This is a genomic window from Paenibacillus sp. J31P316 (assembly GCF_056269105.1).
The window spans coordinates 1-55,859 of record NZ_JBWDNI010000025.1 but is presented as its reverse complement, the minus strand read 5'-3'; the positions used below and the strand labels follow the sequence as shown (position 1 = coordinate 55,859).

Below are 55,859 nucleotides of genomic sequence, written 5' to 3'. Positions count from 1 at the left end.
TCCATCGCTTTCAATAAATAAACGGTATTCACCGTATTGGCAAGCCGTTCCGTATTGCCAAGGTTGCGCCGGATCTCGTCTTGAATGAGCGAAGCGAGAATCGCGTTCTCCGGCAGGTTCGGATAGAAGAACGTTTGCGCGCCCGACCATTTCGGCGAAGGAATGCTGTTCATATGGATGCTGAGCAGCAAGGAGGCATGCTTTTCTTTGACGAACTGCGCCCGCTTGATTAAATCCTGCGTCTTGCGCTTGCTGATCTTGGACGTTCCTTCATCCGCGAGGTCGTAATCCCCTTCCCGCGTCATGACCACGATCGCGCCGGCTTGCTGCAAAAAATCGCGAAGCTGCAGCGCAATCGCTAAATTAAGGTCCTTCTCCACCAATCCTTGCTTGCTGACGGCGCCACCGTCTACGCCGCCATGTCCGGCATCGATGGCGATGACCTTGCCGGACAATGGCAGTGTCCAATACGTCCATGTCCGCGACGCTGGAACCTCCTGCGTTAACAGCAGCACTGTGAGCAGTACCGCGGCAACGCCCAACACGATCCGCACCGCACCCCGGTACGTAATCCACACGACAAACCGCTTCCGAACTCCGCGCATGCAAAAAGCCACCCCTATCTCCATACGATGATTCGTGCAGGAGTCTGTCCTGCGTTCATTATCATCCTATGGGACGAGGCGGCCACTTATGCGGACATCCTGTTATGAATTAGACCGGTTGGCTGGACATGCCTTCAATCAGAATCTTCGCTACTTCCGGACGCGAGAATTCGGGAGGCGGGCAAACGCCGTCGCGGAGCAAAGCACGAACCTTTGTACCGGAAAGCGTCAAATGATCAGCTTTGTCATGCGGGCAAGTCTTGCTGGAAGCCATGTTGCCGCATTTGGTGCAGAAGAAGCTGTGCTCAAAGTACAGTGGCGTAATGCCCAGCTCTTCGATAGCGAACGAACGAAGCAGGTCTTGCGCTTCATACGTACCGTAGTAGTCGCCTACGCCAGCATGGTCGCGACCGACGATGAAGTGCGTGCAGCCGTAGTTTTTACGTACCATCGCGTGGAAAATCGCTTCGCGCGGGCCTGCATAACGCATGGCCGCCGGGAATACGCCTAGGAACGTACGATCTGCGGGGTAGTAATTCTCCAGCAGCGCGATATAGCTCTTCATACGAACATTCGCAGGTACGTCGTCGGATTTGGTTTCGCCGACTAGCGGATTCAGGAAGAGTGCATCAACGATTTCCATAGCGCATTTCTGAATGTATTCATGTGCGCGGTGCACGGGATTACGGGTTTGGAAGCCAACGACCGTCTTCCAGCCCTTTTCTGCAAAGATCCGTCTCGTTTCGGAAGGATCAAAGTAGAACTCATTAAACTTCTCAGGTTCGGGACGATTCAGTACCGTAATAGATCCGCCTACGTATGTGGATGGACGGCTGAAAAGCTTAGCTACGCCAGGATGTTCCATGTCGTCGGTTTTAAATACATGGACCGCTTCATGTTTCTGATCAACGCTGTAAATACTTTCGACGTCGATTACAGCGTAGATAACGCCGTCTTCGCCGATAAGAGCAGCGCGTTGACCCGCAGCCAATTCAGACGCTTTCGCCTCTTCTACGGCAAGCGTAATCGGAATGCTCCATACCGTACCGTCAGCAAGACGCATGCGCTCGACAACGGAGCGGTAGTCCGCCTCGTTCAAAAAGCCGGTTAGTGGAGAAAATGCACCTACGCCGATCAAGTCCAAATCCGAAATCGTCCAGTTGTTAACGAGGATGGAAGACAGTTTTGCCGCTTCGGCAAGTAGTGCGTCACGTTCTGCTCCGGTCGCGACACGATTAATCAATACGCCGCCATGCGGCTTGATGCTGCTCATTGTATGCAAGTGCCTCCTAAAGTTTTTACGAATGCTTCTAGGGTAAGTCTTCTAAGAAAAACGCATTGCGTGCCTACGCTTATTTGTGCAATCCGCATTCCGTTTTCTCTTGACCGGACCAACGTCCCGCGCGAGGATCCTCACCAGGCATTACTTGCCGTGTGCAGTATTCGCAGCCGATGCTCGGATAATGGTTATCATGAAGCGGATTGTAGTACACATTGTTCTCGCGGATGTAATTCCATACATCTTCGGTAGTCCAATCCGCAATCGGGTTGAACTTAACCAATCCGAACTTTGTGTCATACTCGATCTTCTTCGCGTTGGCACGTGTAGGTGCTTGATCGCGGCGAATACCTGTAATCCACGCTTCGTATTTGGATAAGATTTGTGTTAGCGGTTGCACTTTACGGATATTGCAGCATTCGTTGGCATTGGTTTTCCAAAGTTGGTCGCCATGTTGAGCGGCTTGTTCCTCTGGCGTGATAGCCGGCTTAACTTCAACGAATTCCAAACCGTAAATTTCCACCATTTTATCGCGCGTTTCATAAGTTTCTTTAAAGTGAAAGTCCGTATCCAAGTAGAAGATATCGGTCTTCGGGCTAATTTTTTGAAGCATATCGACGATCACGACATCTTCCGCGCCAAAGCTACATGCGAATGTAATGTTAGGGAATGTTTCAACTGCAAATTTCAAGATCTCCTGCGGCGTTGCAGTTTCCAGTTCGACAGCCTTTTGCGTGATAAGCGCTTCTTTTTCAAAAAGGTTCATGGTTGAGTCCCTCCGTTTACGAAATCCAAGTAAATTAATCTACATTAAATTATACGTCCAATAGTCATAATGTTCAATGACTGAAATAAGTCAAAAACATAAAAAAATGCCCTCTCTGCTGAACAGAGAAGGCATTTGCTGTGTAAATTAACGTTTCGAGAATTGTGGCGCGCGACGAGCGGCTTTCAAGCCGTACTTCTTACGCTCTTTCATACGTGGGTCACGCGTCAGGAAGCCAGCGCGTTTCAAAGATGGACGGAATTCTGGGTCTGCTTTCAGCAGCGCACGGGAGATACCGTGACGGATTGCGCCAGCTTGGCCGGAAATACCGCCGCCGTGTGCAATTACCAGAACATCGTACTTGCTTGTCGTTTCAGTCAAAGCAAGCGGTTGTTTCACGATCAGCTTCAGTGTTTCAAGACCGAAGTATTCATTCAGATCACGTTTGTTAATAATGATTCGTCCTTCACCCGGCACGAGACGTACACGTGCTACAGAGTGTTTACGACGACCGGTTCCATAGTATTGAACTTGTGCCATGAAACTGTCCTCCCTCTATTTACCCGCGAAGTTCGTAAACTTCTGGATTTTGTGCTTGATGTGGATGTTCTGCGCCGGCATACACTTTCAATTTCATCTTCATTTTGTCGCCCAGACGGTTCTTCGGCAGCATGCCGTAGATCGCTTGCTCCAAAACTTGTTCTGGTTTGTTCTTGATCATGTCTTGTGCAGGAGTCACTTTCAGACCACCTGAGTACATGGAGTGACGGTAGTACATTTTGTTTTGAAGCTTTTTGCCCGTCAGATGAATTTTCTCTGCATTGATGACAACGACGAAATCGCCAGTATCAACGTGCGGAGTAAATTGCGGTTTATGTTTTCCGCGGATGATGCTTGCAGCTTCGCTCGCAAGACGGCCAAGCGTTTTGCCTTCTGCGTCAATGACGTACCATTTGCGTTCAACTTCATTTGGCTTAGCCATGTAGGTAATGCGCATGGATGATCCTCCTTCTTCATTAAAACAATCGATCTCATTTATAACATTTCGTACCGTAGTAACGGTTAGTTGCGTTCGTTAGCACTGCTGTAGGTGGCCATTCTTAGTCGGGGCTGTGGGAGAGCCACTAAGAAAGCACAAGTTATATTCTACTACATAGGCCTAGCATGTGCAAGCTATTTCTTATGTCGCCAAGAATTAAAAAGCTGGTAATATCCTTCTATTCCTCATACTCCACTTCCCATAGCATCAACCCATGAGCCATTGCCGTAGGACCTGCTGCCGACCGCTCCCTAGCCTCGAGGATCCGCTTGAAATCCGCTGCCGTCAGTTTGCCTTCGCCAACCCAAAGCAGCGTGCCTACTATGATCCTGACCATATTATACAGAAACCCATTGCCGGTAATAAAAAAATCCAGCTTGCCTTCGCTCTCCTCAATACGCGCATCCAAAATCGTACGCACATGCGTCGTCTTCGTAGATCGTGTCGAAGCAAAGGAAGTGAAGTCATGCGTTCCCAAGACATGGGTGATCGCTTCCTTCATCTCCTCAATTAGCAAAGGCATGGGATAGTGCAATCGATATTTGCGATCAAACACGTCGCCGAATTTGCTCGTATCGATTCCGTACCGGTAAGTTTTGCGTTTGGCACTGTAAGACGAATGAAATTGCGTTGGCATTTCATCGGCTTGCAGAACGACAATGTCATCCGGCAGCCTGGAATTCAGCGCCAGCGCCCATCGATCTACAGGGATGGGAGAGGAGGTGTAGAAATTAAAGTACTGCCGCCTGGCGTGGACGCCGGCATCCGTACGGCCTGATGCCGTGATGTCTGCCTTCTCGCCGGTCAGAACGCATATTGCGTTTTCCAGCACATCCTGAACGGTATTGCCGATCGGCTGTGTCTGAAAGCCGTGATACGTCGTTCCATCATAGCTGATCGCCATCCGAATATTCCGCACAGTCTGCCCCCTCCCCATAAGGATGACTCGGGCAACAAAAAAAGGTGGCCGCAAGGTCCACCCTTCGTTTGCTACGCGCGATCTACCAGTTCCAAGTAAACCATAGGCGCCGCGTCACCGCGACGAGGACCCAGCTTCAAAATACGCGTATAGCCGCCCGGACGCTCCGAATAACGGGTAGCGAGCTCGGAGAACAGTTTTTGAATTGCATCCTGCTCACCTGCTGCAATGGACTCGCGGCGAACAAAAGCTGCCACTTGACGACGTGCATGCAGATCGCCACGCTTCGCAAGCGTGATCAGCTTCTCAGCGATAGGACGAAGCTCTTTCGCTTTCGCCTCTGTCGTTTGAATGCGCTCATACAGGAACAAGTCTGTGACGAGATCGCGGAACAATGCTTTCCGGGAGCTAGCGTCACGGCTCAATTTAGAATATGCCATCGAAATTCCCCTCCTTAAAACAGTCTAACGACCTTAGTCTGTGCTGCGCTCTATTCTTCCATGCGAAGGCCAAGACCAAGTTCCTCGAGCTTCTCTTGAACTTCTTCCAAAGACTTGCGTCCGAGGTTACGGACTTTCATCATGTCTTCTTCCGTTTTCGTGATCAGCTCTTGAACGGTATTGATTCCTGCACGTTTCAGACAGTTATAAGAGCGTACCGAGAGGTCGAGCTCTTCGATCGTCATCTCGAGTACTTTCTCTTTCTTGTCTTCTTCTTTTTCAACCATGATCTCAGCATCTTTCGCTTCATCGGTCAGACCGACGAACAGATCCAGATGCTCAGTCAAAATTTTGGCGCCGAGGCTAACAGCCTCTTCCGGACGAATGCTTCCGTCGGTCCAAACTTCAAGTGTGAGTTTGTCGTAGTTCGTCACTTGACCAACACGAGTGTTCTCAACCGTGTAGTTAACACGGGTAATCGGTGTGTAGATCGAGTCGACGGGGATCACGCCGATTGGCTGATCTTCCCGTTTGTTGCGATCTGCTTGCACATAACCGCGTCCGCGGTTAGCAAATACCCGCATGTGGAGCCGTGCACCGGAGGCCAGCGTCGCGATATGAAGATCTGGGCTTAAAATCTCGACATCGCTGTCTGCGCGAATATCGCCAGCCGTAACGTTGCCATCACCTTCCGCATCAATCTCCAATACCTTCTCTTCGTCGGAATGGATTTTCAGCGAAAGGCCCTTGAGGTTCAGGATGATTTCAGTTACGTCTTCCATCACACCTGGAACCGTAGAGAACTCGTGAAGAACACCGTCGATTTGAACGGAAGTTACAGCTGCGCCAGGAAGCGAAGACAGCAGGATTCTCCGAAGAGAATTCCCCAATGTCGCACCATACCCGCGTTCAAGCGGTTCGACGACGAAACGTCCGTACGTGCCATCCTCGTTCAATTCTACGGATTCGATTTTCGGCTTTTCGATCTCAATCACTAATAGTACCCTCCCTCAAAACGTCGCTCCGTTACCATTATCGCGTTTGCAGTCAAACCCTGTAGTATGGCAAACCTTCACAACCATTATTCACAAGTTGCGTTCATTTGATACCACAAATATTGACTATACGCGACGACGTTTTGGCGGGCGGCATCCGTTGTGCGGAACCGGTGTTACGTCCTTAATGAGGTTAACTTCAAGGCCTGCTGCTTGCAGGGAGCGGATTGCCGCTTCACGGCCTGCGCCTGGACCTTTAACCATCACTTCAACAGTTTTCATGCCGTGTTCCATAGCCGCTTTCGCTGCGGATTCAGCAGCCATTTGAGCTGCGTAAGGCGTGCTTTTACGGGAACCTTTAAATCCGAGGTTACCGGAGCTTGCCCAAGAAATCGCATTGCCGTGCGGATCAGTAATCGTAACGATCGTATTGTTGAATGTCGAGCGGATGTGCGCTACGCCAGTATCAATATTTTTACGGTCACGACGTTTCGTACGAACCACTTTTTTTGGTTTAGCCATTTCGGTTATCCCCCTTTCTTATTTCTTCTTGTTCGCTACAGTCCGACGAGGACCTTTACGCGTACGAGCATTTGTTTTCGTCCGTTGACCACGAACCGGAAGACCACGACGGTGACGAACACCACGATAGCAGCCGATCTCGATCAGACGTTTGATGTTAAGGGAAATTTCGCGGCGAAGATCGCCTTCCACTTTAACCGTTTTGTCGATTGTTTCGCGCAGTTGGCTGACTTCGTCTTCCGTCAGATCACGAACACGGGTACTTTCGTTAATACCAGTTGTGCTCAAGATTTTATTAGCAGTCGTTCTGCCAATACCGAAGATGTACGTCAGAGCGATGACAACGCGCTTATCACGCGGTAAGTCTACACCAGAAATACGTGCCATGTATTGATATCCCTCCTTTATCCTTGTTTTTGTTTATGTTTTGGATTTTCGCAAATAACCATAACATTGCCTTTGCGGCGAATGACTTTACATTTTTCGCAAATCGGCTTGACCGAAGGTCTAACCTTCATTGTGATTACCTCCCGATTTCTTTCGTCGGCAGGCCGCCAGCGGCCTACTTCCGATAGGTAATGCGTCCTCTAGACAAATCATAAGGCGATAACTGAATGACCACTTTATCTCCCGTCAGAATACGGATGAAATGCATTCTGAGTTTTCCCGATACGTGGGCGAGAATCTGATGTCCGTTCTCCAGTTCCACCTTGAACATGGCGTTAGGTAGTGGTTCGATGACCGTACCTTCGACTTCAATGACGTCTTCTTTGGCCATAGTCATTCTCCTTTCCCTTGCACAGCCTTCTGAATGGCATAACGCAATTTGGCGTTTGTTACACGGCCGGTTTCCTGTACGCTGTCAATCACTTCGTGACTGACGACCGGCTGCATCAGCAGATGCAGTACGTTCTTCTTCTTCGATTGATCGAAGCGACGTTTGTCACCGTCGGCTACAAGTACGAAACGTTCGTCCAGAACCTGAACGATTACGGCATATGAGCCTTCGTCTTTTCCCCGCAGCACTTTTACGACACGGCCAATCTCCGGCTTATACTCCAAGCGTTCTCAACCTGCCTGCTCCCTGGATTGGGTTAAAATTTCACAACCGTCTGCCGTAACGGCAACCGTATGCTCGAAATGGGCGCACCACGATTGGTCTTCGGTAACGACTGTCCAATTGTCCGCCAGTGTACGCACGTACCTCTCTCCGATATTGACCATCGGTTCGATGGCCAGCACCATTCCCGGTTTCAGGCGAGGTCCGCGGTCAGGCAATCCGTAGTTCGGAATTTGCGGTTCTTCATGGAGATCCGTTCCGATCCCATGGCCGCAGTAATCGCGAACGACAGAAAAGCCGGCAGTTTCGATCACTTGTTGGATCGCGTACGAGATCGTAAACAAACGAACGTCCGGTTTCACGAGTGCGAGTCCTGCATAAAGCGATTGTTCTGTAATGTCGAGCAGCCGCTGTGCCTCTACACTAATATCGCCAACGCCGTAAGTCCACGCCGAATCGCCGTGATACCCTTTATACTGCGCGCCGATATCAATGCTGATGATGTCTCCATCGTTCAGCTTGCGTGAGCCCGGAATACCGTGTACCAGCTCATTGTTTACAGAAGCGCAAATGCTGGCAGGAAACTGATTGTACCCTTTAAAAGAAGGCAATGCATCCTGGCTGCGAATGTACGTTTCAGCGATTTCGTCCAATTCCTTGGTCGTCACGCCCGGGCGAATCACCGTTTTAAGCAAACGATGCGTATCCGCTACAATTCGTCCAGCTTCTCTCATATATTGCAATTCCGCTTCGGACTTGCATACGATCATTCCGCAGTTCCCCGCAAGCAGTTTACGATGTCCGCCGTAACTTCGTCGATCTCTTTCTCGCCGTCTACTTCCCGCAATACAGCTTTGCTTGTGTAGTAATCAAGCAATGGAGCCGTTTTGGAGATGTACTCGTCAAGACGCGTTCCTACTTTTGCTTCCGTATCGTCTGACCGCTGATACAGCTCGCCGCCGCATTTATCACAAACGCCTTCTTGCTTCGGCGGGTTGAACATGACATGGTATGTGGAGCCGCACGATTTGCAAATGCGGCGACCGGTCAGACGCGCAAGCAGCAGACCACGGTCAACTTTCAAGTTCACGACATGATCGATACTGCGTCCCATTTCAGCCAACATTCCGTCCAGTGCCTCTGCCTGCTGCAGTGTACGCGGAAACCCATCAAGCAAGAAGCCGCCGTTGCAATCCTCAAGCTGCAGGCGCTCGCGAACGATTCCGTTCGTGATTTCATCCGGAACCAAGAGACCTTGGTCCACAAATTCTTTCGCCTTTTGTCCAAGTGGAGTGCCTTGCTTCATTGCCAAACGGAAAGCGTCGCCTGTCGAGATGTGGGGTACTTTGAAAGTATCCACGATCCGTTCAGCCTGCGTGCCTTTGCCGGCTCCTGGGGGGCCCATGAATAAGATGTTCATTAGCGTGTTCCTCGCTTTAAACATAATAGGCTCGGCCGGGTTCCGTCACCTGGCTAGATGCGCGGAATCCCGCTTGCGAACCTATTGTTATTTATTAATAAACCCTTTGTAGTGGCGTTTGATCAGTTGCGTCTCGATTTGCTTCATCGTATCCAGCGCAACGCCGATTACGATTAGCAGCGATGTACCGCCCAACTTCACGTCCCGAGGCAGATCAGCAAGCGTTCCGAAGAACACTGGCAAGATCGAGATGACCGAGAGGAAAATCGCTCCGCTCAGCGTAATCCGTGACATGACGCGAGTAATGTAAGAAGAAGTCGGTTTACCTGGGCGCACGCCCGGGATGTATCCGCCATTTTTCTTCATTTGATCAGCCATCTGCACTGGATTGATTTGCACGAACGTGTAGAAGAACGTAAACGCGATAATCAAGATGACGTACAACACCATGCCTAGAGGCTTGTCGTAGTACAAATGGTTTTGAACCCATTTTGCCCATTCGTGGTCTGCCCAGAAATTCGCGATCGTAATTGGGAACATCAGAAGCGATACCGCGAAGATGACCGGGATAACGCCTGCGCCGTTTACTTTCAGCGGAATGTGAGTCGACTGACCACCGTACATTTTCCGGCCAACCACGCGTTTGGCGTATTGAACCGGAATTTTGCGAATCCCTTGTTGGACGAAGATAACGCCCACAATGATCGCAGCTACAGCAACTACGATTGCCACCACTTTGACGATCGCAAGGAAAAGCGCATCACCCGCATCCACGAACTCTTGCGAGTAAATGGAACGAACATGTGCCGGAAGCCTTGCCACGATGCCGGCGAAGATCAAGACCGAGATTCCGTTACCGATGCCTCGCTCCGTAATTTGCTCACCGAGCCACATGAGGAAGGCAGTTCCCGCAGTCAAGATTATCGCAATCATAATATAATCCGTAACTGTTGCATCAGGAATCATATTGTACGAATAGTTGCGGTTAAACCCAATCGCGGTACCAAAGCCTTGGACAAGTCCAAGAATTATCGTACCGTAACGAGTAATCTGCGCAAGTTTACGTTTCCCATTCTCGCCTTCCTTCGCCCATTCGGCGAATTTAGGGATAACGTCCATCGACAGAAGCTGCACGATGATGGATGCGGTAATGTAAGGCATGATCCCGATCGCGAAGATCGAGAACTGGAACAATGCCCCACCCGAAAACGTATTTAGCAAACCGAACAATTCAGATCCGGCTTGGTCCGTCTGCGTAAAGACATCCTTATTTACTCCCGGAACCGGGATAAAGGATCCGATACGGTAAACCAACAAGATGAACAACGTGAACAGGATCCGCTTGCGAAGATCTTCCACTTTCCAAATGTTAGACACGGCCTTGAACAATTAGATCACCTCGGTTTTACCGCCGGCAGCCTGGATTTTCTCTACCGCAGATTGAGAGAACTTGCTTGCTTTTACCGTAAGTTGAACTGTGATTTCGCCATTACCCAGCACTTTAATGCCGCTTTGCGGGTTTTTGACGATACCTTGCTCATGCAGCAATTCAGGCGTTACTTCTGTGCCTGCTGCAAAGCTGTTCAACTCATCGATGTTCACAATCGCATACTCTTTACGGAACGGATTATTGAAGCCGCGTTTAGGCAATCGACGGTACAATGGGTTTTGACCGCCCTCGAATCCTGGGCGAACACCGCCGCCGGAACGAGCATTTTGACCTTTATGACCGCGACCCGAAGTTTTGCCGTTGCCGCTACCGATACCACGGCCAACGCGGAATCCCTCTTTACGAGAGCCCGGAGCTGGTTTGAGATCATGCAATTTCATCGTCGTTGCACCTCCTTAAAGTTTTGCATTGCTTTCTGTGAGAGCTTGCTTTGGTAAGCAAAACTCTTCAGGAAGCATTGATAAAGCTAGTCTTGATTGGTAATCTATGCTTGTACTTCTTCAACTTTTACCAAGTGGCTGACACTATTGACCATGCCGCGGATACCCGGGCTGTCATTGTGGACAACCGATTGACGAATTTTGCGAAGACCAAGCGTTACAACAGTCGCACGCTGTTTCTCGTTGCGACCGATTAGGCTGCGAACGAGGGTAATTTGCAATTTTGCCATCGTATTCTCCTCCTTAGCCCAAAAGCTCTTTCACGGTTTTTCCACGAAGTTTAGCAACGTCCTCGGCACGTTTCAGACGGGAAAGTCCTTCAAGTGTCGCGTTAACCATGTTCATGGAATTGGAAGAACCAAGCGATTTGGTCAGAATGTCGCCTACACCAGCAAGTTCGAGAACGGCACGAACCGGGCCGCCCGCGATAACACCAGTACCTTCGGAAGCTGGTTTCAACAGAACGCGGCCAGCGCCGAAATGACCAAGTACTTGATGTGGAATTGTCGTTTTTACGAGTGGAATGTGGATCAGGTTCTTCTTAGCGTCTTCAATACCTTTGCGGATCGCATCAGGTACTTCGCCAGCTTTACCGATCCCTGCGCCAACGTATCCTTTGCCGTCGCCTACAACTACCAGCGCGCTAAAGCTAAAACGGCGTCCGCCTTTTACTACTTTCGCTACGCGGTTGATTTGAACTACCTTCTCGGTAAGTTCCAACGCATTTGGATCAATACGCAAGTCGATTTACCTCCTTCATAAGTATTATCGATTAGAATTCAAGACCTGCTTCGCGTGCTGCATCAGCCAGCGCTTGAATTCGTCCATGGTACAAGTAACCTCCGCGGTCGAAAACAATCGACTCGACGCCTTTTGCTTTCGCGCGGGACGCGATCAATTCACCGATCTTGCGAGCTGCCTCGATGTTACCGCCATTGCTCACTTGTTCTGCGATTTCTTTGTCAAGCGTAGATGCTTGAACTACAGTAACGCCTTGAACATCATCAATCAGTTGAGCATAGATGTGTTTGGAGGAACGGAATACAGACAGACGCGGACGCAGCGTAGTTCCGTTTACTTTCTTACGAACACGCAGGTGACGTTTGAGACGTGCTTTGTTTTTATCGCCTTTTGTAATCATTCGTTGTACACTCCTTTCTGCTATCTTAACATGCTATTCGGTCAAGCTGCCTTATCGGCTGCTTATTTCTTCTTACCAGCTTTACCTTCTTTACGAAGGATACGCTCGCCTTCATACTTAATACCTTTGCCTTTATACGGCTCAGGCTCACGTACGGAGCGGATCTTCGCAGCAGTTTCACCAACGAGTTCTTTGTCGATGCCTTTTACGATGATTTTCGTATTCGAAGGAACTTCGAATTCGATGCCGCCCGCAGGCGTGATTTCAACTGGATGCGAGTAACCTACGTTAAGTACGATTTTCTCGCCAGTTTTATTTGCACGGTAACCAACGCCTACAAGCTCAAGGTTTTTCACAAAACCTTCAGTTACACCGCTAACCATGTTAGCGATGACGCTGCGAGTTGTACCGTGAAGAGAACGATGCAGTTTATTGTCAGAAGGACGCTCGATTGTGATGACGCTGTCCGCTACTACCACTTTCATATCCTTGTGGAGCTCGCGACTCAGAGTACCTTTAGGTCCTTTAACTGTGATGAAGCTGTTGTCCAAGTCGATGTTTACGCCACCAGGCACTTGGATCGGTTTACGGCCAATACGAGACATTGTTACACCTCCAATCGTTGTGACGGTTAATTACCAAACGTAGCAGACTACTTCGCCGCCGGATTTCTGTTGGCGAGCTTCTTTGTCAGTCATAATGCCTTGCGATGTGGAAATGATTGCCATTCCCAAGCCACCAAGTACGCGAGGCACTTCAGTGCTTTTCGTGTATACGCGCAGACCCGGTTTGCTGATGCGTTTCAGCCCCGTGATAACACGCTCTTGGTTCGGGCCGTATTTCAAGAAAATACGGATAATCCCTTGTTTGTTGTCTTCGATATACTCAGCATCACGGATGAAGCCCTCGCGTTTCAAAATTTCAGCGATTTGCTTCTTCACTTTCGAAGCAGGCATTTCTACCGTCTCGTGACGCACAACGTTTGCGTTGCGAATGCGTGTAAGCATATCTGCGATCGGATCAGACATAACCATTGTGTAAACCTCCTTCCCGAACTAGGCTGATTACCAGCTTGCTTTTTTAACGCCAGGAATCTGGCCTTTGTATGCTAATTCACGGAAACAAATCCGGCAAATTTTAAACTTTTGCAAAACGGAATGCGGACGGCCGCAACGTTCGCAGCGTGTGTAAGCCTGCACTTTGAATTTAGGAGCACGTTGCTGCTTAACCTTCATCGAAGTTTTTGCCACTTGGTATTACACCTCCTGTGGATTACTTCGTAAACGGCATGCCCAATTGGGTCAGCAGTTCACGAGCTTCTTCGTCCGATTTTGCCGTCGTGACGATGACGACGTCCATACCGCGCACTTTATCTACTTTATCATACTCGATCTCCGGGAAGATCAGCTGCTCTTTCAAGCCAAGAGTATAGTTACCACGGCCGTCGAACGCTTTGTTCGATACGCCGCGGAAGTCGCGTACGCGCGGGAGAGTGACATTGAACAGTTTATCAAGGAAGTAGTACATACGCTCGCCGCGCAGTGTTACTTTAACCCCGATAGGCATATTCTCGCGAAGTTTGAAACCAGCGATCGACTTTTTGGAGCGAGTTACAACCGGTTTTTGACCCGAGATCAGACGCATGTCTTCAACAGCCGTATCCAGCACTTTGGAGTTGGAAACTGCTTCGCCGACACCCATGTTGATGACGACTTTCTCGATCTTAGGCACTTGCATAACCGTTGTATAGTTAAACTTCTGCATCAAAGCAGGTGTGATTTCATTCAGAAAACGATCTTTCATTCTTGCTGCCATGTAACGTGGACCTCCTTTCCGTATCGGTCAATTAATCGATTACCTCGCCGGATTTTTTAGCGATCCGGACTTTTTTGCCGTTATCAAGCACTTTGTAGCCGATACGCGTTACTTTACCGCTCTTCGGATCAATGTGCATAACGTTGGATACGTGAATTGCCGCTTCTTGCTCGATGATGCCGCCTTGCGGATTAGCTTGCGAAGGACGGGTATGTTTCTTCACCATGTTTACACCTTCGATAAGAACGCGGTTTTGACGCGGATACGCAGCGATGACGCGGCCTTTTTTGCCTTTGTCTTTGCCGGTGATGACCATTACCGTGTCGTCTTTCTTCACGTGCAGTTTATTATTGTGGGATTCCAACACTTTTTTCAACCGTGGCATGAGTTACACCTCCTGCGTGCTTGCGCGGAATGCGCAAAGTTCTAATTAGATAACTTCCGGAGCAAGCGATACGATTTTCATGAAGTCGCGATCGCGAAGTTCGCGAGCAACTGGTCCGAAGATACGTGTGCCGCGCGGGCTTTTGTCTTCTTTAACGATAACAGCCGCATTCTCGTCAAACGCGATGTAAGAACCGTCTTTACGGCGAACCGCACGTTTCGTACGAACGATAACCGCTTTGACTACATCACCCTTTTTGACAACGCCACCGGGTGTTGCTTGTTTGACGGAGCAGACGATCAGATCGCCGATGTGGCCTACGCGACGTCCAGTACCGCCCAGTACGCGGATACACATCAGTTCTTTAGCGCCGGAGTTGTCAGCGACATGCAAACGTGTAAATGGTTGAATCATTTCAACGTCCTCCTTTCGGGAAAATGCTTAACGGGAAGCATTCTTACAAAATAACAGCAGCTTCAACGATTTCGACCAGGCGGAACCGTTTGTCTTTCGATAACGGGCGAGTTTCCATGACTTTGACGACATCGCCGATCTTAGCTTGGTTGTTCTCGTCATGAGCCTTGAATTTTTTCGTGTACTTGATCCGTTTGTGGTATAGATCGTGTTTTTTGTACGTTTCAATCGCTACAACGATTGTTTTGTCCATTTTATCACTCACGACTTTACCGATTTGAACTTTGCGGGCATTACGTTCGCTCATGTTCATCCTCCTTCCACACATTCGTTATTCGACACGGACGATTGCAGACTAGCTGCTGATTCCGAGTTCTCTTTCACGAAGAACGGTTTTGGCACGAGCTATGTCCTTGCGCACATCGCGGATACGAGTTGGGTTTTCCAGTTGGCCGGTAGCCAATTGAAAACGAAGGTTGAATAGCTCTTCTTTGAAGCCAGCGACTTTTTGTTCGAGTTCAACAGAGGTAAGGTTGCGGAATTCATTAGCTTTCATTTGCTTCACCACCCACTTCTTCGCGTTTCACGAACTTCGTTTTAACTGGCAGCTTATGTGCCGCAAGACGCATTGCTTCACGTGCGATCTCTTCAGATACGCCAGCAAGCTCGAACATTATTTTGCCCGGTTTTACGACTGCAACCCACTTCTCAACGTTACCTTTACCGCTACCCATCCGAACTTCGAGTGGTTTTTGCGTAATTGGTTTTGCTGGGAAGATCTTGATCCATACTTTACCGCCACGTTTGATGTAACGAGTCATCGCGATACGCGCTGCTTCGATCTGACGGTTAGTGACCCACGATGGCTCGAGCGCTTGAAGACCGAATTCGCCGAAGGCTACATCCGTGCCGCCTTTAGCGCGACCTTTCATATGACCACGTTGTTGTTTACGGTGTTTGACACGTTTTGGGACCAACATGATTAGTTGCCTCCTTCCTGTGGAGCTTTCTTCTTAGTCGGAAGGATTTCGCCGCGATAGATCCATACTTTTACGCCGATACGGCCGTACGTCGTATGAGCTTCCGCAGTTCCATAATCAATATCTGCACGCAGCGTATGAAGAGGAACCGTACCTTCACTGTAGCCTTCCTGACGAGCAATCTCAGCGCCGCCCAAACGACCGCTAACGGCAGTTTTGATACCTTTTGCGCCCGCACGGATTGTACGTTGGATGGATTGTTTCATTGCGCGACGGAACGAGATCCGACGCTCAAGTTGTTGTGCAATGCTTTCAGCTACGAGAATGGCATCCAATTCTGGATTTTTGATCTCGGAGATGTTGATGTGCACTTTTTTGCCTTTGGCGATCTTGGAAAGTTCGGAACGAAGGTTCTCAACCTCGGAACCGCCTTTACCAATAACCATACCAGGTTTAGCTGTATGAATCGTAACGTTGACGCGGTTTGCTGCACGTTCGATTTCGAACTTGGAAACAGCCGCATCCTTCAATTTGTTTTTGAGGTGCTCACGGATTTTTACGTCTTCCATAAGCAAGTCGCCGAAGTCTTTACCAGCGTACCATTTGGATTCCCAATCACGGATAACGCCGATACGCAGACCGACCGGGTTTACTTTTTGTCCCACACGTTGTCCCTCCTTATTTTTCGGATACCACCAATGTGATGTGGCTGGTTCTTTTATTAATCCGGCTAGCACGACCCATTGCGCGCGGACGGAAACGTTTCATTGTCGGACCTTGGTTAACGAATACTTGCGAAATCACAAGTTTGTTAACGTCCATTTGGAAGTTGTGCTCTGCATTTGCGATAGCAGAGTTCAGCAGCTTCTCAACGATTGGAGAAGCCGATTTTGGCGTGTGACGCAGAATCGCGATCGCTTCGCCAACTTGCTTTCCACGAATCAAATCCGCAACCAATTGCGCTTTGCGGGGAGCAATGCGTACGTGGTTAGCGAGTGCTTTTGCTTCTGGCATGGATGAACCTCCTCTCGAAATTTATCGTTAGCTATTCCAACGATTAACGACGACCCGTTTTCTTGTCATCATTACCGTGACCTTTATACGAACGCGTTGGCGCGAACTCACCGAGTTTGTGTCCAACCATATCTTCCGTTACGTAAACCGGAACATGCTTACGACCGTCATAAACAGCGAAAGTGTGTCCGATGAATTGCGGGAAAATTGTCGAACGGCGCGACCAAGTCTTAACAACCGTTTTCTTCTCGGCCTCGTTAAGTACTTCAACTTTTTTCAGAAGGTAGCCGTCGATAAACGGACCTTTTTTCAAACTGCGACCCATGGATGATCCTCCCTTCACGCTAGCGTTACGCGACGCTGCGCGTCACGCAGTTGACGCCAAGGCGCCTATTATTTCGTGCGACGACGCACGATGTACTGGCTCGATGCTTTTTTCTTTTTGCGTGTTTTGAAGCCCAAAGTCGGTTTGCCCCATGGAGACATTGGGGATTTACGTCCGATTGGAGCACGGCCTTCACCACCACCGTGTGGGTGATCGTTCGGGTTCATGACGACACCGCGGACTTCAGGACGTTTGCCCATCCAACGGGAACGGCCGGCTTTACCGATTTTCACGAGTTCGTGATCCTCGTTACCGACGGAACCGATTGTTGCACGGCAAGTTTTCAGGATACGACGAACTTCGCCAGACGTCAAGCGAATCGTAACGTATTGCTCTTCTTTACCAAGAAGTTGAGCATCCGTACCAGCTGCGCGAACCAATTGGCCGCCTTTACCTGGTTTCAGCTCGATGTTGTGGATAACTGTACCAACCGGAATGTTCTCAAGAGGCAACGCGTTGCCGATCTTGATGTCAGATGCCGGGCCGGATACGATCTTGTCCCCAACTTTAAGACCTTTAGGAGCGATAATGTAGGCTTTCTCGCCATCCACGTAGTGGATAAGTGCGATGTTGGACGTACGGTTCGGATCGTATTCGATCGTCGCTACGTTGCCCACGATACCGTCTTTGTTACGTTTAAAGTCGATAATCCGGTATTTACGTTTATGGCCGCCACCATGATGACGAACCGTAATTTTACCTTGATTGTTACGACCGGCTTTTTTGAAAAGCGGCGCAAGAAGCGATTTCTCCGGCGTGCTTGCCGTGATCTCTTCAAAAGTCGAGACCGACATCGCACGACGTGCAGGAGAAGTCGGTTTATACTTCTTAATTGGCACTTCGATTCCCTCCTTACCGATATCTTGTTAATCATGTCAGCCAAAGGACTGTATGTTAACTAAACTGTTTCGAAAAATTCAAGTTCGTTGCTGTCAGCGCTCAGTTGAACGATCGCTTTCTTCCACTCGGATGTATATCCGCTGTGTTTTCCGTAACGCTTCGGTTTCGCCGGCATGCGCAGCGTGTTCACGCTCGTTACTTTAACTTTGAAGATGTTTTGGATCGCGAGTTTGATCTCGGTTTTGTTCGCGCGAAGATCAACTTCGAATACATAACGTTTGTTCGTCATGAATTCGCTCGTTTGTTCCGTAATAATCGGGCGCTTGATAATATCGCGAGGATTTTTCATTACGCAAGCACCTCCTGTACTTTTTCAACCGCTTCTTTAGTGATAATCAGCTGGTCGTATTTCATTACGTCGAGAACATTGATGCCATCGGCTGCAACGAACTTTACGTTAGGAAGGTTACGAGCAGAGAGTGCCACGTTATCTTCATAGTTCGCCGTAACGATCAGTGCTTTACGAGCCACTTTCAGGTTATTCAAGATTGCAGCGAATTCTTTCGTCTTCGGTTGCGCGAACGCCAGTTGATCAAGAACGATAATATCGTTGTCAATCACCTTGGAAGACAGTGCAGATTTGATTGCCAAGCGACGAACTTTCTTAGGAAGTTTGAAGCTGTAGCTGCGTGGTGTTGGTCCGAAAACCGTACCGCCGCCAACCCATTGCGGGGCGCGAATGGAGCCTTGACGCGCGCGTCCTGTACCTTTTTGTTTCCAAGGTTTACGACCGCCGCCGCGTACTTCGGAGCGTCCTTTAGTCTTATGCGTACCTCTGCGTTCAGAAGCTTGCTGAAGCAAAACTGCGCTATGCAGGACGTGAACGTTTGGTTCAATTCCGAATACCGCTTCGGACAATTCAACCTCACCAACCTGCGAGCCGTTCACGCTAAAAAGTGCTACTTTCGGCATTTCATGTTCCTCCTTTCTTCAATGATTATTTCTTCACCGTGGATTTAACTTTTACAAAGCTGTTCTTAGGACCCGGAATGGAGCCTTTAACCAGCAATACGTTACGTTCTACGTCAACGCGTACGATTTCAAGGTTTTGAATCGTAACCGTCTCGCTACCCATGTGACCTGGAAGGTGTTTACCTTTAGGTACGCGGTTGGCTTGGATGGAACCCATCGAACCTGGTCCGCGGTGGTAACGCGAGCCGTGCGCCATTGGGCCGCGGCTTTGGTTCCAACGTTGAATCGTACCCGTGAAACCTTTACCTTTGGAAGTAGCTGTTACGTCAACGAATTCGCCAGCAGTGAACAGATCAGCCTTAATCTCTTGGCCAACTTCATATTCCCCGTTATTTACGCCGCGGAATTCACGAATGTAGCGCTTAGGAGCCGTTTCGGCTTTTTTCGCGTGGCCGATTTCCGGCTTGTTTGCTCTGCTTTCTTTCTTATCAGAGAAACCTACTTGAATGGATACATAACCGTCGTTCTCTTGGTCTTTCTTCTGCAAGACAACACATGGACCTGCTTCGATAACCGTTACTGGAACTACGTTACCTTCGGCAGTGAACACTTGCGTCATACCTAGTTTTTTACCTAAGATACCTTTCATGTTGACACCTCATTCCCTTTCCAAGTTGAAATTATTACAGTTTGATTTCGATATCTACACCGGATGGCAGGTCAAGACGCATCAATGCATCAACCGTTTGCGGCGTTGGGTTAACAATGTCGATCAAACGCTTGTGTGTGCGCATTTCGAATTGTTCCCTAGAATCCTTGTACTTGTGTACCGCACGCAGAATGGTGATGATTTGCTTCTCAGTCGGAAGCGGAATCGGCCCAGACACGCCTGCACCGGAACGTTTCGCAGTTTCAACAATTTTCTCTGCGGATTGATCCAGAATTCTATGATCGTATGCTTTCAAGCGAATACGAATCTTTTGCTTAGCCATATAAGTCCCTCCTTCTATCGCCCAATTTAGTATCGGACATACTCCGCAAGAAAACCCGACACGCCCCTCATGGCAAAGGAGCCGTGTGTGTCGGCAACCTCTTACATCATCGCAACGTCACAGACCAACTTCACTATTATATCTAAATGGATAGGCGAATGCAACAAAAACCTTGTACTTTCAACGATTTTCTTGTTTGGCATGTTCTTCTAACGCAGACAGCATACTCATCATGATTACATTCCATATCTTTATTTCCAATATGGCCGTCCCCAAATCACTTTTCTTATTATTAATGAAGAAACGCTTTCACTGCAAACCTCAAATATTAGAAAAAAGCCCACACCGGGGTGTGGGCTCTTCGTACCGCAGCCTAGGCCGCAGCTTTATTATTTTTGGATGGATGCTACTGCACCGGCACCAACTGTACGGCCGCCTTCGCGGATAGCGAAGCGAGTACCGTCTTCAAGTGCGATTGGAGCGATCAGCTCAACCGTAACCGTAATGTTATCGCCAGGCATTACCATTTCCGTGCCTTCTGGCAGGGAGATGATACCCGTAACGTCAGTTGTACGGAAGTAGAACTGTGGACGGTAACCCGTGAAAAAAGGTTTGTGACGTCCGCCCTCTTCTTTAGTCAGAACGTAGATTTGAGCCGTGAAGTTCGTGTGTGGTTTAACGGAACCTGGCTTTGCCAGAACTTGACCACGCTCGATGTCTTTACGGTCAACACCACGAAGCAATGCACCGATGTTGTCACCAGCTTGTGCGGAATCAAGCAATTTGCGGAACATCTCAACGCCTGTTACCACGCATTTGCGAGTTTCTTCAGCAATACCGATGATTTCGATTTCGTCAGATACTTTAACTACGCCACGCTCAACGCGTCCTGTAGCAACCGTACCACGACCTGTGATTGTGAACACGTCCTCGACTGGCATAAGGAACGGCTTGTCAGTATCACGTTGTGGTGTTGGGATGTAAGTATCAACTTGTTCGAACAATTCGATGATTTTGTCAGCCCATGCACCATCTGGGTTTTGCAGCGCTTCACGAGCTGCACCACGGATGATTGGAGTGTCGTCACCTGGGAATTCATATTCGCTAAGAAGGTCGCGTACTTCCATCTCAACGAGTTCAAGCAACTCTTCGTCCTCAACCATGTCGCATTTGTTCAGGAATACGACGATGTAAGGTACGCCTACTTGACGGGAAAGCAGGATGTGTTCGCGAGTTTGCGGCATTGGGCCGTCAGCTGCGGATACAACCAAGATTGCGCCGTCCATTTGTGCTGCGCCAGTGATCATGTTTTTAACATAGTCAGCATGGCCTGGGCAGTCAACGTGAGCATAGTGACGGTTAGGCGTCTCGTACTCAACGTGTGCTGTGGAGATTGTGATACCGCGCTCGCGCTCTTCTGGTGCTTTGTCAATTTGGTCGAATGCTACAGCAGCGCCACCGTATCTTTTGGAAAGAACAGTCGTGATTGCAGCAGTCAGCGTTGTTTTACCATGGTCGACGTGACCGATAGTACCGATATTAACGTGCGGTTTATTACGTTCAAATTTAGCCTTAGCCATTGAACTCTTCCTCCTTAATATTGAGAAGATTATGTGATCGGCCGAATGGGAGCCGTTAGGTCTTCCATCATCCGGCCAAAATGCAACTTATATAAAACAAGTTGTTTAAAGGACTGTTATTGTGCAGCGCCTTTTGATTTGGAGATGATCTCTTCCGAGATCGAACGAGGTACTTCTTCATAGTGCGAGAGCTCCATGGAGAACACGCCGCGTCCTTGCGTACCGGAACGAAGTGTCGTGGAGTAACCGAACATCTCAGCCAGAGGCACCTTAGCACGAACGATCAAAGCACCATGCTTCGTGTCCGAACCTTCGATACGACCACGGCGGGAGCTCAGCATGCCCATTACGTCGCCCATGTACTCTTCAGGAACGCTTACTTCAACTTTCATGATTGGCTCAAGCAGAATCGGATTACATTTCTCTTTAGCTGCTTTAAGCGCCATCGATCCGGCGATTTTGAACGCCATCTCCGAGGAATCGACATCATGGTAGGAACCGTCGACTACGACTGCTTTGATATCCACGACCGGGAAGCCGGCAATGACACCATTTTTCATCGATTCTTCGATACCTGCTTGAATTGGAGCAATAAACTCACGCGGGATGGAGCCACCCACGGTTTTGTTTTCAAACACAAAGCCCGCACCTGGCTCTTGCGGGGAGAATTCAACCCAGCAATGACCGAACTGACCACGACCGCCGGATTGGCGAACGAATTTACCTTCGACCTTCGCAGCCGTTTTAAACGTCTCGCGATAAGCAACTTGCGGCTTACCAACATTCGTTTCGACTTTGAATTCACGAAGCATACGGTCAACTAGGATTTCAAGGTGAAGCTCGCCCATACCAGCGATAATCGTTTGGCCGGTCTCTTCGTCCGTGTGGGCACGGAACGTAGGATCTTCCTCGGACAGCTTTTGAAGAGCGATACCCATTTTGTCTTGGTCAGCTTTTGTCTTAGGTTCAACCGCGAGCTGGATAACCGGCTCAGGGAAGTTCATCGACTCAAGGATAACCGGGTTTTTCTCATCGCAAAGCGTATCGCCAGTAGTTGTATCTTTCAGACCTACGGCAGCCGCGATATCACCGGAGTAAACTTCGCTGATTTCTTGACGGCTGTTCGCATGCATTTGAAGGATACGACCGATCCGTTCGCGTTTGCCTTTCGTTGCATTCACAACGTATGAACCGGAGCTAAGTACGCCGGAGTATACGCGGAAGAACGTCAGCTTACCTACGTAAGGGTCAGTCATGATTTTGAACGCCAGTGCTGCGAAAGGCTGATCGTCGGCGGATTTGCGGACCGTCTCTGTTCCATCTTCAAGGTGACCCTTGATATCAGGTACGTCGATTGGCGAAGGCAGGTAGTCGACAACAGCGTCAAGCATCATCTGAACGCCTTTATTACGGTACGAAGAACCAACGATTACCGGGAAGATCTTAACTTCGCAAACACCTTTGCGAAGTGCCGATTTCAACTCAGCAACAGAGATTTCTTCGCCTTCGAGATATTTCATCGTGAGCTCTTCATCGAGCTCAGCAACTTTCTCGACCAGCTCCAAGCGAACTTCTTCGACTTGGTCCTTGTATTCTGCAGGGATTTCAATTTTTTCCGGATCTTTACCAAGATCGTCTTTGTATTTGTAAGCAACTCGCTCAATCAAGTCAATTACGCCTACGAAGTCGTTCTCTGCACCGATCGGCAATTGAATTGCCACTGCATTTGCGTTCAGACGCAAGCGCATGTCTCTAACAACGTTAAGGAAGTCTGCGCCGATAATGTCCATTTTGTTGACGTATGCGATCCGCGGTACGCCGTAACGGTCAGCTTGACGCCATACCGTCTCGGATTGCGGCTCAACGCCTTCTTTTGCACTGAAAACACCAACGGCCCCGTCCAATACGCGCAGGGAACGTTCAACTTCTACAGTGAAGTCAACGTGCCCCGGGGTGTCGATAATATTGATGCGGTGTCCATCCCATTGAGCAGTCGTAGCAGCGGACGTAATCGTGATTCCGCGCTCTTGTTCCTGCTCCATCCAGTCCATCGTCGCCGCACCTTCGTGCACCTCGCCGATTTTGTGGGTACGGCCTGTGTAGAACAGGATCCGCTCCGTTGTGGTTGTTTTACCTGCGTCAATATGCGCCATGATCCCGATATTACGCGTATTTTTCAAGGAGAACTCTCTTGCCATAATTCAGTCTCCTTTCGATTATGCGAATACTACCAACGATAGTGAGCGAACGCTTTATTCGCTTCAGCCATTTTGTGCGTATCTTCGCGTTTCTTCACGGATGAACCAGTGTTGTTGGATGCATCAATGATTTCTGCAGCCAAACGCTCTTCCATCGTCTTCTCACCGCGGTTACGTGAATAGTTCACGAGCCAACGGAGACCAAGCGCTGTACGGCGTTCCGGTTTAACTTCGATTGGCACTTGATAGTTCGAACCGCCTACACGGCGTGCTTTAACTTCAAGTACTGGCATGATGTTCTTAATTGCTACTTCAAAAACTTCCATCGGGTCTTTGCCCGTACGTTCGTTGATGAGTTTGAATGCATCATACAAAATCGTAGCGGCTACACCGCGCTTGCCGTCAACCATAATACGGTTGATCAAGCGAGTAACGAGCTTGCTGCTGTACATCGGATCTGGCAAAACATCACGTTTTGTTACTGGACCTTTGCGTGGCATGTGGAAGTCCCCCTTTCTTCTAGTTTTTCATTTTAGGATGAGGATAACCGTTGCCGGCTATGCCTGCATTATTTTTTAACTTTAGGACGTTTCGTTCCGTATTTGGAACGAGATTGTTTACGGTTGTTTACGCCTGCAGTATCAAGCGCACCGCGCACGATGTGGTAACGAACACCCGGAAGATCTTTTACCCGGCCGCCGCGAACCAATACTACGCTATGCTCTTGAAGGTTATGACCGATACCGCCGATGTAAGCAGTAACCTCAACGCGGTTCGTCAAACGTACACGCGCATATTTCCGCAATGCGGAGTTCGGTTTTTTTGGTGTCATTGTACCTACACGTGTGCAAACCCCGCGTTTTTGTGGCGAGCTAATGTTTGTTTCCTCACGTTTCAGTGCGTTGAAACCTCTTTGCAATGCTGGCGATTTCGATTTAACGACTTTCGCCTCACGGCCTTTACGGACCAGTTGGTTAATTGTTGGCATGTTGCATCCCCCTTCCTCACTTAGTAAAGCTTTCAAGACATATTGGCTTATTAAGCCCACAGATCCAGGCGGTTCATAAAGAAACAAACGAAAGTTTTTACCTTCCCTTCCGGTTCAGTAAAAACGACATGTTCTTATTCGATTTCCGGTACAACCGCCGCCATCGCTGCTCCAACTTCGATTCCACAGGTTTCTCCGAGGCTCTTCATTGTTTCAGTCCAGGTAATCGGTATTCCTGACATTTCGCAAAGCCGAACAATATTGTCCTTCAGCCGCGGATCTGCATCTTGCGCAACATAGACGAGAGTAGCTTTGCGTTGCTCCACCATCTTCGTCGTTTGTTTACTACCTATAACGAATCGCATAATAACCTACCTTCCAAGTCAAGCAAAACTGACAAGTGCAGAGGTTGTGCGATTAGGCACACTACGACATATTAGCACTTCAACTCGCATAATGTCAAGCTTCCGCGCTTGTTTAAAGTTTGAAAATAAAGTAAACCCCTATAAGGGCATTACAGAGCGGAGAGCGAACAGAATATCTCCTTAAAAAGGACCTGTTCGCTCTTCTCCCTCATGCAATGGTGCTATTGATTAAGATTCAATCGTAACCGTCTCGGCTTCGATCGACTGCGCTTCAGTCAATTCATCGTCCATACCGGCGACATGGACGCTTCTATAGCGTTGCATGCCCGTTCCCGCCGGGATCAGTTTACCGATGATAACATTCTCTTTCAGACCGAGCAACTGATCGACCTTGCCTTTGATAGCAGCATCTGTCAAGACACGAGTCGTCTCTTGGAACGATGCCGCGGACAGGAAGGAATCCGTCTCAAGCGACGCTTTCGTAATACCGAGCAAGACCGGTTTGGCAACCGCAGGCTCTTTGCCGGACAGAATCGCTTCGCGGTTAGACGCTTCATATTCATGAATGTCGACAAATGCACCTGGAAGAAGCGCAGTATCGCCGGCTTCGATGATACGAATCTTGCGAAGCATCTGCTTCACCATAACCTCGATGTGCTTATCGTTGATTTCTACCCCTTGGTTCCGGTAAACGCGCTGAACTTCCTGCAAAATATAGTTCTGCACGCCGCGGATACCCTTGATGCGGAGCATATCCTTCGGATCGATGGAACCGTCCGTCAATTCATCGCCGGCTTCGATTTGCTTGCCTTTGACAACACGGATACGCGAACCGAATGTGACGGCATACGTTTTGGATTCCGCTTCACCTTGTACTTCGATTTCACGGCGGTCCTTTGTCTCGCGAATGTCCTTAATAACGCCATCGATCTCGGAGATGATCGCTTGACCCTTCGGATTACGCGCTTCGAAAAGTTCTTGGATACGCGGCAAACCTTGCGTGATATCGTCTCCGGCTACACCGCCGGTATGGAATGTACGCATCGTAAGCTGAGTTCCCGGTTCACCGATCGATTGTGCAGCGATAATGCCGACTGCTTCGCCGATCTCAACGAATTTGCCCGTTGCCAAGTTACGTCCATAACAGATTTTGCAGACGCCATGACGGGCGCGGCAGCTCAGTACGGAACGAATTTGGAGACGCTCAACGCCAGCCGCGATGATCTCTTCCGCTTTGTTGGAATCGATCAGCTGGTTGCGCTGAAGAATAACTTCGCCGGTTTGCGGATGGCGAACCGTTTCGAACGAGTAGCGTCCTTCAATACGGTCGTACAGGTCTTCGATAACCTCTTTACCGTCTTGAATTTTGCTGACCGAGAAGCCTTTATCCGTGCCGCAATCGTCTTCGCGGACGATAACATCCTGCGCAACGTCGACAAGACGACGAGTAAGGTATCCGGAGTCAGCTGTACGAAGGGCGGTATCGGCAAGACCTTTACGCGCACCGTGTGTCGAGATAAAGTACTCGAGGACGGTCAGACCTTCGCGGAAGTTCGACTTGATCGGCAACTCGATGATTCGGCCGGATGGGTTGGCCATCAGACCTCGCATGCCGCCGAGCTGCGTGATTTGAGATTTATTACCCCGTGCTTTGGAATCAACCATGAGCATGATGGAATTGTAGCGGTCCATCGATTTCATGAGAATCTCCGTAATTTGATCCTTCGTTTTGCTCCAGATCTCGATTACACGGTCGTAGCGTTCTTCGTTCGTAATCAGACCACGGCGGTATTGATTCGTAACGACCTTAACTTTATCTTCGGATTCTTTCAGGATCTCCTGTTTCTCTGGTGGCACGATTACATCGGCAACAGCAACAGTGATACCTGCACGCGTGGAATACGTGAATCCGAGTTGTTTAATGTGGTCAAGCATGATAGAAGTACGCGTCGTGTGGTATTGACGGAAGCATTCGGCAATAATCAAGCCGAGGTACTCTTTACCTACGCCGCCGATTTGAGGCAGGCCGTTCAAGAATTGAACGAGATCTGCGCCCTTCTCGTGTACGAAATATTTATCCGGCGTGCCTTGCAGCAAGTTCACCTTGGTAGGCTCGTTGATGTAAGGGAAATCGGCCGGGTAAATTTCGTTGAAGATCACTTTACCCACGGTTGTGCAAATCAACGCTTTCTGTTGCGCATCCGTAAAGGAAGTTTTCTTCAGAACCTTAACGGGGATAAATATCCGCGCATGCAGCGATACGATGCCGCGTTGGTACGCAGAGATCGCTTCGTTAACTGTTGCGAACACGGAACCGTAGCCTTTGCCCTCCGCGTTGTCCATCGTCAAGTAGAAGCTGCCGAGGACCATATCCTGAGAAGGCGTAACGACAGGCTTGCCGTCTTTCGGGTTCAAAATGTTGCCCGATGCCAGCATCAACAACCGAGCTTCAGCTTGCGCTTCAGCGGACAGCGGTACGTGAACAGCCATTTGGTCACCGTCGAAGTCGGCATTGTATGCCGTACATACGAGCGGATGAAGTTTGATGGCGCGGCCTTCAACCAAAATCGGTTCGAACGCCTGGATACCGAGTCTGTGAAGCGTAGGTGCACGGTTCAACAGAACCGGATGCTCCTTGATGACTTCTTCAAGCACATCCCAAACTTCCGGGCTGACGCGTTCGACTTTACGTTTCGCGCTTTTAATGTTATGTGCCAGGTTTTTGTTAACCAGCTCTTTCATAACGAACGGTTTAAAGAGTTCAAGCGCCATTTCTTTCGGCAAACCGCATTGGAACATTTTCAGGCTAGGACCAACAACGATAACGGAACGACCGGAATAGTCAACCCGCTTACCGAGCAAGTTCTGACGGAAACGCCCTTGTTTACCTTTCAGCATATGGCTGAGCGATTTAAGCGGACGGTTGCCCGGGCCCGTGACTGGACGGCCGCGGCGGCCGTTATCGATCAAAGCGTCGACTGCTTCTTGAAGCATCCGTTTCTCGTTTTGCACAATGATATCCGGAGCGCCTAGGTCAAGCAGACGTTTCAAACGGTTATTCCGGTTGATTACGCGACGATACAAGTCGTTCAAGTCAGACGTTGCGAAACGTCCGCCATCCAACTGGACCATCGGACGAAGTTCCGGAGGAATGACCGGCAGCACGTCAAGAATCATCCATTCCGGCATATTGCCGGAGTTGCGGAATGCTTCGATGACTTCAAGGCGTTTGATCGCACGGTTACGGCGTTGACCTTGCGCTGTACGAAGGTCTTCCTTCAACTGCTCGAGCTCACGCTCAACGTCGATGTCTTGAAGCAGCTTCTTGACTGCCTCGGCACCCATGCCTGCATGGAAGCCGTATCCGTACTTCTCACGGTAGCTGCGATATTCCTTCTCGGACAACAGCTGTTTCTTCTCCAGCGGCGTGTCACCTGGATCCGTTACAACATAAGATGCGAAGTAAATGATCTCTTCCAGGGAGCGCGGCGACATATCCAGCGCGAGACCCATACGGCTTGGAATACCTTTGAAATACCAAATATGCGATACAGGAGCTGCAAGCTCAATGTGACCCATACGTTCACGGCGCACTTTTGCACGCGTAACTTCTACGCCGCAACGGTCACAAACGACGCCTTTATAACGAACGCGCTTGTATTTGCCGCAATGGCATTCCCAGTCTTTCGTCGGTCCGAAGATCTTCTCGCAGAAGAGACCCTCTTTCTCCGGCTTAAGTGTCCTATAGTTAATCGTTTCCGGTTTCTTTACTTCTCCGCGGGACCACGATCGGATTTTATCCGGAGATGCCAATCCAATCTTCATATACTCGAAGTTGTTCACGTCCAACAAGGAGCAACCCTCCTTCGTCATGGTTCACTTGTCTTTTGTTGCCTTAATGCCATTCAGCCGGATTGCGCCCGCGAAGGCGCTCCCCGGCTTGATTCGCCCGTGAAGACGAACCGGCATCGTGCTATTCTAAGCCGCGGAAACTATTACTCCACGCCGACTTCAGTACCTTCAAGATTGAGGTTCAATTTGTCCGAGGCACCGTCGTCCTCGTCGTCCATTTCTTTCATTTCGATCTCTTCTTCGTTCTCGGACAGGATCTTAACGTCCATACCCAAACTTTGAAGCTCTTTGATCAAAACCTTGAACGACTCAGGCACGCCTGGCTCCGGTACATTCTCACCTTTAACGATAGACTCATATGTTTTGACACGGCCGACGACATCATCGGACTTCACGGTCAAAATCTCTTGCAGCGTATATGCCGCACCGTAGGCCTCAAGCGCCCAAACCTCCATCTCCCCGAAACGCTGACCGCCGAACTGAGCTTTACCGCCCAATGGCTGCTGCGTTACAAGCGAGTATGGACCCGTGGAACGGGCATGGATTTTATCGTCAACCATGTGCGCCAGTTTGATCATATACATGACGCCGACGGTAACTTCCCGCTCGAATGGCTCGCCGGAGCGTCCATCGTAAAGGATCGTTTTACCGTTACGCTGCATGCTTGCCTCTTCCATGGAATCGAATACGTCGTACTCGCGCGCTCCATCGAATACAGGTGTTGCGGCATGAATCCCTAGACGCTTGCAAGCCATGCCCAAGTGGACCTCGAGCACTTGACCGATGTTCATCCGCGAAGGTACGCCCAGCGGGTTAAGAACAACCTCTACAGGCGTGCCATCCGGCAGGAAAGGCATATCTTCCTCAGGAAGGATACGGGCGATAACCCCTTTGTTACCGTGGCGTCCTGCCATCTTATCCCCTTCGGAAATTTTCCGTTTCTGAGCGATGTATGCACGGACCAATTGATTCACGCCAGGAGGCAGCTCATCGCCGTTCTCGCGCGTGAAGACTTTCACGTCCACGACGATACCGTCCGTACCATGCGGAACGCGGAGGCTCGTATCACGAACTTCGCGTGCTTTCTCGCCAAAGATAGCGTGCAGCAAGCGTTCCTCAGCAGTCAGCTCGGTAACACCCTTTGGCGTTACTTTACCAACGAGAATGTCACCTGCGCTGATCTCGGCACCGACACGGATAATACCGCGTTCATCCAAGTTGCGGAGCGCTTCTTCGCCCACGTTAGGAATGTCGCGCGTGATTTCTTCCGGTCCGAGCTTCGTGTCACGGGCTTCCGATTCGTATTCCTCAATATGAATCGACGTGTACACATCTTCTTTAACAAGCTTCTCGCTCAAAAGGATAGCATCCTCGTAGTTGTAACCTTCCCACGTCATAAACGCTACAACGACGTTGCGACCGAGCGCCAATTCGCCCATTTCCGTGGAAGGACCATCGGCAAGGATGTCACCTTTCTTCACGATATCGCCTTTATGACAAATCGGACGTTGGTTAATGCACGTACCTTGGTTGGAACGCATAAACTTATGCAGCTTATGTTTAATCAAGTCGCCCGTAACAGGTTTGCCGTCAACCATCTCAACGCGACGGACCCAAATTTCATTGGCCGAAACGCGTTCGACGATGCCGTCGTGTTTGGAAACGATACATACGCCGGAGTCTTTGGCCGATTTATGTTCCATGCCCGTACCGACAAGCGGCGACTTCGGAATAAGAAGCGGAACGGCTTGCCGCTGCATGTTGGATCCCATGAGCGCACGGTTGGAGTCATCGTTCTCGAGGAACGGAATGAGCGCCGTAGCGACCGATACGACTTGTTTCGGCGAAACGTCCATATAGTCTACGCGCTCTGTCGGCATCGTAAGAATATTGTCCGCTTGTTTGTTGTAACGTACGATAACCGCGTCATCCACGAACTTGCCTTCTTGGTCAAGCTTCGCGTTCGCTTGCGCGATAACGTAGTTATCTTCTTCATCTGCGGTCAGGTAGGCGATTTGTTCCGTTACGACACCGACCTTCGGATCTACCCAACGATATGGCGCCTCGATGAACCCATACTCGTTAATACGAGCGAAAGTGGACAAGGAGTTGATCAACCCGATGTTCGGACCCTCTGGTGTTTCGATCGGACACATACGGCCGTAATGGGAATTATGAACGTCTCGAACTTCGAAGCCCGCGCGCTCACGCGTCAAACCGCCCGGTCCCAGTGCGGACAGACGACGTTTGTGCGTAAGCTCAGCAAGCGGATTGGTCTGGTCCATAAACTGCGACAATTGCGAAGACCCGAAGAACTCTTTAATCGACGCAATAACGGGACGTATGTTGATGAGCGCCTGAGGCGTGATTGCATTCGCATCCTGAATGGACATCCGCTCGCGAACGACGCGCTCCATACGGGACAAGCCGATACGGAACTGGTTCTGCAGCAACTCGCCAACCGAACGCAAACGACGGTTACCCAGATGGTCGATATCGTCCGTGCTTCCGATTCCATGGAGCAAGTCGATGAAGTAATTGATGGAAGCGATGATGTCTGCAGGCGTGATATGCTTAACCGCTTTGTCAATGACGCCATTCGCGATAATCTTGATGACCTTGCTATCATCAAGCGGAGAGAATACGCTCAAGGTTTGAAGAGGTATACTATCTGCATCAAGAACGCCGTTCGCAACTTGATACGTCTTGAAGCCAACGTTATTCTCCAAGTAAGGGATCAGCTCATCCAAGAGACGGCGATCGACGACTTGACCGGCTTCCGCCAGGATTTCTCCTGTAGACGGATCGAACAGAGTTTCAGCCAAACGCTGGTTGAAGAGACGGTTCTTGATATGCAGCTTCTTATTGATTTTGTAGCGTCCGACATTCGCCAGGTCATAGCGCTTTGGATCAAAGAAACGCGCAACGAGCAAGCTCTTAGCGTTATCCAGCGTCGGCGGTTCACCCGGACGAAGTCTTTCGTAAATTTCGATAAGCGCTTTTTCAGTGGAATCGGTATTGTCTTTATCGAGCGTGTTCCGAATATACTCGTCATGCCCTAGCAAATCTAAAATTTCGGCATCCGTGCCAAAACCTAACGCACGCAGAAGAACCGTGACCGGAATTTTACGAGTGCGGTCAATACGGACATAAATAATGTCCTTCGCATCGGTTTCAAGCTCCAGCCATGCGCCGCGGTTCGGAATCACGGTAGCCGTATAATTTTTCTTGCCGTTTTTGTCCACTTTCGTGCTAAAGTAAACGCTAGGCGAACGAACCAATTGGCTGACGATGACGCGTTCCGCGCCGTTGATGATGAACGTGCCTGTCTCGGTCATCAGCGGGAAATCACCCATGAACACTTCTTGCTCTTTCACTTCACCGGTTTCCTTGTTGATAAGCCGAACTTTAACGCGTAGCGGAGCTGCATACGTCACGTCGCGTTCCTTCGACTCATCGACAGAATACTTAGGCTCGCCAAGTGAATAGTCGATGAACTCAAGCATCAAATTACCCGTAAAATCCTGAATCGGCGAGATGTCTTGGAAAAGCTCAAGCAAGTCCTTATCCAAAAACTTCTCGTACGATTTTTGTTGGATTTCAATCAGGTTCGGAACTTCGAGCACCTCGCGGATGCGGGCATAGCTTCTACGCGTGCGACGCCCATACTGAACAAGTTGTCCTGCCAACTTAACCTCACCCCTCATGTCTGCTTCACAGAAAGTGAACAATGACCTTGTATACACAAACATTGCTGTAACCAGAATGTGCAGCAGGCAAATTCTGATTCAAATAAAGAAAAGCCCTTATCGAAAATTCGAAAAAAGAGCGTGCTTCTGTCAGTCAACGTTCTACGCGGCACAACCGGTAAAAGTCTCATATCAAGTAATTTTGACCCAAAATGTAAACATTATACGTCAAATCCGCTTCTTTTATACGTTTAAAATAGCGCTTGACATTTTAGTCGACTAAAGAGAATGCGCCCATTTTAATGCTGACATTTTATAATGATACCACATCGGGGAAGCCGCGTCAATAAATGATTCTGTTTCCCTATTGCTCTTTGCGAGCCCTAAATATGCGGTATCCCTTTTCTTTCGTCACTTCTTCCACATTGCCGTAGACAGCTTCCAGCTTGGCTTCCGCTGACGGCGCCCCTTGCTTCTTCTGAATAACGACCCACATGGATCCTCCCGGCTTCAATAGCTGGAAACCTTCCTCGAAAATCCGATGCACGACCTCTTTGCCAGCCCGGATCGGCGGATTCGTAATGATCGCATCGAATGACTGTCCTTGAACGCGTTCATAGATATCGCTTTGCACGGCAGCCGCATTGGTAACGCCATTTAATCTGGCATTCTCATTCGCCAGGGCAACCGCCCGCTCATTGACATCAATCATCGTTACCTGACCAGCCGGAGCAAGCTTCGCAACTGTAATGCCGATAGGACCATAGCCACAGCCGACATCCAAAATGCGATCATGTTCACCCACTTCGAGCGCATCAATCAACACGCGGCTTCCAAAATCGATGCCCGTCTTCGAAAAGACGCCTGCATCCGTCGTAAAACGCAGTTTATGTCCGCGAAGCTCGGTTTCAAGCTGCTGACGATCATGCCTGGCTCCCGGCGTTTGCGTGTAATAATGATCCGACATGCTTTCCCTCCTGATTCCTGCCGGCATGCCCATTCATAAGGAAACCCCTTGAAGCGAACGCTTCAAGGGGTTTACCTCTGATGAGCGGGTTACTACTTCACTTCTACGGAAGCGCCAGCTTCTTCAAGTTTAGCTTTAACAGCTTCAGCATCCTCTTTGGATACTTTTTCTTTGATTGCTTTAGGAGCGCCGTCAACAAGATCTTTCGCTTCTTTCAGGCCAAGACCTGTGATTTCGCGAACGACTTTGATAACGTTGATTTTGGAAGCACCAGCGTTGTTCAAGATAACGTCGAACTCGGATTGCTCTTCGACTACAGCTGCAGCTGCGCCGCCGCCGAATGCTACAGGTGCTGCAGCAGTTACGCCGAATTCTTCTTCGATTGCTTTAACCAGGTCGTTCAGTTCAAGAACGTTCATGCCTTTGATGGCTTCCAAGATTTGCTCTTTACTCATGAGATAAACCTCCGATAATTTGTTTTAGTTTGGTCGTACCAATGAATCCGGCAAGCCGGTATCTTAATTGAATGCTGCGTCGGCCATAGGCCACCACAAACCAATCGTTCTGGATGAATGCTGTCTCAGCCTGCTGGCTGAGCCAAACCAATCATCCTAAGCTTCTTGCTTCTCTGCAACAGCTTTAACCGCAAGGGCGAAGTTGCGCATAGGTGCTTGGAGCACGCTGAGGAGCATGGAGAGCAAACCGTCGCGGGATGGCAGATCTGCCAGCGCTTTGATTTGTTCCGCATTAAATACTTGACCTTCAACCACGCCGCCTTTAAGTTTCAGAGCGTCGTTCTTCTTAGCGAAGTCAGCCAAAATTTTGGCTGGAGCAACTGCGTCCTCTTTGCTGAATGCGATAGCCGTAGGGCCTGCAAGAACAGCATCCAATTCGCTCAGTTCTGCATTTGCAGTCGCACGGCGAACGAGCGAGTTTTTCAAGACTTGGAACTCGACGTTAGCTTCGCGCAATTGTTTACGCAGTTCCGTTACTTGCGCAACGTTAAGACCACGGTAATCGGCTACAACTGTGCTGGAGCTCTCGCGAAGTTTCGCTGTGATTTCCGCAACTGCCTGCTCTTTACCTTCGATAATTTTTGCGTTTGCCAAAATGTACACCTCCCGTTATGTTGTCAACATCCCGATTGTTGCAGCGGAATCCTCCCCCGCGATGCATGAGAAAGGCCCCCGCAGACAGAGCGAAGGCCATGATGGTCCGTTACTCGCCAGCCCCAGAAGGGCTGGGCGTACAAACACGTTTATCATAACACCTCGGTAGGAAATTAAGCCGGTGGCCGGCACCTACTGTCTTCGGTATGCATATTCGATTCTCAAATTCCCGTCTAATCTCTTAGCGGAACGAAGCAGCATTCAAACGTGCGCCAGGTCCCATCGTCGAGGAAACGGAAATGCCTTTCAGGTAAACCCCTTTAGCCGCAGCTGGTTTTGCGCGGTTCAGTGCGTCAATCAGCGTTTTCAAGTTTTCGTTCAGCTTCTCGGAGTCGAACGATACTTTACCGATTGGTGCATGGATTTGACCTGCTCTGTCAAGACGGTATTCAATCTTACCAGCCTTGATTTCTTGCACGGCTTTCGTAACGTCAAACGTTACAGTACCCGCTTTAGGGTTAGGCATAAGGCCTTTACCGCCGAGGATACGGCCGAGCTTACCAACTTCAGCCATCATGTCCGGAGTCGCAACGCAAACGTCGAACTCGAACCAGCCTTGTTGGATTTTAGCGATTACGTCAGCATCGCCAACATAATCTGCGCCAGCAGCTTCTGCTTCTTTGGCTTTATCGCCCTTAGCAAAAACGAGAACGCGTTTAGTTTTACCAGTACCGTGCGGAAGTACGACGACACCACGAACGGCTTGGTCTTGTTTCTTAGGATCTACGCCCAAACGCACAGCAACTTCAACAGTTTCGTCAAATTTCGCTGTAGCGGCTTTCTTAACGAGCTCAATCGCTTCGGCAGACTCGTAAGTCGCTTCAACATCAATCAGCTTTACAGCTTCTTGGTATTTCTTACCGTGTTTAGCCATTAGAAATTTCCTCCTTATGTGGTAGTAGCGGAAAATCCTCCAACTGTTCCTGGAGACCCTCCCACCCGACGGAACACAGCGTTCCATCGGTCAGACAACGCACTCTAGCGTGTCTAGAAAGCATGTGTGCCAGTCGGGAACTAGTCCTCGATGACAACGCCCATGCTGCGTGCAGTACCTTCAACCATGCGCATTGCTGCTTCTACAGAAGCTGCGTTGAGGTCAGGCATTTTTTGTTCAGCGATCTCGCGAACGACAGAACGTTTAACTGTTGCGACTTTCTTCTTGTTCGGCTCGCCCGATCCTTTAGCGATCTTAGCAGCAACGCGAAGAAGTACAGCAGCCGGCGGCGTTTTCGTTTCGAATGTAAACGAGCGATCCTCGAATACGGTGATTACAACCGGAATGATAAGTCCCGCTTGATCAGCTGTACGAGCATTGAACTCTTTACAGAACGCCATGATGTTAACACCTGCTTGACCTAGCGCTGGACCGATCGGCGGAGCCGGATTCGCTTTACCCGCTGGAACTTGCAATTTAACCAACTTGATGACCTTTTTTGCCATGATGAACACCTCCTTGCCGTAGTAATCACATGTTCGCAGCGCAGACCAGGTCTATTAGACCTTTTCCACTTGGCCGTAGTCCAACTCAACTGGCGTCTCTCTGCCGAACATGTTGACATGAACCTTCAGCTTGCTTTTGTCGAGCAGAATTTCTTCCACTGTTCCGACAAAGTTAGCGAATGGCCCGACCTTAACGCGCACCGTTTCCTTCAAATCGAACTCGATTTTCGGTTTCGGTTCTTCCATGCCCATGTGTTTCAAAATTTGTTCCACTTCATCAGGCAAAAGCGGAGTTGGTTTTGAACCAGAGCCTGTCGAACCGACAAATCCGGTTACGCCTGGAGTGTTACGAACCACATACCAAGAATCGTCGGTTTGAACCATCTCGACGAGGACATAGCCGGGGTAAACTTTACGCATGACGGTTTTTTTCTTACCGTCCTTGTCTACCACTTCTTCCTCCATCGGGACGAGCACGCGGAAGATCTTGTCCTCCATGCCCATAGATTCAACGCGCTTCTCGAGGTTCGCTTTCACTTTGTTCTCATAACCCGAGTAGGTGTGAACAACATACCATCTTTTTTCCATCATTTCCATAACAAGCCACCCTTGGCCCCTTCTTAAACAATCAGTTCGACCAATGCGGAAATTCCAATGTCAAGTACCCAGAAGTAAATTGTCATCGCTATGATCGTGAAGAAAACCACGAGCGAATAGCTTGTCAATTCTTTTCGGCTTGGCCAGCGGACTTTCTTCAATTCCGCGAAGCTGTCGGTGAAGAAGGAAAACGTCGACCCGAAGCTTTGCTTCAGTTTAGCTAAAAATGCCACGTCCACACCTCCAAAATGACCTATCTTGTTTCGCGATGAGGAGTATGCTCGTTACAATACTTGCAAAACTTCTTCATCTCAATACGGTCGGGGTGATTCCGTTTGTTCTTGCTGGAAGCATAGTTTCTTTGTTTGCAGTTTGTGCAAGCCAACGTAATAATTACCCGCATTGTTGACACCTCCCAAACTAAGCATGGATAAAGTTTGATGCACTGTATGTGAAACTAGCCTGATTGACCCATAATAAAAAAAGACCTATTTAGGGCTACCAAAACACTTTATCACAAGCACTAGGGAGTGTCAATGGAAAACAGTGCCGCAGCACCTCTCTATCAGCTAGGTAAATGTACGTTTTGGCTCGAGGCACAACAGCGCAAAGCAGGCGAAAATTTTCTCTTCGTCATCACCAGTATCGTCACCGATCATTGGTTTCAAACGCCGAAAACCCTTCCCATTAAAAAAGAGCCTTATCGGCTCTCATTAGAAATGTTAAATTCCGATGTCTCGAACTTCCAAATACCGCTCGAGCTTGCGCTTTACGCGCTGCAGCGCATTATCGATCGACTTCACGTGGCGCTCCAAATCAACAGCAATTTCCTGGTATGATTTCCCGTCCAGATAAAGCATCAGTACTTTACGTTCCAAGTCGCTTAATATCTCGGACATCTTATCTTCCAGGCCTACGAATTCTTCCTGGTTGATAATCAGCTCTTCCGGATCCGATACGCGGGTTCCGCAGATGACATCCAGAAGCGTCCGGTCGGAGTCTTCGTCGTAGATCGGCTTGTCCAGCGAAACATATGAATTCAGCGGGATGTGCTTCTGGCGCGTAGCCGTCTTAATGGCCGTAATAATCTGCCTCGTGATGCACAGCTCAGCAAACGCCTTGAACGACGCCAGCTTCTCGCCTCTGAAATCGCGTATCGCCTTATAAAGCCCGATCATGCCCTCTTGAACAATATCTTCGCGATCGGCCCCGATGAGAAAGTAGGAACGCGCTTTAGCACGGACAAAGTTCTTATATTTGTTAATTAGATACTCCAACGCTTCGCCGTCGCCTTCGCGAACCAATTCGACCACGTCTTCGTCCGTTTTGCAGTCAAAGTCCAGCGTTTTCCAATCTCTGAGGTCGATGCTCACGAACAATCCCTCCGGCTCGAAAGGCATAAAAGCCCTTAACTTCAGCAGCTAAAACTATTTACCGGCCCGCAATGTCATATCAACAAGTCGTGTTCGCTAGAATATGGCATAATCTAGCAGCTATCACCGTTCAGAAACATAGACCCAGTATACAGTACGTAACCTTTAAACGTCAATGAGGATCACCCCAAAACAACACTAACTATATGGAATAAATGGGATTTTGAACCGTTATTTTTCGTTTTCGCGTCAATTAACCTGACTTGCGCGTGACACGCGATAACTATCACTTTCCGCCCCTGCGCCACTTTTCCAATTTCAAGCGGACGTCCATGCTTAGATTGCCGTCCAGCTCGTTGCGAACCTGGCTCTTATGTTCGACCTTTTGCTCAATGGCTTTGCGATTCTGCTTGAGCTCGATGAGCAGCTCGCGGGCGGATAATCGGAGCGCTCCCTTGCCGAAAGTAATATGCTGCTCCGCCATATCGGACGTAGCGACATAAATATTGCGACTGCGCATGGCGAGTTCCGCGGCAAGCCGTTCAATGCAGGCGTCGGCGGTTTCCTTCTCCTTCGTATAAACAACCGTCAAACGATGCTGTTTGAACGTGGACCCAATTCCAGGCACCTGATGCGCGTCGAATACGACGTAGACCGACATCCCGGTAAAGCCTTGATAATCCGCAAGCATCTCTAGCAACCGGTCGCGGGCATCCTCTAGTCCCTTGTCCCGCAAAGTCGCCAGCTCCGGCCAAGCTCCAATCATGTTATAGCCGTCAACGAGCAGGACGTCGTCTCGCCGCCGCACGGTTACTTGCCAATACGCTGCCGCAATACTTCATACATCAGCACGCCGGCAGCGACGGATGCGTTCAGGGAGTTCAATTGCCCGTGCATAGGGAGCTTGATGAGAAAATCGCATTTCTCACGGATCAGTCTTCCAATCCCCTTCGCTTCGTTGCCAATGACAATCGCCAGAGGCATGTCAAACTTCATTCCGGACGCAAATACGTCCCGCTCCGCACCGACATCGGCACCCGCTACCCAAACTCCCGCTTCCTTGAGCTTGTCGATCGTCTGCGCCATGTTCGTTATCCGCGCTACGGGCACGTACTCCACCGCACCTGCAGAGGTTTTGGTCACCGTCGCCGTTAAGGATGCAGAACGACGTTTCGGAATAATGACGCCATGAACGCCTGTGCATTCTGCCGTTCTCAGGATAGAGCCCAGATTATGCGGATCCTCGATCTCATCCAACAGCAGGAAGAACGGCAGTTCTCCGCTTTCCTTCGCACGCGCCAGCAGCTCGTCTACCTCAAAATACCGGTGAGCAGCTACTTGCGCGACGATCCCTTGGTGAGCCATGCCATCCACCATTTGATCCAGTTTGCGCTTATCCACGATTTGGACGATGACGCCCGCCTTCTTGGCTTCCAGCATCATCGGCTGCGCGTTCTTCTGCGCCTGCTCGGCTACCCAGATTTTATTGATCTCACGTCCGGAGCGCAGCGCCTCCATGACCGGGTGCTTGCCTGCGATCCATTCCTGTGAGGATTCTTCTTCACGTTCGCTCATTATAATTCTCCTTCGTTTGTGCCGACCTCGGCCGGCATGTCATCCACTTCGCCGAAAGCAATCGCCATCAGCTCGCGCAGTCTGCCGACCTTCTTGCCGTAATATAAGTAACCGACGAGGCATTCCAGCGACGTCGCTTGTTTGTAATGTGCGGGATCCGCGTTCTTGGGCATCGTGCCGGACTTCGCATTGCGCCCCCGCCGTACGATATCCGCTTCTTCTTCCGTCAGATGCGAACGCCATTTCTCGAGGATGAGAAACTGGGCCTTCGCCGAAACGAATTGGGTCGCCTGCTTATGCAGGTGGTGCGGTTTATGATTCGGGAGCGAAATCAAATACTGGCGCACAAGCACTTCATATACGGCATCCCCGATGTAGGCCAGTACGATCGGGTTCATGAGGTTGATCGGTTTAGTCGGCTCATGAAACCACAGGTTCAGTTCTTCGGATCGACCGCTCGTCACTTGCGTCTCCATCGAATACCCTGCGGCGTATCTTCCAGCACGATCCCCTTCTCGGCGAGCAGGTCGCGAATCTCGTCGGCCCGCTTCCAGTTCTTGCTGCTGCGGGCTTCCGTACGTTCCAAGATAAGCGCGTCGATCTCCTCATCCAGCAGTTCTTCGTCGGCTGCCAACAAACCGAGCACGCGGTCGAATGTATCGAATGCGGTGAGCAGAAGCTGCAGCGCTTCCGGAGACACGACCGGCCGCTGCAGGTGCAGATTCGCCTCGCTGACCAGTTCGAATACGGCTGTAATGGCATCCGGCGTATTGAAATCATCGTTCATTTTGGCTTTGAATTGCTCCTTAATGTCATCGATGCGCGCCTTTAATGGAGCAAGTTCCTCTCCAGGTGCGCTAACAGCGGCCTCCAGCCGGTGTTTGATGTTGGCGACGCAATTGGCAATGCGCTCGATGCTGTTCTCCGCCTGCGCGATCGTCTCGTCGCTGAAGTTCAGCGGGCTCCGATAGTGGGCCGATAGCATGAAGTACCGGATGACCGCCGGTTTGATGCGGGTCAACATGTCCTGAACCGTGATTCCGTTGCCGAGGGATTTGGACATCTTCTCATTGTTGATATTAATATACCCGTTATGCATCCAATACGTAGCAAGCGGCTTGCCCGTTACCGACTCGGACTGCGCGATTTCGCACTCGTGATGCGGGAATTGAAGGTCATGTCCGCCGCCGTGGATGTCGAGCGTTTCGCCCAAATATTTGCGCGCCATCGCCGAGCATTCGATATGCCAACCCGGACGCCCCGGTCCCCAAGGACTCTCCCAGTTGATCTCGCCTGGCTTTGCTGCCTTCCACAACACGAAATCCTGGCCGTTCTCCTTGCGCTCGTCGACGCCGATCCGAATACCTAGCTGCAGCTCCTCCAAATTCTGATGGGACAGCTTGCCGTAATCCGGGAACGTGCCCGTACGGAAAAACACATCGCCGCCGTTCTCGTAGGCGTGGCCGTTCGCAACCAGCTCTTCGATAAACGCGATGATTTCCGGAATATTTTCCGTCACACGCGGGTTCATCGTCGCTTTATGAATGCCCAGCCCTTCGATATTCTCGTTGAAGGCGGCAATGAACCGTTCAGCCACTTCCGGCACCGTCGTGCCGAGCTGCTCCGCTTTACGGATCAATTTGTCATCGACGTCGGTAAAATTCACGACATAGCGCACGTCATAGTCGAGCGCTTCCAGGTAACGCCGCACGACATCGAAGAAAATCGCAGGTCGCGCATTGCCGATATGAATATAGTCATAAACTGTCGGTCCGCAAACGTACATGTTTACTTTACCCGGTACAAGGGGCTTGAAATCTTCCTTCTCGCGCGTCAACGTATTATAAATTCGCAAGGTCATAGTCTTGGTTCTCCTCCAGCTACTGGCTGTTTATTTCGTTCCTTCGCCAACTCTTTCTCTCTCTCCAGCTCCGCCCGCAGTTCCGACACTTCCTTCTGCATGGCCCGGAGCATCTCGATCACAGGATCGGGAAGCTGGGCATGATTGAGACGATCGCTCACCCGGGCGCCATTACGCTTGACGATCCGGCCCGGAATGCCAACTACCGTACTGTTGGCGGGCACTTCGCGCAACACGACGGAATTCGCGCCGATATTCACATTGTCTCCAATGGTGAAGGAGCCTAGAACCTTAGCTCCCGAAGCAATGACTACGTTGTTGCCAATCGTCGGATGCCGCTTCCCCTTTTCTTTGCCTGTGCCGCCCAGCGTGACGCCTTGATAAATGATGACATTATCGCCGATTTCGCAGGTTTCCCCGATGACGATGCCCATTCCGTGGTCGATGAACAACCGGTCGCCGATGCGCGCGCCGGGATGAATTTCGATTCCTGTGAAAAACCGGCTCACCTGCGAAATCACCCTGGCGAGCGTAAACCATTTGCGCTTGAACAGTCGATGTGCGATCCGATGAGCCCAGATGGCATGAAGCCCCGAGTACGTGAAAACGACCTCGAACATATTGCGCGCAGCGGGATCGTTCTCGAGTACGGCCTGGATGTCGGATTTCATATTGCGCAGCATGGTCAAGTTCCCCCCTCTCTACTTAGCAACGTGAAGCGGCCCGCCACCGCCCCATCAGCGGCGCGACAAGTTTCATTCCGCCTGTCAGCTCCCTCTCAGTCACCGGACAGGCAAACAAAAAGCCCCCGCAGCCCATAAAAGGCTGCAGAGGCGTATTCACGCGGTTCCACTCTGCTTCGCAGCGCATGCTTCCGCAGGCGCGTACGTTCTCATTCGTCCGTAACGAGGACGCGTTCGTCATCGCCCACCCTGCGCGCGGCAGTTCGGAGATGCGGCTCCCAGGCGCAATGTCTATCTCCGGAAAGCGGCGACTTCCACCCGATCGAACGAACTCTTCCTGCGGCTCCGTTCGAAAGGTCGCCATCTCTGTCATTTCCGTTTGAAATAAACGATCCTGTTCCATGCCTTATAAGTGTTGTCGAACTCTTCGACGATACCGATTGATTTAGTTCAAGTATAGCCCACAGTCCTAGAACTGACAAGTGGCCTGGCGCCCGTTCTCCCGGTATGGAGCCGGCTAACCCAAACGAGCCGCTAGTCGCTCCTGCACCTTCGCTTGTCCGAGCAAGACGATCGTCGCATTGAGATCGGGACCGTGCGTCTGCCCGGTCAATGCGGCTCGGATCGGCATGAACAGCTGTTTGCCCTTGAACCCTGTCGCTTGCTGAACCGACTTGATTGCTGCTTTGATACTATCCACCGTGAGTCCTTCCAACGCATTAACCTGCTCGAGGAAAGCCGTCAGCACTGCAGGCACCTGCTCTTCAGCAAGTACGGTAAACGCTTCTTCTTCGTCCGCGGGTCCTGGGAGGAAGAACAATTCCGTGAGCGGTACGATTTCCGAAGCAGAGCGAAGTTTGTCCTGATACAATGCCACTAGATCGCTTACCCATGCACGCTGACTGTCGGACAATACGCCGGTCACGCGTCCCGCTGCTTCCAAATGCGGCAGACAGAGATCGACGACGCGGGCAATCTCCGTTTTCTTCATATATTCATTGTTCATCCAAGCCAGCTTGTTCGTATCGAATACGGCAGGGCTCTTGCTGAGGCGATTAGCGGTAAACGCACCGATCAACTCGTCGCGCGAAAAAATCTCCTGCTCGCCCTCGGGCGACCAGCCGAGCAGCGCAATGAAGTTGAACATCGCTTCGGGCAGATAGCCCAGCTTGTCGTACTGCTCGATGAATTGAATAATGGATTCGTCGCGTTTGCTGAGCTTCTTGCGGTTCTCGTTCACGATCAGCGTCATGTGGCCGAATACCGGCGGCTCCCAGCCGAACGCTTCATAAATCATCAGCTGGCGCGGCGTATTGGAGATATGGTCTTCTCCGCGAAGCACATGGCTGATCGCCATCAAATGGTCATCCAAGGCAACCGCGAAGTTATAGGTCGGGATGCCGTCCTTCTTCACGATGACGTAATCGCCGATGCCATCCGACTCAAAACTGATCTGGCCCTTAACCAAGTCATTGAACACGTAAGTCTTTCCTTCCGGAACGCGGAACCGAATGCTCGGAATGCGGCCCTCCGCTTCGAACGCAGCCCGCTCCTCCGCCGTCAGGTTGCGGTGCTTGCCGGAATAACGCGGCATTTCACCGCGAGCCGTCTGTTCTTCCCGCTCCTGCTCCAGCTCTTCCTCCGTGCAATAGCATTTGTAAGCTAGCCCGCGGTCCAGCAGATCCTGCCAGTAATTACGGTAGATATCGAGCCGCTCCGTTTGACGGTACGGCCCGTAGCCGCCACCGATATCCACGCTCTCATCCCATGTGATGCCGAGCCATTTCAAATACGTCAGCTGGCTCTCTTCCCCGCCGGCAACGTTCCGTTTGACGTCGGTATCTTCAATGCGGATGATGAATTTCCCGCCTAAATTGCGGGCGAACAAATAATTGAATAAGGCCGTTCTGGCGTTCCCGATGTGCAAATGCCCCGTCGGCGACGGCGCGTAACGCACTCTGATTGAATCGGACATGACCTGTCGACTCCTCCCGTCATCTATTGTATTGCTGAATCATAGCACAACTTTTACGAGGCATACAACAGCTTGGGCGGCAATCCCTTCGCCGCGTCCGGCGAAGCCGAGCTGCTCTGTCGTCGTCGCTTTCACGTTCACCTGAGAGCTCTCTTCCGCCTCGAGGGCGCCGGCGATGACCTCTACCATTTGGGGTATATACGGCAGCATCTTCGGACGTTGCGCGATGATCGTCGCATCCACATTGCCAAGCTTATATCCCCGTTCCTTAATGAGCCCCCATATATGCTGAAGCAGCTTCAAGCTGTCCGCATCCTTGAAGGCCGGATCGGTATCCGGAAAATGCTTGCCGATATCGCCGAGGCCAAGCGCGCCCAGAACCGCGTCGCTGATCGCATGCAGCAGCACGTCTGCGTCGGAATGCCCGAGCAGCCCCCGTTCGTACGGAATCGTCACGCCCCCGATAATGCATGGACGCCCCTCCACCAGCTGATGCACGTCGAATCCTTGTCCCACTCGAATCATACGTCCGTTCCTCTCTCCCGCTCCCGGCTTGCCAACAGAAACTCCGCGTATGGCAAATCATCCGGCGTCGTTATTTTGATATTCGTATAGTCCCCTTCGGCGACCGCTACCGATACGCCAAGCCGTTCGACCGCCATGGCATCGTCCGTACCGACGAATCGCTCGGACGCGGCCTTCTCCAATCCCTGCACCAGCAAAGAACGGCGAAAAGCCTGCGGCGTTTGAATCGCCCACAAGCTTCGCCGTTCGGGTGTCGCGGTAATGACGCCATTATCGTTCACTTGCTTAATTGTATCTTTGACAGGCACGGCCAGTACGGCTGCGCCTGTCTCCAACGCTTTTGCCATGCATGCGCGTACCGCCTTATGCGTGACGAAAGGCCTTACGCCATCATGCACCATTACCCAGTCCGCAGAATCATCGAGCGTGCTCAGTCCCAGTTGAACGGAGTGCTGCCGCTCGCTGCCGCCCGCCGTGACTGCTTTAACTTTATGTAGGCCATGGTCCGAGACAAGTGCCTCGCAGCGCTCGACATCCTGCGGTCCGACAACGAGGCACACGGCCGCGATCTCGTCCATGGCTTCAAACGTTTCCAAGGTATGCACGAGAATAGGCTTGTCCCGCAGAAGCAAATACTGCTTGCTCTCCGTTGTTCCCATCCGCGTTCCGCGTCCCGCCGCCACGACGACGACGCCCCATGTTGCCTTTCGATCTGCCATGCTTTAACCGCCCCGTCGTATACTTCGACTTTCCGCACTACCATCATCATCGGCAGCGGAGAGTCATCCGTGTACTATCATACCGCTTTAGAGCGCTTTTTCCAACAGCTTCGGCTTGGCGAAAATCATCCGTCCCGCCGACGTTTGTAGCACGCTCGTCACGAGCACTTCCATCGTCGTACCGATGTAGTCCCTGCCGCCCTCCACAACGATCATCGTCCCATCGTCTAGATAGGCGACGCCTTGACCGTGTTCCTTACCGTCCTTAATGACCTGAACGACAATCTCCTCACCTGGAAGGACGACCGGCTTCACCGCATTCGCGAGATCATTGATATTCAACACCGATACACCCTGTAGCTCGCAAACCTTATTCAGGTTAAAATCGTTGGTAACGACTTTGCCGTGCAGCGCTTTGGCCAGCTTCACCAGCTTGCTGTCCACTTCGCCTTCTTCCATGTCGCCTTCGTAAATCAGCACTTTAACGTCCAGCTCTTTCTGGATCTTATTCAGAATATCCAGACCTCTGCGGCCGCGGTTACGCTTGAGCAGATCCGATGAGTCCGCGATATGCTGCAGCTCCTCCAGAACGAACTCCGGAATGACGAGGGTTCCCTCGATAAAACCGGTTTTGCAAATATCCGCGATCCGCCCGTCAATAATGACGCTCGTATCCAAAATCTTATGTTCCTCATAGCTGCTTTCCTCGTCATGCTGAACCGACTTGGCGCTGCGTTCCGAGATGGCGGCGATTCCCTCTGCCAGCTCCGTTCGTTTATTCAGTCCGATTCTCATTCCCGCATAACCCAGCAAGACGGTCAACGCCACCGGAATAACCATCCAAGCGCCTTCAAGCCCGGACATAGCCGGATAAAGTAGTGCCGAGAGCGCCAAGCCGCCCAAGAGTCCCGCTCCGCCCGAAAGCAAATCGCCAATTGGCATCGCGGAAGCGCGTTCCGTTCCCTGATCGATCCATTTGAGCAAAGGACCTGCAAACATCGACGCAATCGCTAATCCGCATACGGCTCCGATGCCCGTACTCATGTAATAGCTGCCTGAATGCTGCATAATGCCGCCCGTAGACGCCGTGAAGCTTAAGCCGCTGTTTACGGAGCCGAATAGTTGTGCCCCAATAACGCCGCCAAACAATAAACCAATGCCTTGAATCATTCGTTTCATCATATAAATCCACCTCCATTACAATTATGTTCCAATTATTGTCACGTTAATCGCATGAAGGCCGGGATTGCATTAGAAATTATTAACTTGCGCTGCAAGGGGGACAAAACACGTAAATCCGTTTTGAAATGCTGCGCGCCGAGGCTTATAATAAGAGCAAAGCAACCCATTCCTGAAATGAGGTGGAACCGATGAATGCACCAACGTTGGAGCAATTCCAGCAGCAAGTGTCCGAGTTGCTGCTGCGTCATCGCAGCTTACTGGACGTTCTGTCCAAATACGGACAGTCCGGCGCATCTGTTAACCGCGCCGTGGCCAAATCCGTCACCGAATGCGGGTGCATCGAACTCAATGCCCGCAAGCAGCAATACGAGGATGACTTCAATCTCGAGAAAGCCAAGACCAAGCTGCACCATCACATCACCGGCGAGCTATGCGAGCATTGCAAGGAAGCCATCCAGAACGAATTGGGCCGCAACCTCTTCTACATGTCGGCCATGGCGAACCTCCTCGACATCAAGCTCGACGATGTCATTGAACGCGAGTCCGACAAATGCAGCACGCTGGGACTGTTTAATTTAACTTAACCGCTCGGAACACAGAGCAGTCCGCTGCAGAAAGCCGCAACGGAAACAAAAAAGACCGCCCCGTTCCCTTTGTAAGGGAGCTAGGCGGTCTTTCTCATACTGCGCAAATTATGCGCTATGTTCACCGGGAACCGCTTCTTCAGGAAGCTGATTCTCCAGCCGGCGTTTCCGTTTTCTATTCGGGAGACGGCGATCAACGTTTTTTTTTAAGCCGTACAGCGCATAGAGCACAAGCGGCACGAAAATGATTTTGGATAAGTGGTGCGGAAACAAGATTCCAAGAGCGACGACAACGACGACGATGATGGGAACGACCCAAATCGCGTTCTTCGGAATGCCGAGCTTCTTAAAGTTCGGGTAGCGGATCGTGCTGACCATCAGGCACGAAAGCACCAGCGTGCTTGCCATCAGGACGGATAAAGCGATATCTTTGTGGAACAGCGCCAGCGTAGCCAGTACGCCGCCTGCTGCCGGTATGGGAAGGCCGATAAAATAGCCTGGCATTCCGGAAACGACATTGAATCTTGCCAGTCGCAGCGCTCCGCAAATCGGGAACAGTGCCGTAATGATCCAAGCGGCTGCGGAGTTAAGCTCCTGAAATGCAACGCTGTACATGATAAAAGCCGGGGCAACTCCGAAGGAGATGACATCCGACAGGGAATCCAACTCTTTGCCAAACTCGCTCTGCGCGTTAAGTGCCCGCGCGACCCGACCGTCCACGCCATCCATCAGCATGGCGATGATAACCATCATTGCTGCCAGCTCAGGCTTCGCATTGTCGGGAAAAACAAGAATAACGGCAATAATGCCTAGAAACAAATTCGCCACCGTAAAAAGACTCGGTATCGACTTCGTAATCATTTTGCTCCACCTCATCTTTACTATGCCCCAAAACCGCATCGCGCAGTATTGGAGGGCAAACTTGAAAACGAAACTTCGGTTTGAAGCTCCATGTGCGACAAAGGTGTTAATTGTAAGCAGTACCCAGCTTCCGTCTGCATTCCCTCATTGTATGGGATTTAAATTTGTCTGTCAATGAACATCTGTTCTTGGATCCGCTTGAGACCTTCTTTGATCGCACGGGCGCGAACCTCGCCAATTCCATCGACGGAGTCCAATTCCTCGATCGTCGCCATCAGAACATGAGGCAGCGTTCCGAATCGTTCGACCAAGTTATTGATGATGCCGGCAGGCAGGCGCGGAATCCGGCTGAGCAGACGGTACCCGCGCGGCGCCACCATCTCCTCCGACGCTGCGCTTATGCCGCTGTAGCCCAGCAGCTTAAGGATTTGCGGCAGTTCGAGCAGTTCCTCGGATGTCAGCTTGCGAATATTCGCGCGGATTTCCCGGACGCGTTCCTCGGAGGGATCTCTCACGTAATCCTTGAGCAGGAACCACGATTCTTCTTCTACCCCGCCGACCAGTTCATCCATCTGCATGCTGATCAGTCGACCCTCCGTGCCAAGCTCGTTGACATAGCGCTTAATTTCCATTTTGACGCGGATGACCATTTCCACCCGCTTGATGACATGCGCCACTTCCTGAAGCGTAACCATCTCCTCGAACTCCAGCGCGGACAGGTTCGTAAACGATTGGCCGAGCACCGCTTTATATTTCTCGAGGGTTTGTATCGCTTGGTTCGCTTTCGTCAGAATGACGCCCATTTCTTTCAATGAGTACCGGAACTGTCCCTGGTACAAGGTGATGACGTTGCGCCGCTGCGAGATGGAAACGACCAGCTTGCCCGTCTGCTTGGCCACTCGTTCCGCCGTCCGATGCCGGATTCCCGTCTCGCTCGATGAAATTGAACTGTCTGGAATGAGCTGCGTGTTGGCATACAGGATTCGTTTGCGATCCTCGCTCAAGATGATGGCGCCGTCCATTTTGGCAAGCTCGTATAAATAGTTCGGGGAGAAATCGCAATTGATGGAAAATCCCCCATCAACGACCTCCATGACCTCCGGACTGTAGCCGACGACGATGAGCGCTCCTGTCTTGGCCCGCAGCACATTGTCCAGCCCTTCGCGAAACGCCATACCGGGCGCGACCATCTGGAGCAGCTGATTGACCATTTCTGCCTGGTTCGACTCCTTCATGATCTTCCCCCCTCTTTATCCGAATGCCGCGGACAGCGCTTCTGCGACCGTCTCCACGCCAATGATTTCAATCCCCGATGGCGGGGTCCAGCCTTTCAAGCTCTTCTTCGGCATAATGACGCGCTTGAAGCCAAGCTTATGTGCTTCCTTCACCCGCTGCTCCGCGCGTGAAACCGCACGAACCTCGCCCGTTAAGCCAATCTCGCCGAAAAACACGTCGAACGGCCTTGTCGGCGCATCCTTATTGCTTGATGCAATGCACACCGCAGCCGCCAAATCGACTGCCGGCTCATCCAGCCGGATCCCTCCGGCCACGTTCAGGTAAACATCCTGCGTCTGCAGGAACATGCCCATTCGTTTCTCCAGCACCGCGACGATCAAGGTCATCCGGTTGTGGTCGATACCCGTTGCCATTCGCCGCGGTGAAGGGAAATTCGTCGTTGCGACTAATGCCTGCATCTCGACAAGCACAGGCCTTGTGCCTTCCATGCTGGCCACGACAGTGGAACCCGACACGCCCATTGGCCGCTCCGATAAGAACAGCTCCGACGGATTGCTCACTTCCCGAAGTCCATCCTCCACCATTTCGAATATGCCGATTTCGTTCGTGGATCCGAACCGGTTCTTCACCGCTCGCAATAGCCGGTAAGTATGATGGCGTTCTCCTTCGAAGTACAATACGCAGTCCACCATATGCTCCAGCATCCGCGGACCCGCAATGGCGCCTTCTTTGGTAACGTGGCCGACAAGCACAGTTGCGATGCCTTTGATTTTGGCAACCCGCATGAAGTGCGCCGTACATTCCCGAACTTGGGAGACACTTCCCGGCGCCGACTGCACTTGAGGGTCGTACACGGTCTGAATGGAGTCGATAACGAGGAAATCGGGATTGACCGACTCTATCGCATCATTGATCTGTTCCATGTTCGTTTCGCACAGCACGTACAGCGTATCCGACAACGCACCGAGCCGATCCGCGCGCAGGCGCGTTTGCCGAACGGATTCCTCTCCGGAAATATAGAGAACCGTCAGTTTCTTAGATGCCAGTGCATGCGACGTCTGCAGGAGCAAAGTCGACTTGCCGATTCCCGGATCTCCGCCGACCAATATGAGCGAGCCCGGAACGACGCCTCCACCCAGTACGCGGTTAAACTCTTTATTGGTTGTCTCGATCCGCTTTTCCTGACCACTTTCTATATGTATGATCGGTCGCGGCTTTTCTTTCGTCTGAATGAGCGTCGAACCCATACCTTGCGTTTTGACGACCGTTTCTTTCTCTTCCACCATTGTATTCCACTGCCCGCATCCGGGGCATTTTCCCATCCATTTGGGCGATTCATTGCCGCATTCCGTGCATGCGAACTTGGTTTTAAGTTTTGCCATGAGCGGCTCCTTATGCAAAAGACGTATCATTCAAAGTTTACCATTTATGCCGATGCGATTAAACCTTAAATTCCGTCAAAGCACCTCATGCCGTCAACGGTTCATACGGATCAGAGACGAAATCGGTTCAAGCCCGGCGAATAAAAATACCCCTCACCCGCTGCCTGAACGCAGTGGATGAGGAGTATGCGATGCAACTTGCTTATTTCGTTGCCGGTTCTTCCGCCGGCGGAGCGCTGTCTACATGCGTTACGGTCAACCCGCCATCCTTCTCGTCGATAATGAGCGTATGGCCTTTGGAGATTTTGCCCATCAGCAAATCTTCGGAAAGACGATCCTCGATATGCTTTTGAATCGCTCTGCGCAGCGGACGCGCACCGTACTGCGGATCGAAGCCTTCCTTCGCCAGGAACGCTTTCGCGGATTCCGTGAGCGTAAAGTCGACTTCCTGCTCGCGCAGACGTTTGCGAAGCTCTTCGGACATCAGCGTGACGATTTGAGAGATATGCTCCTGCTCCAGCGAGTGGAACACGATCGTCTCATCGATCCGGTTCAGGAACTCCGGACGGAAGCTTTTCTTCAGCTCAGCCAGCACTTTATCTTTCATGATGTTAAAGTCGCGGCCCGCATCCTGCGCGGCGGTGAAGCCGAGCGAGGAATTACGTTTAATTTGATCGGCGCCGACGTTCGACGTCATAATGATCAGCGTGTTACGGAAATCGACGACGCGTCCTTTGGAATCGGTCAACCGGCCGTCTTCCAGCACTTGAAGCAGGATGTTGAACACTTCCGGATGTGCCTTCTCGATTTCGTCGAGCAGTACGACCGAGTACGGTTTGCGACGAACTTTCTCCGTCAACTGGCCGCCCTCTTCGTACCCGACATAGCCTGGAGGCGCTCCGACGAGTCTCGAAGTAGAGTGTTTCTCCATGTATTCCGACATGTCGATGCGAATGACCGCGTTCTCGTCGCCGAACATCGCCTCTGCCAATGCGCGGGCAAGCTCCGTTTTACCGACCCCGGTCGGGCCGAGGAAAATAAACGAACCCATCGGACGTTTCGGATCCTTCAAACCTGCGCGCGCTCTGCGGATGGCGCGGGATACCGCTTTGACCGCTTCGCTTTGACCGATGACGCGGTCATGCAGGATATCTTCCATTTTGAGCAAGCGCTGCGTTTCTTCCTCGGCCAGCTTGGATACCGGAATCCCGGTCCAGCTCGCGACGACCTGCGCGATATCTTCAGGCGTCACCTCGGAGTCCGTGCGGCCTTGTTTTTCTTTCCACTGATTCTTGGTCACATCAAGCTCTTCGCGAATCTTTTGTTCGGTGTCGCGGAGCGCTGCCGCTTTCTCAAACTCCTGGCTTTGAACGGCGGAGTCTTTTTCCTTGCGGATATCCTCCAAACGATTTTCCAGCTGTTTGAGATTAGGCGGTACCGTGTACGATTTCAAGCGGACTTTGGAGCTCGCTTCATCGATCAGGTCGATTGCCTTATCCGGCAGGAAGCGGTCCGTAATGTAACGATCCGACAGCTTAACCGCTTGCTCGATCGCCTCATCCGTGATTTTTACCCGGTGATGCGCTTCATAACGATCGCGAAGACCATGCAGGATTTGGACTGCTTCTTCCGGCGACGGTTGATCGACCGTGATTGGCTGGAAGCGACGCTCCAAAGCTGCGTCTTTCTCGATATATTTGCGATATTCGTCCAGTGTCGTGGCGCCGATGCACTGCAGCTCGCCGCGGGCAAGCGCGGGCTTCAGAATATTCGACGCATCGATTGCGCCTTCTGCACCGCCAGCTCCGATCAGCGTATGAAGCTCGTCGATGAACAGCACGATATTTCCGGCTTGGCGAATTTCGTCCATGATTTTCTTCAAGCGGTCCTCGAACTCGCCGCGATACTTCGTGCCGGCTACGACCGAGCCCATATCGAGCGTCATGACGCGCTTGTCGCGAAGCGTCTCCGGAATTTCACCGGCGATGATTTTTTGAGCCAGTCCTTCGGCGATTGCCGTTTTACCAACCCCCGGCTCCCCGATGAGGACCGGATTATTCTTGGTTCTACGGCTGAGCACTTGAATTACACGCTCGATTTCCTTGCTCCGGCCGATAACCGGATCCAGATTGCCGTCTTTGGCATACGACGTCAAGTCGCGAGCCAGACCGTCAAGCGTTGGCGTGCTGACATTAGCAGGCGCACCGTGACTGCTGGATACCGCTTCGCTGCTTCCAAGCAACTGCAGCACCTGTTGACGCGCCTTATTCAGGCTGATGCCGAGATTATTGAGTACGCGTGCCGCAACGCCTTCGCCCTCGCGAATCAGACCGAGCAAAATATGCTCCGTGCCGACATACGTATGGCCCAGCTTGCGCGCTTCGTCCATCGACAGCTCGATGACCTTCTTCGCGCGAGGCGTGTACGCGATATTGGTTGGTTGTTCCTGTCCGCGTCCAATGAGCGACTCCACTTCGTCCTGAATCTTCTCCAAGCTCAGTCCAAGGCCGATCAAGGCTTTGGCTGCGATTCCTTCCCCTTCCCGGTTCAGACCGAGCAAAATGTGCTCCGTACCGATATTATTGTGACCGAGACGAACCGCTTCTTCCTGCGCCAATGCGAGCACCTTCTGTGCCCGTTCGGTAAATCGTCCAAACATCATGTTCACACACCCCCATGATCAGATTCACTGTGCTGCAACTGCTTACGTATAAGTTCCGCACGCCGGATATCCCGCTGTTCGGGCGACATTTTCTCATTGAACACCTGCTGGAGAAAACCCGGCTGCGTTAATACCATCATTTCGTTCATGACTTGGGGCGACACGTCCTCAATCAATCCGAGATCGATCCCCAATCGAACATCGGACAGGCGCTGAGCGGCCTCCTTGGAGTCCATGATCATCGCATGCGACAATATCCCGTAAGAGCGCTGTACGCGATCTTCGAGCCGCACTTTGGAATCTTCGAGAAGCCGAAGCCTGGCGGCTCGTTCATGCTCGATGATTTGGCGGGCTACGTTATGCAAATTCTCGATGATTTCGCCTTCGGACTGCCCAAGCGTAATTTGATTCGAAATTTGAAACAGATTTCCAGTCGCCTCGCTGCCTTCCCCGTAAATACCTCGCACCGCCAACCCCACTTGCGTAATGGCCGACAAAATGCGATTGATCTGCTGGGTAAGCACAAGCCCCGGCAAATGCATCATAACAGACGAGCGGATACCCGTGCCGACGTTGGTCGGACAGCTGGTTAAGTAACCTCTGCGTTCATCGAATGCATAATCGGTTTCTTCTTCGAAAATATCGTCAATGCGGCTTGCAAGCCCCCAGGCTTCCTTAATTTGAAATCCGGGATACAGGCATTGAATCCGCAAATGATCCTCTTCATTCACCATGATGCTGACAGCTTCGTTCTCGCTCAGTATGACCGCTCCGCTGCGCGATTCATTGGCCAAGTTCGGACTGATTAGATGCTTCTCCACGAGTACTCTACGTTCAAGCTCGCTGAGCTGCGACAGTGCAATCGTCTCAAACGGACCATAGTCCTCCAGCTTTCCGGTATCGGCGACAGCCGTAAGCTGTTCCATCACGTCGTGCGCCTGCTGATTCGTGGCCAGCATCGGGAACGGATGTCCCGTCAAATTGCGAGCGATGCGAATTCGGCTGCTGATGACGACATCGGACTCAGGACCACTGCCTTTCATCCAATCACTCAGCGCTTCTTCGACATAAGACCGCTTCGACACTCTGAATCACCTTCCTAACCGTGCTTTTCCTGGGCCTCGGCTATATTGCGTTCCAGCTCGCGAATCCGGTCCCGAATTTGGGCCGCATTCTCGAAATCCTCCTGCTCGATCCGCGTCTGCAAATCCCGTCTCAGCGCCTCGATTTCGCGCCTTAGCTGAATTTGCTCGCCGGCACGTTTCGGAACTTTACCGACATGCGACGTACTGCCATGCACTCTCTTCAGAATGGGGTCCAGCTTGTTTCCGAATTGCACGTAGCAATTACTGCATCCGAACCGGCCCATTTTACTGAATTGCGTATATGTCAGCCCGCAATTGTCACAGCGGATTTGCTGCTGCGGCTTTGCGCCTATAACGTTCATCGCGCTTGCCTGTTCAAAATCCAGCAAACCCGACAAGAGACTGTGAATGGAAAAGCCGTTCGCCGTGCCGGGAATGCCTTCTCCCCGTTCACGTGCGCAAGCTTCACAAATATGAAACTCCGTCTTCTCGCCGTTCACGATCTTCGTAAAATGAAGCGTAGCCGGCTTCTTCTCGCATTCCTGACAAAGCATTCCGCACTATCCCTCCTCTTGCAAGGCTGCGCAGCCTACTTCATGAGCAGCGTAACAAGCATCGCCCGAAGCAGCCGTGCACGAATTTCGTCGCGCAGCGGGAGTTTCAAGACCAAGGAATCGCGGGAAACAGCCGCCCGAAGCAAATTCGCTTCCCTTCGGGAAATCAATTTCCCTTCCTCCAGCTGATAAATAACCCCTTCCGCCGTATCCTGGTCCACTTGCTCGCCAATGGTTTGAACGAGATGCTCCTGAAGGGCGGACAACGTAGGCAGTTCAACGCGCTGGATGCGGATATAACCGCCACCGCCGCGTTTGCTCTCCACGAAATAGCCCTTCTCCAATGTGAAACGGGTACCGATCACGTAATTGATCTGGGAAGGCACGCAAGAAAACCGATCCGCCAAATCATTACGCTGCAGCTCCACTGCGCCGCCGGGGCTTTCCTTTAGCATATGCTTGAGGTACTGCTCGATGAGATCGGAAATGTTGCGCATTTCGCCAACCTCCCTAAATTGCCCAAACCATTCTTGCATCAAATAATCTTAATCGTCAAAGTTTTTAGTCAAATTGACTTTGACTTTCTTTGACCTTAACTCCATTATACGCAAATTCCAAAAAAGGTCAAGCGACTTACGGCATGCGATTTATGTTCCCTTTGCCTTATTAGCTTGGGCGGATCTTGCCTATTTATACGCGGTTGAGGGCGCATTCACAACATTCCGGTTAGACATATGCATACCACTATATGATTAACCGCATGAAAAAGATTTATAAACAACAAAAAACCGACTGCAATTCTGCAGTCGGTTCATCGTGCTTGGCAACGTCCTACTCTCCCAGGACCCTGCGGTCCAAGTACCATCGGCGCTGGAGGGCTTAAC

General features: G+C 50.9%; 70 protein-coding genes and 1 other annotated feature (1 of these 71 running past the window's edge). Of the genes, 1 reads left to right on the top strand and 69 read right to left on the bottom strand.

Annotation, left to right across the window (positions count from 1 at the left end; translation table 11 throughout):
- The 62 genes from cwlD to AC0YNU_RS31520 form a co-directional block, all read right to left on the bottom strand.
- A protein-coding gene (gene cwlD / locus AC0YNU_RS31825) for an N-acetylmuramoyl-L-alanine amidase CwlD (protein ID WP_475763847.1) crosses the window boundary here: on the bottom strand, positions 1-605 show its 5' portion. It extends 193 nt beyond the left edge of the window; 605 of the gene's 798 nt are visible here — the first part of the coding sequence; it begins with the start codon at positions 603-605; its stop codon lies beyond the left edge, outside the window.
- A gap of 109 nt (positions 606-714) precedes the next feature.
- Positions 715-1,878 carry a sulfate adenylyltransferase gene (gene sat, locus AC0YNU_RS31820; RefSeq protein ID WP_475763845.1) on the bottom strand — a complete coding sequence of 388 codons (1,164 nt, stop codon included), beginning with the start codon at positions 1,876-1,878 and terminating at the stop codon, positions 715-717.
- Positions 1,879-1,957: 79 nt separating this feature from the next.
- Positions 1,958-2,650, bottom strand: coding sequence for a phosphoadenylyl-sulfate reductase (locus AC0YNU_RS31815; RefSeq protein WP_475763843.1), 693 nt, complete (start codon positions 2,648-2,650; stop codon positions 1,958-1,960).
- Between the two features lie 147 nt (positions 2,651-2,797).
- Positions 2,798-3,190: a 30S ribosomal protein S9 gene (gene rpsI, locus AC0YNU_RS31810; protein ID WP_161705131.1), complete on the bottom strand. Its 393-nt coding sequence runs from the start codon at positions 3,188-3,190 to the stop codon at positions 2,798-2,800.
- 19 nt (positions 3,191-3,209) lie between these two features.
- A complete protein-coding gene (rplM, locus tag AC0YNU_RS31805; protein WP_475763841.1) occupies positions 3,210-3,647 on the bottom strand; it encodes a 50S ribosomal protein L13 in 438 nt (145 codons plus the stop codon).
- 220 nt (positions 3,648-3,867) lie between these two features.
- Positions 3,868-4,608, bottom strand: coding sequence for a tRNA pseudouridine(38-40) synthase TruA (gene truA, locus AC0YNU_RS31800; RefSeq protein WP_475763839.1), 741 nt, complete (start codon positions 4,606-4,608; stop codon positions 3,868-3,870).
- 71 nt (positions 4,609-4,679) lie between these two features.
- Positions 4,680-5,048, bottom strand: a complete 369-nt coding sequence (gene rplQ / locus AC0YNU_RS31795; protein WP_161705125.1) for a 50S ribosomal protein L17 — start codon at positions 5,046-5,048, stop codon at positions 4,680-4,682.
- A 50-nt stretch (positions 5,049-5,098) separates the two neighbouring features.
- Entirely contained in the window at positions 5,099-6,043 is a 945-nt protein-coding gene (locus AC0YNU_RS31790) for a DNA-directed RNA polymerase subunit alpha (RefSeq protein WP_161705123.1), read from the bottom strand.
- Between the two features lie 126 nt (positions 6,044-6,169).
- Entirely contained in the window at positions 6,170-6,565 is a 396-nt protein-coding gene (rpsK, locus tag AC0YNU_RS31785) for a 30S ribosomal protein S11 (RefSeq protein WP_475763836.1), read from the bottom strand.
- 18 nt (positions 6,566-6,583) lie between these two features.
- The gene (rpsM, locus tag AC0YNU_RS31780; RefSeq protein WP_475763834.1) at positions 6,584-6,952 is read right to left on the bottom strand and encodes a 30S ribosomal protein S13; all 369 of its coding nucleotides are present in this window, start codon (positions 6,950-6,952) and stop codon (positions 6,584-6,586) included.
- 17 nt (positions 6,953-6,969) lie between these two features.
- Positions 6,970-7,083 (bottom strand): 50S ribosomal protein L36, encoded by a 114-nt coding sequence (gene rpmJ, locus AC0YNU_RS31775; protein WP_003333770.1) that lies wholly within the window; start codon positions 7,081-7,083, stop codon positions 6,970-6,972.
- A gap of 44 nt (positions 7,084-7,127) precedes the next feature.
- Complete coding sequence (gene infA, locus AC0YNU_RS31770; protein ID WP_015847200.1) at positions 7,128-7,343, bottom strand: translation initiation factor IF-1; 216 nt, start codon at positions 7,341-7,343, stop codon at positions 7,128-7,130.
- A 2-nt stretch (positions 7,344-7,345) separates the two neighbouring features.
- Complete coding sequence (locus AC0YNU_RS31765) at positions 7,346-7,627, bottom strand: KOW domain-containing RNA-binding protein (protein ID WP_161705119.1); 282 nt, start codon at positions 7,625-7,627, stop codon at positions 7,346-7,348.
- 6 nt (positions 7,628-7,633) lie between these two features.
- On the bottom strand, positions 7,634-8,395 hold the full coding sequence (gene map / locus AC0YNU_RS31760) for a type I methionyl aminopeptidase (protein ID WP_475763832.1): 762 nt from the start codon (positions 8,393-8,395) through the stop codon (positions 7,634-7,636).
- Positions 8,392-9,045 (bottom strand): adenylate kinase, encoded by a 654-nt coding sequence (locus tag AC0YNU_RS31755; protein WP_475763830.1) that lies wholly within the window; start codon positions 9,043-9,045, stop codon positions 8,392-8,394. Before AC0YNU_RS31755 ends, map begins: the two co-directional genes overlap by 4 nt.
- An 87-nt stretch (positions 9,046-9,132) precedes the next feature.
- Positions 9,133-10,434 (bottom strand): preprotein translocase subunit SecY, encoded by a 1,302-nt coding sequence (gene secY, locus AC0YNU_RS31750; protein ID WP_475763828.1) that lies wholly within the window; start codon positions 10,432-10,434, stop codon positions 9,133-9,135.
- Positions 10,435-10,875, bottom strand: a complete 441-nt coding sequence (gene rplO, locus AC0YNU_RS31745; protein WP_475763826.1) for a 50S ribosomal protein L15 — start codon at positions 10,873-10,875, stop codon at positions 10,435-10,437. It abuts the gene before it with no gap.
- A gap of 104 nt (positions 10,876-10,979) precedes the next feature.
- On the bottom strand, positions 10,980-11,165 hold the full coding sequence (rpmD, locus tag AC0YNU_RS31740) for a 50S ribosomal protein L30 (protein WP_475763824.1): 186 nt from the start codon (positions 11,163-11,165) through the stop codon (positions 10,980-10,982).
- Positions 11,166-11,178: 13 nt separating this feature from the next.
- Positions 11,179-11,676, bottom strand: a complete 498-nt coding sequence (rpsE, locus tag AC0YNU_RS31735) for a 30S ribosomal protein S5 (protein WP_161705107.1) — start codon at positions 11,674-11,676, stop codon at positions 11,179-11,181.
- A 31-nt stretch (positions 11,677-11,707) separates the two neighbouring features.
- Complete coding sequence (gene rplR / locus AC0YNU_RS31730) at positions 11,708-12,076, bottom strand: 50S ribosomal protein L18 (protein ID WP_475763822.1); 369 nt, start codon at positions 12,074-12,076, stop codon at positions 11,708-11,710.
- A 62-nt stretch (positions 12,077-12,138) separates the two neighbouring features.
- On the bottom strand, positions 12,139-12,681 hold the full coding sequence (rplF, locus tag AC0YNU_RS31725; protein WP_475763820.1) for a 50S ribosomal protein L6: 543 nt from the start codon (positions 12,679-12,681) through the stop codon (positions 12,139-12,141).
- Positions 12,682-12,711: 30 nt separating this feature from the next.
- Entirely contained in the window at positions 12,712-13,110 is a 399-nt protein-coding gene (gene rpsH, locus AC0YNU_RS31720) for a 30S ribosomal protein S8 (protein ID WP_161705101.1), read from the bottom strand.
- Between the two features lie 30 nt (positions 13,111-13,140).
- Positions 13,141-13,326: a type Z 30S ribosomal protein S14 gene (locus tag AC0YNU_RS31715; RefSeq protein WP_090583249.1), complete on the bottom strand. Its 186-nt coding sequence runs from the start codon at positions 13,324-13,326 to the stop codon at positions 13,141-13,143.
- Between the two features lie 22 nt (positions 13,327-13,348).
- Positions 13,349-13,891 carry a 50S ribosomal protein L5 gene (gene rplE, locus AC0YNU_RS31710; RefSeq protein ID WP_161705099.1) on the bottom strand — a complete coding sequence of 181 codons (543 nt, stop codon included), beginning with the start codon at positions 13,889-13,891 and terminating at the stop codon, positions 13,349-13,351.
- Between the two features lie 31 nt (positions 13,892-13,922).
- Positions 13,923-14,276 (bottom strand): 50S ribosomal protein L24, encoded by a 354-nt coding sequence (gene rplX / locus AC0YNU_RS31705; RefSeq protein WP_211676334.1) that lies wholly within the window; start codon positions 14,274-14,276, stop codon positions 13,923-13,925.
- A gap of 45 nt (positions 14,277-14,321) precedes the next feature.
- Entirely contained in the window at positions 14,322-14,690 is a 369-nt protein-coding gene (gene rplN / locus AC0YNU_RS31700) for a 50S ribosomal protein L14 (RefSeq protein WP_161705097.1), read from the bottom strand.
- Between the two features lie 43 nt (positions 14,691-14,733).
- The gene (gene rpsQ / locus AC0YNU_RS31695) at positions 14,734-14,997 is read right to left on the bottom strand and encodes a 30S ribosomal protein S17 (RefSeq protein WP_475763815.1); all 264 of its coding nucleotides are present in this window, start codon (positions 14,995-14,997) and stop codon (positions 14,734-14,736) included.
- A gap of 48 nt (positions 14,998-15,045) precedes the next feature.
- Entirely contained in the window at positions 15,046-15,246 is a 201-nt protein-coding gene (rpmC, locus tag AC0YNU_RS31690) for a 50S ribosomal protein L29 (protein ID WP_161705093.1), read from the bottom strand.
- Positions 15,236-15,670 (bottom strand): 50S ribosomal protein L16, encoded by a 435-nt coding sequence (gene rplP / locus AC0YNU_RS31685; RefSeq protein ID WP_475763813.1) that lies wholly within the window; start codon positions 15,668-15,670, stop codon positions 15,236-15,238. The genes rpmC and rplP overlap by 11 nt, the downstream gene beginning before the upstream one ends.
- Before the next feature lie 2 nt (positions 15,671-15,672).
- A complete protein-coding gene (gene rpsC / locus AC0YNU_RS31680) occupies positions 15,673-16,335 on the bottom strand; it encodes a 30S ribosomal protein S3 (protein ID WP_161747287.1) in 663 nt (220 codons plus the stop codon).
- Between the two features lie 13 nt (positions 16,336-16,348).
- The gene (gene rplV, locus AC0YNU_RS31675) at positions 16,349-16,684 is read right to left on the bottom strand and encodes a 50S ribosomal protein L22 (protein ID WP_161705087.1); all 336 of its coding nucleotides are present in this window, start codon (positions 16,682-16,684) and stop codon (positions 16,349-16,351) included.
- A gap of 43 nt (positions 16,685-16,727) precedes the next feature.
- Entirely contained in the window at positions 16,728-17,009 is a 282-nt protein-coding gene (rpsS, locus tag AC0YNU_RS31670) for a 30S ribosomal protein S19 (protein WP_475763810.1), read from the bottom strand.
- 68 nt (positions 17,010-17,077) lie between these two features.
- Positions 17,078-17,908: a 50S ribosomal protein L2 gene (gene rplB / locus AC0YNU_RS31665; protein WP_475763808.1), complete on the bottom strand. Its 831-nt coding sequence runs from the start codon at positions 17,906-17,908 to the stop codon at positions 17,078-17,080.
- A 59-nt stretch (positions 17,909-17,967) separates the two neighbouring features.
- Complete coding sequence (gene rplW, locus AC0YNU_RS31660; RefSeq protein ID WP_475763806.1) at positions 17,968-18,258, bottom strand: 50S ribosomal protein L23; 291 nt, start codon at positions 18,256-18,258, stop codon at positions 17,968-17,970.
- Positions 18,258-18,881: a 50S ribosomal protein L4 gene (gene rplD, locus AC0YNU_RS31655; protein ID WP_161705078.1), complete on the bottom strand. Its 624-nt coding sequence runs from the start codon at positions 18,879-18,881 to the stop codon at positions 18,258-18,260. Before rplD ends, rplW begins: the two co-directional genes overlap by 1 nt.
- 25 nt (positions 18,882-18,906) lie before the next feature.
- A complete protein-coding gene (gene rplC, locus AC0YNU_RS31650; RefSeq protein ID WP_475763803.1) occupies positions 18,907-19,530 on the bottom strand; it encodes a 50S ribosomal protein L3 in 624 nt (207 codons plus the stop codon).
- Positions 19,531-19,564: 34 nt separating this feature from the next.
- Positions 19,565-19,873, bottom strand: coding sequence for a 30S ribosomal protein S10 (rpsJ, locus tag AC0YNU_RS31645; protein WP_005544556.1), 309 nt, complete (start codon positions 19,871-19,873; stop codon positions 19,565-19,567).
- 389 nt (positions 19,874-20,262) lie between these two features.
- Positions 20,263-21,453, bottom strand: coding sequence for an elongation factor Tu (gene tuf / locus AC0YNU_RS31640; RefSeq protein ID WP_475763801.1), 1,191 nt, complete (start codon positions 21,451-21,453; stop codon positions 20,263-20,265).
- 116 nt (positions 21,454-21,569) lie between these two features.
- On the bottom strand, positions 21,570-23,651 hold the full coding sequence (gene fusA / locus AC0YNU_RS31635; RefSeq protein WP_475763799.1) for an elongation factor G: 2,082 nt from the start codon (positions 23,649-23,651) through the stop codon (positions 21,570-21,572).
- A 29-nt stretch (positions 23,652-23,680) separates the two neighbouring features.
- Positions 23,681-24,151, bottom strand: coding sequence for a 30S ribosomal protein S7 (gene rpsG / locus AC0YNU_RS31630; RefSeq protein ID WP_161705072.1), 471 nt, complete (start codon positions 24,149-24,151; stop codon positions 23,681-23,683).
- 68 nt (positions 24,152-24,219) lie between these two features.
- Complete coding sequence (gene rpsL, locus AC0YNU_RS31625; RefSeq protein ID WP_475763797.1) at positions 24,220-24,639, bottom strand: 30S ribosomal protein S12; 420 nt, start codon at positions 24,637-24,639, stop codon at positions 24,220-24,222.
- A 134-nt stretch (positions 24,640-24,773) separates the two neighbouring features.
- Complete coding sequence (locus AC0YNU_RS31620; RefSeq protein WP_475763795.1) at positions 24,774-25,004, bottom strand: ribosomal L7Ae/L30e/S12e/Gadd45 family protein; 231 nt, start codon at positions 25,002-25,004, stop codon at positions 24,774-24,776.
- A 228-nt stretch (positions 25,005-25,232) separates the two neighbouring features.
- A complete protein-coding gene (gene rpoC, locus AC0YNU_RS31615) occupies positions 25,233-28,856 on the bottom strand; it encodes a DNA-directed RNA polymerase subunit beta' (RefSeq protein ID WP_475763793.1) in 3,624 nt (1,207 codons plus the stop codon).
- Positions 28,857-28,999: 143 nt separating this feature from the next.
- Positions 29,000-32,563, bottom strand: coding sequence for a DNA-directed RNA polymerase subunit beta (gene rpoB / locus AC0YNU_RS31610; protein WP_475763791.1), 3,564 nt, complete (start codon positions 32,561-32,563; stop codon positions 29,000-29,002).
- Between the two features lie 346 nt (positions 32,564-32,909).
- Positions 32,910-33,512 carry a class I SAM-dependent methyltransferase gene (locus tag AC0YNU_RS31605; RefSeq protein ID WP_475763789.1) on the bottom strand — a complete coding sequence of 201 codons (603 nt, stop codon included), beginning with the start codon at positions 33,510-33,512 and terminating at the stop codon, positions 32,910-32,912.
- Positions 33,513-33,604: 92 nt separating this feature from the next.
- Complete coding sequence (rplL, locus tag AC0YNU_RS31600) at positions 33,605-33,967, bottom strand: 50S ribosomal protein L7/L12 (RefSeq protein ID WP_161705061.1); 363 nt, start codon at positions 33,965-33,967, stop codon at positions 33,605-33,607.
- A gap of 156 nt (positions 33,968-34,123) precedes the next feature.
- The gene (gene rplJ / locus AC0YNU_RS31595) at positions 34,124-34,621 is read right to left on the bottom strand and encodes a 50S ribosomal protein L10 (protein WP_475763787.1); all 498 of its coding nucleotides are present in this window, start codon (positions 34,619-34,621) and stop codon (positions 34,124-34,126) included.
- Between the two features lie 59 nt (positions 34,622-34,680).
- Positions 34,681-34,844: a sequence feature (ribosomal protein L10 leader region), on the bottom strand.
- A gap of 18 nt (positions 34,845-34,862) precedes the next feature.
- A complete protein-coding gene (gene rplA / locus AC0YNU_RS31590; RefSeq protein ID WP_161705057.1) occupies positions 34,863-35,555 on the bottom strand; it encodes a 50S ribosomal protein L1 in 693 nt (230 codons plus the stop codon).
- 140 nt (positions 35,556-35,695) lie between these two features.
- Positions 35,696-36,121 (bottom strand): 50S ribosomal protein L11, encoded by a 426-nt coding sequence (rplK, locus tag AC0YNU_RS31585; protein WP_090583195.1) that lies wholly within the window; start codon positions 36,119-36,121, stop codon positions 35,696-35,698.
- A gap of 54 nt (positions 36,122-36,175) precedes the next feature.
- A complete protein-coding gene (gene nusG, locus AC0YNU_RS31580; protein WP_161705150.1) occupies positions 36,176-36,709 on the bottom strand; it encodes a transcription termination/antitermination protein NusG in 534 nt (177 codons plus the stop codon).
- 32 nt (positions 36,710-36,741) lie between these two features.
- The gene (gene secE / locus AC0YNU_RS31575; RefSeq protein ID WP_161705055.1) at positions 36,742-36,951 is read right to left on the bottom strand and encodes a preprotein translocase subunit SecE; all 210 of its coding nucleotides are present in this window, start codon (positions 36,949-36,951) and stop codon (positions 36,742-36,744) included.
- 20 nt (positions 36,952-36,971) lie between these two features.
- Positions 36,972-37,121 (bottom strand): 50S ribosomal protein L33, encoded by a 150-nt coding sequence (gene rpmG, locus AC0YNU_RS31570; protein WP_090583192.1) that lies wholly within the window; start codon positions 37,119-37,121, stop codon positions 36,972-36,974.
- 319 nt (positions 37,122-37,440) lie between these two features.
- Positions 37,441-38,091 carry an RNA polymerase sporulation sigma factor SigH gene (sigH, locus tag AC0YNU_RS31565; RefSeq protein ID WP_475763783.1) on the bottom strand — a complete coding sequence of 217 codons (651 nt, stop codon included), beginning with the start codon at positions 38,089-38,091 and terminating at the stop codon, positions 37,441-37,443.
- A 286-nt stretch (positions 38,092-38,377) separates the two neighbouring features.
- On the bottom strand, positions 38,378-38,899 hold the full coding sequence (locus AC0YNU_RS31560; protein WP_475763780.1) for an NYN domain-containing protein: 522 nt from the start codon (positions 38,897-38,899) through the stop codon (positions 38,378-38,380).
- Positions 38,900-38,901: 2 nt separating this feature from the next.
- The gene (gene rlmB / locus AC0YNU_RS31555; RefSeq protein ID WP_475763778.1) at positions 38,902-39,666 is read right to left on the bottom strand and encodes a 23S rRNA (guanosine(2251)-2'-O)-methyltransferase RlmB; all 765 of its coding nucleotides are present in this window, start codon (positions 39,664-39,666) and stop codon (positions 38,902-38,904) included.
- A complete protein-coding gene (locus tag AC0YNU_RS31550; protein ID WP_475763776.1) occupies positions 39,666-40,142 on the bottom strand; it encodes a Mini-ribonuclease 3 in 477 nt (158 codons plus the stop codon). Before AC0YNU_RS31550 ends, rlmB begins: the two co-directional genes overlap by 1 nt.
- On the bottom strand, positions 40,127-41,527 hold the full coding sequence (gene cysS / locus AC0YNU_RS31545; protein ID WP_475763774.1) for a cysteine--tRNA ligase: 1,401 nt from the start codon (positions 41,525-41,527) through the stop codon (positions 40,127-40,129). Before cysS ends, AC0YNU_RS31550 begins: the two co-directional genes overlap by 16 nt.
- Positions 41,524-42,210, bottom strand: coding sequence for a serine O-acetyltransferase (cysE, locus tag AC0YNU_RS31540; protein ID WP_475763772.1), 687 nt, complete (start codon positions 42,208-42,210; stop codon positions 41,524-41,526). Before cysE ends, cysS begins: the two co-directional genes overlap by 4 nt.
- A gap of 517 nt (positions 42,211-42,727) precedes the next feature.
- Complete coding sequence (gene gltX, locus AC0YNU_RS31535; RefSeq protein ID WP_475763770.1) at positions 42,728-44,185, bottom strand: glutamate--tRNA ligase; 1,458 nt, start codon at positions 44,183-44,185, stop codon at positions 42,728-42,730.
- Between the two features lie 39 nt (positions 44,186-44,224).
- A complete protein-coding gene (gene ispF / locus AC0YNU_RS31530) occupies positions 44,225-44,710 on the bottom strand; it encodes a 2-C-methyl-D-erythritol 2,4-cyclodiphosphate synthase (protein ID WP_475763768.1) in 486 nt (161 codons plus the stop codon).
- Positions 44,707-45,429, bottom strand: a complete 723-nt coding sequence (gene ispD, locus AC0YNU_RS31525; protein WP_475763766.1) for a 2-C-methyl-D-erythritol 4-phosphate cytidylyltransferase — start codon at positions 45,427-45,429, stop codon at positions 44,707-44,709. Before ispD ends, ispF begins: the two co-directional genes overlap by 4 nt.
- Before the next feature lie 87 nt (positions 45,430-45,516).
- The gene (locus tag AC0YNU_RS31520) at positions 45,517-46,611 is read right to left on the bottom strand and encodes a PIN/TRAM domain-containing protein (RefSeq protein ID WP_475763764.1); all 1,095 of its coding nucleotides are present in this window, start codon (positions 46,609-46,611) and stop codon (positions 45,517-45,519) included.
- 188 nt (positions 46,612-46,799) lie between these two features.
- Between AC0YNU_RS31520 and AC0YNU_RS31515 the strand changes: the two genes are divergently transcribed.
- Complete coding sequence (locus AC0YNU_RS31515; protein WP_475763762.1) at positions 46,800-47,195, top strand: nucleoside triphosphate pyrophosphohydrolase family protein; 396 nt, start codon at positions 46,800-46,802, stop codon at positions 47,193-47,195.
- Between the two features lie 108 nt (positions 47,196-47,303).
- Here the strand turns inward: AC0YNU_RS31515 and pssA are convergent, their stop codons facing one another.
- From pssA to AC0YNU_RS31480, 7 genes are all read right to left on the bottom strand, one after another.
- On the bottom strand, positions 47,304-48,056 hold the full coding sequence (gene pssA / locus AC0YNU_RS31510) for a CDP-diacylglycerol--serine O-phosphatidyltransferase (protein WP_475763862.1): 753 nt from the start codon (positions 48,054-48,056) through the stop codon (positions 47,304-47,306).
- A 158-nt stretch (positions 48,057-48,214) separates the two neighbouring features.
- Positions 48,215-49,291 (bottom strand): DNA integrity scanning diadenylate cyclase DisA, encoded by a 1,077-nt coding sequence (gene disA / locus AC0YNU_RS31505; RefSeq protein WP_475763760.1) that lies wholly within the window; start codon positions 49,289-49,291, stop codon positions 48,215-48,217.
- Positions 49,292-49,306: 15 nt separating this feature from the next.
- A complete protein-coding gene (gene radA / locus AC0YNU_RS31500; protein WP_475763758.1) occupies positions 49,307-50,674 on the bottom strand; it encodes a DNA repair protein RadA in 1,368 nt (455 codons plus the stop codon).
- 202 nt (positions 50,675-50,876) lie between these two features.
- On the bottom strand, positions 50,877-53,336 hold the full coding sequence (locus AC0YNU_RS31495; RefSeq protein WP_475763756.1) for an ATP-dependent Clp protease ATP-binding subunit: 2,460 nt from the start codon (positions 53,334-53,336) through the stop codon (positions 50,877-50,879).
- A gap of 2 nt (positions 53,337-53,338) precedes the next feature.
- Positions 53,339-54,379: a protein arginine kinase gene (locus AC0YNU_RS31490; RefSeq protein WP_475763860.1), complete on the bottom strand. Its 1,041-nt coding sequence runs from the start codon at positions 54,377-54,379 to the stop codon at positions 53,339-53,341.
- Positions 54,380-54,435: 56 nt separating this feature from the next.
- Complete coding sequence (locus AC0YNU_RS31485; RefSeq protein ID WP_475763754.1) at positions 54,436-54,975, bottom strand: UvrB/UvrC motif-containing protein; 540 nt, start codon at positions 54,973-54,975, stop codon at positions 54,436-54,438.
- A gap of 35 nt (positions 54,976-55,010) precedes the next feature.
- The gene (locus tag AC0YNU_RS31480) at positions 55,011-55,472 is read right to left on the bottom strand and encodes a CtsR family transcriptional regulator (protein WP_475763752.1); all 462 of its coding nucleotides are present in this window, start codon (positions 55,470-55,472) and stop codon (positions 55,011-55,013) included.
- Between the last annotated feature and the right edge of the window lie 387 nt (positions 55,473-55,859).

Coding starts and splice junctions, on each gene's coding strand:
- sat (WP_475763845.1), bottom strand. CDS start 1,878: ATGAGCAGCATCAAGCCGCATGGCGGCGTATTGATTAATCGTGTCGCG.
- AC0YNU_RS31815 (WP_475763843.1), bottom strand. CDS start 2,650: ATGAACCTTTTTGAAAAAGAAGCGCTTATCACGCAAAAGGCTGTCGAA.
- rpsI (WP_161705131.1), bottom strand. CDS start 3,190: ATGGCACAAGTTCAATACTATGGAACCGGTCGTCGTAAACACTCTGTA.
- rplM (WP_475763841.1), bottom strand. CDS start 3,647: ATGCGCATTACCTACATGGCTAAGCCAAATGAAGTTGAACGCAAATGG.
- rplQ (WP_161705125.1), bottom strand. CDS start 5,048: ATGGCATATTCTAAATTGAGCCGTGACGCTAGCTCCCGGAAAGCATTG.
- rpsK (WP_475763836.1), bottom strand. CDS start 6,565: ATGGCTAAACCAAAAAAAGTGGTTCGTACGAAACGTCGTGACCGTAAA.
- rpsM (WP_475763834.1), bottom strand. CDS start 6,952: ATGGCACGTATTTCTGGTGTAGACTTACCGCGTGATAAGCGCGTTGTC.
- rpmJ (WP_003333770.1), bottom strand. CDS start 7,083: ATGAAGGTTAGACCTTCGGTCAAGCCGATTTGCGAAAAATGTAAAGTC.
- infA (WP_015847200.1), bottom strand. CDS start 7,343: ATGGCCAAAGAAGACGTCATTGAAGTCGAAGGTACGGTCATCGAACCA.
- map (WP_475763832.1), bottom strand. CDS start 8,395: ATGATCGTATGCAAGTCCGAAGCGGAATTGCAATATATGAGAGAAGCT.
- AC0YNU_RS31755 (WP_475763830.1), bottom strand. CDS start 9,045: ATGAACATCTTATTCATGGGCCCCCCAGGAGCCGGCAAAGGCACGCAG.
- rplO (WP_475763826.1), bottom strand. CDS start 10,875: ATGAAATTGCATGATCTCAAACCAGCTCCGGGCTCTCGTAAAGAGGGA.
- rpmD (WP_475763824.1), bottom strand. CDS start 11,165: ATGGCAAAATTGCAAATTACCCTCGTTCGCAGCCTAATCGGTCGCAAC.
- rplR (WP_475763822.1), bottom strand. CDS start 12,076: ATGATTACAAAAGGCGATAAAAACAAAGCACGTCTCAAACGTCACCTG.
- rplF (WP_475763820.1), bottom strand. CDS start 12,681: ATGTCTCGTATTGGCCGTAAACCGATCCAAGTGCCTGGTGGCGTAAAC.
- rpsH (WP_161705101.1), bottom strand. CDS start 13,110: ATGGTTATGTCTGATCCGATCGCAGATATGCTTACACGCATTCGCAAC.
- rplE (WP_161705099.1), bottom strand. CDS start 13,891: ATGGCAGCAAGAATGAAAGATCGTTTTCTGAATGAAATCACACCTGCT.
- rplX (WP_211676334.1), bottom strand. CDS start 14,276: ATGCCACGGTTGAAAAAAGTGTTGGAATCCCACAATAATAAACTGCAC.
- rplN (WP_161705097.1), bottom strand. CDS start 14,690: ATGATTCAACCATTTACACGTTTGCATGTCGCTGACAACTCCGGCGCT.
- rpsQ (WP_475763815.1), bottom strand. CDS start 14,997: ATGAGCGAACGTAATGCCCGCAAAGTTCAAATCGGTAAAGTCGTGAGT.
- rpmC (WP_161705093.1), bottom strand. CDS start 15,246: ATGAAAGCTAATGAATTCCGCAACCTTACCTCTGTTGAACTCGAACAA.
- rplP (WP_475763813.1), bottom strand. CDS start 15,670: ATGTTGGTCCCAAAACGTGTCAAACACCGTAAACAACAACGTGGTCAT.
- rplV (WP_161705087.1), bottom strand. CDS start 16,684: ATGCCAGAAGCAAAAGCACTCGCTAACCACGTACGCATTGCTCCCCGC.
- rpsS (WP_475763810.1), bottom strand. CDS start 17,009: ATGGGTCGCAGTTTGAAAAAAGGTCCGTTTATCGACGGCTACCTTCTG.
- rplW (WP_475763806.1), bottom strand. CDS start 18,258: ATGAAAAATCCTCGCGATATTATCAAGCGCCCGATTATTACGGAACAA.
- rplD (WP_161705078.1), bottom strand. CDS start 18,881: ATGCCGAAAGTAGCACTTTTTAGCGTGAACGGCTCGCAGGTTGGTGAG.
- rplC (WP_475763803.1), bottom strand. CDS start 19,530: ATGAAAGGTATCTTAGGTAAAAAACTAGGTATGACGCAAGTGTTCACT.
- rpsJ (WP_005544556.1), bottom strand. CDS start 19,873: ATGGCTAAGCAAAAGATTCGTATTCGCTTGAAAGCATACGATCATAGA.
- tuf (WP_475763801.1), bottom strand. CDS start 21,453: ATGGCTAAGGCTAAATTTGAACGTAATAAACCGCACGTTAATATCGGT.
- fusA (WP_475763799.1), bottom strand. CDS start 23,651: ATGGCAAGAGAGTTCTCCTTGAAAAATACGCGTAATATCGGGATCATG.
- rpsG (WP_161705072.1), bottom strand. CDS start 24,151: ATGCCACGCAAAGGTCCAGTAACAAAACGTGATGTTTTGCCAGATCCG.
- rpsL (WP_475763797.1), bottom strand. CDS start 24,639: ATGCCAACAATTAACCAACTGGTCCGTAAAGGCCGTGAGGCGAAAGTC.
- AC0YNU_RS31620 (WP_475763795.1), bottom strand. CDS start 25,004: ATGCGATTCGTTATAGGTAGTAAACAAACGACGAAGATGGTGGAGCAA.
- rpoB (WP_475763791.1), bottom strand. CDS start 32,563: ATGAGGGGTGAGGTTAAGTTGGCAGGACAACTTGTTCAGTATGGGCGT.
- AC0YNU_RS31605 (WP_475763789.1), bottom strand. CDS start 33,512: ATGTCGGATCATTATTACACGCAAACGCCGGGAGCCAGGCATGATCGT.
- rplL (WP_161705061.1), bottom strand. CDS start 33,967: ATGAGTAAAGAGCAAATCTTGGAAGCCATCAAAGGCATGAACGTTCTT.
- rplA (WP_161705057.1), bottom strand. CDS start 35,555: ATGGCTAAACACGGTAAGAAATACCAAGAAGCTGTAAAGCTGATTGAT.
- rplK (WP_090583195.1), bottom strand. CDS start 36,121: ATGGCAAAAAAGGTCATCAAGTTGGTTAAATTGCAAGTTCCAGCGGGT.
- nusG (WP_161705150.1), bottom strand. CDS start 36,709: ATGGAAAAAAGATGGTATGTTGTTCACACCTACTCGGGTTATGAGAAC.
- rpmG (WP_090583192.1), bottom strand. CDS start 37,121: ATGCGGGTAATTATTACGTTGGCTTGCACAAACTGCAAACAAAGAAAC.
- rlmB (WP_475763778.1), bottom strand. CDS start 39,666: ATGAGCGAACGTGAAGAAGAATCCTCACAGGAATGGATCGCAGGCAAG.
- AC0YNU_RS31550 (WP_475763776.1), bottom strand. CDS start 40,142: ATGGAGACGCAAGTGACGAGCGGTCGATCCGAAGAACTGAACCTGTGG.
- cysS (WP_475763774.1), bottom strand. CDS start 41,527: ATGACCTTGCGAATTTATAATACGTTGACGCGCGAGAAGGAAGATTTC.
- cysE (WP_475763772.1), bottom strand. CDS start 42,210: ATGCTGCGCAATATGAAATCCGACATCCAGGCCGTACTCGAGAACGAT.
- gltX (WP_475763770.1), bottom strand. CDS start 44,185: ATGTCCGATTCAATCAGAGTGCGTTACGCGCCGTCGCCGACGGGGCAT.
- ispF (WP_475763768.1), bottom strand. CDS start 44,710: ATGATTCGAGTGGGACAAGGATTCGACGTGCATCAGCTGGTGGAGGGG.
- ispD (WP_475763766.1), bottom strand. CDS start 45,429: ATGGCAGATCGAAAGGCAACATGGGGCGTCGTCGTCGTGGCGGCGGGA.
- AC0YNU_RS31520 (WP_475763764.1), bottom strand. CDS start 46,611: ATGATGAAACGAATGATTCAAGGCATTGGTTTATTGTTTGGCGGCGTT.
- AC0YNU_RS31515 (WP_475763762.1), top strand. CDS start 46,800: ATGAATGCACCAACGTTGGAGCAATTCCAGCAGCAAGTGTCCGAGTTG.
- pssA (WP_475763862.1), bottom strand. CDS start 48,056: ATGATTACGAAGTCGATACCGAGTCTTTTTACGGTGGCGAATTTGTTT.
- disA (WP_475763760.1), bottom strand. CDS start 49,291: ATGAAGGAGTCGAACCAGGCAGAAATGGTCAATCAGCTGCTCCAGATG.
- radA (WP_475763758.1), bottom strand. CDS start 50,674: ATGGCAAAACTTAAAACCAAGTTCGCATGCACGGAATGCGGCAATGAA.
- AC0YNU_RS31495 (WP_475763756.1), bottom strand. CDS start 53,336: ATGATGTTTGGACGATTTACCGAACGGGCACAGAAGGTGCTCGCATTG.
- AC0YNU_RS31490 (WP_475763860.1), bottom strand. CDS start 54,379: ATGAAAGGCAGTGGTCCTGAGTCCGATGTCGTCATCAGCAGCCGAATT.
- AC0YNU_RS31485 (WP_475763754.1), bottom strand. CDS start 54,975: ATGCTTTGTCAGGAATGCGAGAAGAAGCCGGCTACGCTTCATTTTACG.
- AC0YNU_RS31480 (WP_475763752.1), bottom strand. CDS start 55,472: ATGCGCAACATTTCCGATCTCATCGAGCAGTACCTCAAGCATATGCTA.